Here is a 56,253-nt window from a genome sequence, read left to right on the forward strand (position 1 = left end):
TCCACCGTCAGATCCTCGGCGAAGTGCCGGTCCCCCGTCGCGTCGGGCACATACTTCACACAGACAACGATCCTCAAGCTCACGCCGGCTCTCCTACTGCTGGACGATTCGTTCCCGGCAGGCTATGGCACTCAGTACCCTCTGTAAAGGTACGGAGTGCCAAAAGCTCGCTTCCGGTGTTACGTTTCGCGGCATGACTGAGCTGAGCAGATCACGCAAGGCCGCCGGCGGGCCCCCGGCGGACCGCCCGGCCGTCAAGGTCCCCATGCGCGAGCTGCTCGCCGAGGCCGCCTTCGGGCTCTTCCTGGAACGCGGCTTCGAGGGAACGACCGTGGACGACATCGTGGCGCGCGCGGGGGTGGGCCGGCGCTCCTTCTTCCGCTACTTCCCCTCGAAGGAGGACGCGGTCTTCCCCGACCACGAACGGTGTCTCGCCGACATGACGGCGTATCTGGAGAGCGCCGCCCCGGGCGACCCGGTGGAGAGGGTCTGCGAGGCGGCCCGGATCGTACTGCGCATGTACGCGGCCAACCCCGTCTTCTCCGTGCAGCGCTACCGGCTCACCCGCGAGGTTCCCGGGCTGCGCACCTATGAACTCTCCGTGGTGCGCCGCTATGAGCGCACCCTCGCCGGCTATCTCCGCGGACGGTACGCGGGCGCGCCGGACGGATCGCTGCGCGCCGAGGTGATCGCCGCCGCCGTGGTCGCGGCGCACAACAACGGGCTGCGGTCCTGGCTCCGTTCGGGGGGCGAGGGCGACGCCGGCGCCGCGGTGGACCACGCCCTCGCCCTGGTGCGGGACGTCTGGGCGGCGCCCGCGGACCGGCCCGCGCTCGTCGCGGCCGACGCGGGGGAGGGCGACCGGGAGGTCGTGGTGCTGGTGGCGCCCCGGAGCGCCCCCCTCTGGCGCGTGGTGCAGCAGCTCGAATCCGCCCTCGGCGAAGAGCGTTCCACCGAATAGGCACTCAGTACCTGTACGGATAGGCACTCAGTGCCATATGGTGCGGAGGGCGCGCCCCTGAGGCGTGGCGCGCCCGAGCCGAGCGCAGGGAGTCGACACGTGTCCCAGCCCGCGACCGCGACCCTGACCGGAGCCGATTCCACGGCTCCGCAGGAGGCCGGTCTGATCTATCAGCGGTGCCGTTGGTGCGGCACCACCTCCTTCCGGCGGCTGCTCTGCCCGGTCTGCGCCGCCAGCGACATGGAGTCCGCGCTCAGCCGGAGCGAGGGGATCGTGGTCCGTTCGGCCGTCGTCAACCGCTACACGCGGGTGGCGCGCAACGAGTCCCTGGTGCGCTTTCCCGAGGGCTTCATGGTGCGGTGCCGTGTCGTCGGCACCGCGCCGCAACTCGTCTGGGTCGGGGCCAAGGTCCGTCCCGTAGCCGGCGCCGATCCCCATGAGGGGGAGGCCGTTCTGGAGATCTGCGACCCGGTCGGGCGCACCGACTGGCACTGATCGCCCCGGCCCGGCCCGGCTCGGCCCGCCCGCCCGTACGGCCCCGCCGGCTCGTCCGTCCGCCCACCCGTCCCGCCCATCCGTCCCGCTCGGCCGTACGGCCCCGCCGGCTCGTCCGCAGGGCCGCTCGGTCCGGTCGGCCGCCCGCCCCCTCAGCCCGCGCGCAGCGCCTCCAGCATCCGGGAGAGCGCCGCGCGGGTGTCCGCCAGATCCTTGGGAGAGCCGGACGAGGCCAGCCACAGCGCCGCCTCGTTCATCGCGCCCGACAGCAGACGCGCCAGCGGCGTCACCGGCTGGGGCGCGAGGACGCCCCGCTCGATCAGCCCGGCGAGCGCCTCGGCCAGATGGTGCGCCGAGGACGCCTCGTCCATGCCGCGCCACTCGTTCCAGCCCAGCACCGCCGGGCCGTCGATCAGCATGATCCGCTGGATGTCGGGCTCGGTGGCGGCGGTGATGAACTCCTGGCAGCCGGCCGTCAGCTGCTCCCAGGGATCCTCCCGGGCGTCCGCCGCCGCGGCCACCCGCTCGCCGACCTCCTGCTGCGCCTCCTCCAGCACCGCGCGGAACAGATCCGCCTTGCTGTCGAAGTGGTGGTAGAGCGCGCCCTTGGTGACCTCGGCCGACCCGACGATCTCGGCGAGGCCGACCGCCGCGTACCCCCGCGCGGCGAACAGCTCGCGGCTCACGTCCAGCAGGACCCGCCGGGTCCGCTCCCGCTGCTCGGCTCTGGTCGACTGAGGCATCGCGCTCCGTCCGTCCGGGTGCTCCGGTGATCTCCCCGCATTGACATGCCGATGGTACGCCAATACCGTTGTTCGCATACCAGTGGTATGCGAACGAAGGGAAACGCCGTGCTCTCCAGCTTCTACCCCGTCATCGCCACCTCCCGGATCCAGGAGACCGTGGACTTCTACACCCGGCTCATGGGCTTCGAGACCACCTTCGAGGCCGACTGGTACGTCAGCCTCCGCCGTCCCGGCGATCCGCCCTACGAGCTGGCCGTCCTGGACCACACCCACCCGACCATCCCCGAGGGCTACCGCACCCCCGTCTCCGGGCTGCTGCTCAACTTCGAGGTCGACGACGTGGACGCCGAGTGGGAGCGTCTCGTCGTGCGCGAGGGCCTCGACGCCAAGCTCGAACTGCGCACCGAGGACTTCGGCCAGCGCCACTTCATCGTCGCCGACCCCAGCGGCGTCCTCGTCGACGTCATCACCGAAGTCCCGCCCACCGGGGAGTACGCGGACGGCTTCCGCACCCCGTGAACCCCTCCGGACCGCCGGCCCCGGGCGCGGCGTCCGCGCACGAACAGCCGAGCACAACGCGCGCCCGCCCGGCGGCCGGGCTCCAATGAACGGGTGACGGCGACACCCGACGACTGCCTCGCCCGCAACGAGTGGATCTGCGGCGAGTACCTCTCCACCCGCCGGTCGATCCTCGGGGACGCGGTGGTCCAGCACCTCCAGCTCACCGCCGTCGCCGTGCTGATCGCCCTCCTGCTCGCCGTGCCGCTCGCCGTCGCCGCCCGCCGCTGGCGCTGGGCCTCCGGCCCCGTGCTCGGGGTGACCACGGTGCTCTACACCATCCCGTCCCTGGCCATGTTCTCGCTGCTGCTGCCCGTGTACGGACTCTCCGCCTCGCTCGTCGTCGCGGGACTGGTGCTCTACTCCCTCACCCTGCTCGTACGGAACATCCTCGCCGGGCTGCGCGCGGTACCCGAGGAGACCCGGCAGTCGGCCCGCGGCATGGGATACGGCCCCGTCCGGCTGCTGCTCGCCGTCGAACTGCCGCTCGCGCTGCCCGCCGCCATGGCCGGGCTGCGGATCGCCACCGTCTCCGCGATCTCCCTGGTCACCATCGGGGCGATCGTGGGCTACGGCGGCCTCGGCAATCTCATCTACTCCGGGATGAACACCTACTTCAAGGCCCAGGTGCTCACCGCCTCCGTCCTCTGCGTGATCATCGCCGTCGTCGCCGATCTGCTGCTCCTGCTCGTCCAGCGGTACGCCACCCCCTGGACGCGGGCGGTGAAGGAATGAACACCCTCACGGGGGCCTGGGACTGGCTCGCCGACGGAGCCAACTGGTCCGGGGAGGGCGGCGTCTGGAACCGGCTGGTCGAGCACCTCTACCTCACCGGCGTCTGTCTGGCCCTGAGCTGTCTGATCGCCCTGCCGATCGCCCTGGTCCTCGGCCATCTCGGCAAGGGCGGCGCGCTCGCCGTCAACATCTCCAACATCGGCCGGGCCGTCCCCACCTTCGCCGTCCTGGTCCTGCTGCTCCTCAGCCCGATCGGCCGCTACGGCTCCTGGCCCACGATCATCGCGCTGGTGCTGTTCGCCGTGCCGCCGCTGCTCACCAACGCGTACGTCGGCATGCGCGGGGTGGACCGCGACGTCGTACGGGCCGCACGCGGCATGGGCATGACGGGCGGCCAGCTGCTGACCGGGGTGGAGATCCCGCTCGCCCTGCCGCTGATCCTCACCGGAGTGCGCATCGCCGCCGTACAGCTGGTGGCCACCGCCACCATCGCCGCGCTCGCGGGCGGCGGCGGCCTCGGGCGGATCATCACCGCCGGATTCAATCTCGCCTCCACCTCCCAGGTCGTCGCGGGAGCGTTCCTGGTCGCCGTCTTCGCGCTGATCGTGGAGGGGCTCTTCGAAGCGGGACAGCGGCTGGCCCCCGCCCGGAGCCGGGGGAGCGGCTGATGCGGCCCCGGCTCGTCCTTGCGGCCCTGGTCCTGCTCATCGTCGCCGCCTGCACCTCCGGACCGTCCCTGGAGACCCGGGGCGAGGTCACCGGGTCGCCCGGCGACAGCAGGGATCTGACGATCGGCTCGGCGGGCTTCACCGAGAGCGACCTCCTCGCCCAGATGTACGCGCTCCTGCTCCGCCAGGCCGGATACCGCACCAAGATCCTCTCCGTCACCAACCGGGAGATCTACGAACCCGCTCTGGAGAGCGGACAGATCGATGTGGTGCCCGAGTACGCGGCGACCTTCGCCGACTGGCTCAACGCCAAGGTCAACGGCCCCGACGCGCCCCCGGTCGGCTCGCCCGACCTCGCCAGGACGATGACCGCCCTGCGCCGGCTCGCCACTCCTCGCGGCCTCGACGTCCTGGACCCGGGGCGGGCCGTGGACCAGAACGCCTTCGCCGTCAGCCGTGCCTACGCCGCCGAACACCATCTGAAGACCCTCAGCGACCTGGGCAGATCCAAGCTCCCGGTCCGGCTCGCGGCGGGGGACGAGTGCGTCAGCCGGCCCTACTGCGAACCGGGGCTCAAAAAGGTCTACGGAATCGACATCACCGCCGTCGACCCCAAGGGCGTCGGCACCACCCAGGCCAAACAGGCGGTCCAGGACGGCCAGGACCAGATGGTGCTGACCACCACCACCGACGCCACCCTCGACCAGTTCGGTCTGGTCCTCCTCGCCGACGACAAGCACTTGCAGAACGCCGACTACATCGTGCCCGTGGTCAACCGCGCCCGCGCCGGCAGCGCCGGCGTGGTCCGGGCCCTCTCCGCCCTCAACACCGTCCTGACCACGGCCGACCTGGCCGGGCTCAACGAACGCGTCGACAGCTGGCGCAGGCTGCCCGAGGACGTGGCCCGCGAGTACCTGGAATCCCGGGGGCTCCTGAACTCCTCCGACTCCGACTCCGGCTCCGGCTCCGGGTGACGGCCCGGCGGGAACGCGGCGCCGGGTCGGAGCCCGGCCGCGTACGGTGCCGGGTGCCGGGTGCCGGGTGCCGGGTGCCGGACGTCGGACGCCGGGCGGCACACGGCGAACACGGCCTGAAATCGTTGGTCTTCCACACCTCGGCCGCCCGAGCCGCCGTGACTCGGGCGGCGACGCCCACGCACCGGTACGCCGTGGACGCGCCCCGCCGGGCGACGAGGGACCGGCTCAGACGGGATGCCCGGAGTGCAGGCTCTCCAGGCGGCGTTGCAGCACGCGGAGCGCGCCCCGCTGGCGGCCCGGCACGCGGCGGCGCAGGGCGACCAGACGAGGGGCCAGGGCACGGGCCCCGGCGGAGTCCTGGATCTGTTCCCACTGGTGGTGGGCGCGGTCGACCGCGGCCTCGACATCGGGATCGTCGGTGGTCTGCTCGCGGGAGAGCCGGGCGTCGGCAGCGGCCATCCACAGCTCGCAGCTGAGTCCGGGCTCGCGCGCCAGCCGTGCCAGATCCGCGCGCACCTCCAGCCAGTGGATCGCCTGCGGGGAGCCGGGGCCGTGCGCCCGCAGCTCCTGCTGCTCCCACGCGGCGGCTGCGGCGGCGGCCTCGGTGTGCCGGCCCGCCTGCGCGGCGGCGAGTATCGCGGGATGCGGATCGGCGACGGCGGCCGGGGGCACGGCGGCCTCGGCGGCGCGGACCGCGGCGGGCGCGCCCGGCGCCGTGGAGGCGGATCCGTTCCGCCGGGCCCCGCCCTCAGCGGCCGGGGACGGAGCGGTCGCTGACGGGGCGTTCGCTGACGGAGCGGCCGGTGACGAGGCGGCCGAGACCGGCCGGACCCCGCCCCCGGCCGCAGGGTCCCGGTGTCCGGGCGCGACCCCGGTGTGTCCGGCCGGCGCGCCGGTGTCGCCCGCCGTTCCGCCGGGTCCGGCCCCGCCGCCGGCCGGGGCGTTCGCCGCCGGGGGAGCGGTCTGCGCGGGGGAGCGCCCCGCGGCCGGGTGCGCCGGCCCGGCGGGTGCCGGTACGACGGCCCGGCTCCCGTCGCGTCCCGCCGTCCCGGTGTGCGCGGGCAGCGCCGGAGCCCCGGACAGGAGCAGCGCGCGCTCCGCCCCCGCCTGGATCGCCGCCTGCTCGTGCAGGGTGTCCAGATCCGGACGGGCCCCGCCGCGCCAGATCGACGCGCAGGCCCGCAGATACGCCGGCCCCGGCTCCTCGCGGCGCGGGGCGTGCGGCACGACCCTACCGTACAGCCGGATGGAGAGACCCAGGCCGAGCCCTTCCTCGCCCACCCGCCGCCAGGCGTCCGCGTCGGTCACCAGATCCACGAAGACCGTGGTGGTGCCGGGACGCCGGATCGTCAGCTCGGAGGCGAGCCAGTGCCAGGGCAGCCCGGTGTACCGCAGGGTCGAGGGAGTGGACCGGGCGAGCGCCAGATGCGGCAGCCGCTGCTTGCGGTCGAGCTGCATCTGCCCCGCGACGTAGAGGAACAGCGGCCCCGGCGCGGCGGCGGCCGACCGGATCCGGGTCAGCACCGTCTGCGGATCGAGCGGATCGGCCAGCTCGATCACCGTTGCCGCGGAGGTGCCCGTCAGCACGCTCGGCGGGACCGCGGCGAGCGCGGGCAGCACCGAACTCGCGTCGACCAGACGCCCCTTCCCGACCGGCGCGGCCGCGATCAGCAGCGCGGTTCCCGGCGCGGCAGTGTCCCCACCCGTGATCAGCACACCCAGCACCGTATCCGACGACGCCCGCGCACAATGCCCCGTACGCCATTCCGGCACGCCGTCGCGCGTCCCGGGGCATCCGCCCGAAGTCCTCGCGGCGTTCGGGGAACCGGGGCCTGCCGATCCGGCGTGATCATGGGAATGACGCGGAGAAGCGAGAAGGCGGCCGTCTTCGTCCACCTGGCGGCCGTCTGGGTGGTCGGATGCGCCCTGACCGGCGTGCAGACGCTGGCGGTGATGTTCTCGCTCTTCCTGGACGGGACATCGGAACGCGTCGCCCTGCTCGCCGCCGTGGCCGCCGTCGCGTTGGTCGCGTTCGCGAGTCTCGGCAACGCCGCGCACCGGATCGTGCCCCTCGCCCGCCGGACCCACGGCTCGTGGATCTGGGCGGTGAGCGTCTACGGACCCGGCACGGCCGGCGCGGCCGGGGCCGCCGTGGTGAACTACCGGATCAACCACCTGGACAGCGCCTTCCACCTCTACCCGGTCGGAGGCCTCTGCTACGCGCTCGTGGCGGCGCTCGTCCTTCCGGGCGCGGCGATCAGACGGGGCGCGCTCGGCACGGCGGTCGCTCTCGTGGCCGGCGGGGCGTATCTCTCGTGGGCCGCGGCGCAGCCCCCCACGCTCGACGAGTGGATCGCCGCCAACGGCGGACAGCGGACCCTGCTGCGGGTCGGGGATCCGCCGCCGGGCTACACCCTGCGCACCCTGGGCGGGAACGAGGACGCCTTCAGCGCCGAGTACGAGCGGCCCCGAGCGCCCCGGCTGCACCTCGGCGTGACCCGCTCGGGCCACGCCGACGTGCGCGCCGACGCGCGCGGCTGCCCCGTCCCCTTCGGCGAGACGATCCGCTGCACGGACGACGGGGGAGGCCGACAGCTGATCACCTACGCGGGCGGCTACGAGCGCCGGCAGCTGCTGCTGCGCCGTGAGGGTCTGGTGTTCACGGTGACCGTCGAGGGCTCCGCCGCCGAACTGTCCGGGGCCCGGCGCGTTCTGTCGACGCTCAGACCGGCGACCGACGCAGAACTCGCCGGCCTGCTGGAGAACGCGATACGCCGCTGAGCGCCCGCGCGGCCCCCGCGCGAGACCCCCGCCTCCGCCCACCGCCCCCGTACCCCGCCCGCCCCCGCCGCGACTACACGTCCGACACCGAGTCGAACTCCACCTCCTCACGCGAGATCCCGCGCTCGTCCGCGTCCACCGACCGCCGCAGCGCCTCGTGCAGCTTCGCCGGAGTCAGCACCCCCGCGAACCGCGACCCGTCCACCACCGCCACCCATCCGGCGTCGTGCTGGAGCATCTCGCTGAACGCCTGCTTCAGCGGCGCTCCGAGCGGCACCCACGCCTCCATGCGCCGGGCCAGATCGCCCACGGTGCCCTCCCGCCCGGCGATCGCCAGGGCCTCCGCCGACACCCAGCCGTGCAGATCGCCGCTCTTGCCGACCGCCACGGCCCAGCGCGCCCCCTCGGCGCGGAGCCGGGCCGCCGCCGCCCGCGCGGTCTCGTCCAGCCGGGCGAGCGGCGGCTGTTCCAGGTCGTCCTTCTCGATCGCGGTGACCGAGAGCCGCTTCAGCCCCCGGTCCGCGCCCACGAAACGGGCCACGTAGGGCGTCGCGGGCGCGCCCAGCACGGCGGCGGGCGTGTCGAACTGCTCGATGTGCCCCTGTCCGTACACGGCGATGCGGTCCCCCATCCGCACCGCCTCCTCGATGTCGTGGGTCACCAGCAGCACCGTCTTGCGCACGGTGGCCTGGAGGCTCAGAAACTCGTTCTGCAGACGCTCGCGCACCACGGGGTCGACCGCGCCGAACGGCTCGTCCATCAGCAGCACCGGGGGATCGGCCGCGAGCGCGCGGGCCACCCCGACCCGCTGGCGCTGGCCGCCGGAGAGCTGCGCGGGGTAGCGGGGGCCGTAGACCGAGGGGTCCAGCCCCACCAGATCCAGCAGTTCGGCCGCCCGTGCCCGGGCCCGCGCCCGCTTCCAGCCGATCAGCGCGGGCACGGTCGCCGTGTTGTCGAGCACCGTGCGGTGCGGGAAGAGCCCGACCTGCTGGATGACATAGCCGATCCGGCGGCGCAGCTTCACCGGGTCGACGCCGGCGATGTCCTCGCCGTCGACCAGGATCCGGCCCGAGGTGGGCTCGATCAGCCTGTTGACCATCATCATCGTGGTCGTCTTGCCGCAGCCGGACGGGCCGACGAGGGTGACCAGCTCTCCCTCCGCGACCTCGAAGGACAGTCCGTCGACGGCGGTCGTGCCGTCCGGGTAGACCTTGGCCACCTGCTCGAACCGGATCATGGGTCCACGCTAGGAGCGGCGGGCGGGCTCCGCACACGGGCCGGGACCGTACGGGCCGCACGCCCCCGGCGCACGGGAGCGCAAACGATCATTGTCTTGTCATGCCTCTTGCAACAGCTTGTTGGAGCCGCTTATCGTTAGGAAAGTTTCCTACCACTCCCCTCACCCACGACCAGGCACGGGAGAATCATGGACATCTCACGCACTCGACTGCGCTCGATCACCGGCGCGGGCACCCTCGCCGCCGCCCTCGCCCTCGGGCTCACCGCCGCCCCGGCCACCCCCGCCGCTCCCTCGGCCCCGGCCCCCGCCCCCGCCGTGAAGCCCGCGGCCACGGTGGCGGCGAACACCCCCGCCCCCGCCGTCAGAGCCCCCGCCGGATCGCCGGTGGCGATCAACGGACAGCTCAAGGTCTGCGGCACCAAGCTCTGTAATCAGTACGGCAAACCCATCCAGCTGCGCGGCATGTCCACCCACGGCATCGGCTGGTTCCCCAACTGCTACACCACCGGCTCGCTCAACGCCCTGGCGAGCGACTGGAAGGCCGACGTCCTGCGCATCTCCATGTACGTCGAGAAGTCCGAGCAGGGCTATCTCGCCGACCCGCGCAAGTACACCGACATGGTCCACAACCTCATCGAACAGGCCACCGCGCGCGGCATGTACGCGATCGTGGACTGGCACATCCTCACCGAGGGCGACCCCTGGACGAACATCGGCCACGCCAAGACCTTCTTCAAGGAGATCGCCGAACGCCACAAGAACAAGAACAACCTGCTCTTCGAGATCGCCAACGAGCCCAGCGGCGCGAATGTGACCTGGTGGACGATCAAGACGTACGCCGAGGACCTCATCCCGTACATCCGCCGGTTCGACCCCGACACCCCGATCCTGGTCGGCACCCGCGACTGGTCCTCCTTCGGCCTCTCCGGCTCCACCAATGAGTCCGAGGTCGTGAACAACCCGGTCCGCGCCTCCAACATCATGTACACCTTCCACTTCTACGCGGCCTCCCACCGCGAGTGGTACTACGACGGCCTCGCCCGCGCCGCCGACAAGATCCCCGTCTTCGTCTCCGAGTTCGGCACCCAGAACTACTCCGGCGAGGGCGCCAACGACTTCGCCATGTCCCAGCGCTTCCTCGACCTCATGGCGAGCAAGAAGATCAGCTGGGTCAACTGGAACTACTCCGACGACCACCGCAGCGGAGCCGTCTTCAAGCAGGGCACCTGCAACGCGGGCGGCCCCTGGACCGGAACCGCCCCGCTGAAGGAGGCCGGCGTCTGGATCCGCGGCAAGGTCCGGACCCCGGACTCCTTCCCCACCGGCTGAGTTGCACCGTCCGTGCCGCGCCCCGCGCCCGCCCATGGGATCACCGTGTGATCCCATGGGCGGGCGTGCAGCACAGAACAGGAGCATCCGTGACCAGCTACCGCCAGCCCGGCGTCGTCCTCACCGACCGGCGCTTCACCGTCCCGCTCGACCACACCGACCCCGGCGGCGAACAGCTGGAGCTGTACGGACGCGAGGTCGCCGCCGCCGCGCGCCCCGCCGAGGAGCTGCCCTGGCTGCTCTATCTGGAGGGCGGCCCCGGCTGCGGGGCCCGCCGCTTCGCCGGGGCCCAGGCCTGGCTCGGCCGCGCCGTCCGCGACTACCGGGTCCTCCTGCTCGACCAGCGCGGCACCGGACTCTCCACCCCGCAGAACCGCCAGACCCTCGCCCGGCACACCACCCCGCAGGCGCAGGCCGACCACCTCGCCCACTTCCGCGCCGACAGCATCGTGCGCGACTGCGAGATCATCCGGGCCGAACTCACCGGCGGCGCGCCCTGGAGCGTCCTCGGCCAGAGCTTCGGCGGATTCTGCGCCACCCACTACCTCTCCACCGCCCCCGAGGGCCTGCGCGAGGTGTTCATCACCGGCGGGCTGCCCTCCCTCGACGGCCACGCCGACGACGTCTACCGCGCCGCCTACCCCCGTATGCGGCGCAAGGCCGAGGCCCACTACGCCCGCTACCCCCAGGACGTGGCCCGGGCCCGCCGGATCGCCGCCCATCTCGCCGAGCACCCGACCACGCTCCCGGGCGGGCACACCCTCACCACCGAGGCCTTCCAGTCGCTCGGCATCCTCCTCGGCGGCGGCGACGGCAGCCACCAGCTGCACTACCTCCTGGAGGACGCCTTCATCAGGACGGGCACGGGTCACCAACTCTCCGACGCCTTCCAGGAAGCCGTCCGCGCCCAGCTCTCCTTCGCCGCGCGCCCCCTCTACGCCGTACTCCACGAGGCCATCTACGGCCAGGACAAGCGGCCCACCGCCTGGTCCGCCGAACGCGTACGGGCCGAGTTCCCCCAGTTCGACGCCGCCGCCGCGCTCGCCGGGGACGACCCGCTGCTCTTCACCGGCGAGACCGTCCACCCCTGGCACTTCGAGACCGACCCCGCGCTGCGCCCGCTGCGCGAGGCCGCCGAGATCCTGGCCGCCCGCTCCGACTGGACCCCGCTGTACGACGCCGGGCGGCTCGCCGCCAACGAGGTGCCCGTCGCCGCCGCCGTCTACCACGACGACCTGTACGTCGACACCGCCCACTCGCTCGACACCGCCCGCGCCGTCCGCGGGCTGCGCACCTGGGTCACCGACGAGTACGAGCACGACGGCCTGCGGGCGAGCGGCCGACGCGTACTCGACCGGCTCATCGCGCTCGTCCAGGGCGAGATCTGAGCATGATCGCGCCGTAGGGTACGCCCATGAACGATCCGGTGAACGAGCGGCTGGCGCCCATGCCCGACGACTGGCGGCGCGCGCTCGCCGTCGTCGCCCACCCCGACGACCTGGAGTACGGCTGCGCCGCGGCCGTCGCCGGCTGGACCGACGGGGGGCGGGAGATCTCCTATCTCCTCGCCACCCGGGGCGAGGCCGGCATCGACTCCGTCGCCCCGGCCGAGTGCGCGCCGCTGCGGGAGCGCGAGCAGCGCGCCGGAGCGGCGATCGTGGGCGTGTCCACGGTCGAGTTCCTCGACCACCGGGACGGCGTCGTCGAGTACGGCCCCGCCCTGCGCCGTGACATCGCGGCGGCGATCCGCCGCCACCGCCCCGAACTGCTGATCACCCTCAACCACCGGGACACCTGGGGCGGCGGCCACTGGAACACCCCCGACCACCGGGCGGTCGGCCGGGCGACGCTCGACGCGGCGGCCGACGCGGGCAATCGCTGGATCTTCCCCGAGCTGATCTCCGAGCAGGGGCTCGAACCGTGGGACGGGGTCCGCTGGGTCGCCGTGGCGGGCTCCACCGCGCCCACCCACGCGGTCGACGCCGCACCGGGACTGGAGCGCTCCATCCGCTCCCTCCTGGAGCACCGCGCCTACCTCGGGGAGCTGACCAAGGATCCGGAGACGTACGTCCGCTCCTTCCTCACCGACGCCGCCCGGGAGGCGGGCGCCCGCTTCGGCGGCGGGCCCGCCGTGGCCTTCGAGCTGTTCCCCCACTGACCGGTCCGGGCCGGCCGGTCCCTCCCCGGGGCCGGCCGCCGGAACGCGCCGGGCCGAGGGCGTCAAGCCGCCGGTCCGGCCCGGCGGCGGCTCCTCAGCCGAGGTCCTCGTCCGTCCGCCGGAGCAGCAGCGTGACGAAGCCGAGCGTCCGGCGGTAGCCGTGCAGCCAGGCGTCCCGATGGTCCTTCGCGGCCCGGAGCGCCTCCGCCCGGTCCGGGCCGTCCTCCTGGTCCAGCGCCCAGCGGGACAGCGTCCCGGTCCACGACCACTCGTACTCGTCCCATTCGGCGACCGTGCTCACATGCCCGTACACCGGCGTCCAGCCCTCGGCCCCGACCCGGTCCACGGTCACCGCCAGACTGTCGTACTCCTGCGCGGTGAAGCCCGCGCCGAGGGTCTCCCGGCCCGGCTCACGCTCCCAGAACCCCTCGCCGACCAGCACCGAACCGCCCGGGGCGAGATGCCGCCCGGCCGCCTCCAGGGTGGGGAGCAGACCGCCGAAGGCATGGGTGGCCCCCACGCAGAGCACCACGTCGAAACGGTGTCCGGGGGCGAAGCCGGACGCGTCCCCCGTATGCAGCGCGACCCGGTCGGCGGCCCCCTCCGCGACCAGACGCGCCCGTCCCCGCGCGATCGCCGCCGCGTCGAGGTCGACTCCCTCGCCCACGAGCCCCGGTCGGCCGCGCACCGCCCGCCGCAGCCAGGTCCCCTCGCCACAGCCGAGATCGAGCACGCGCTCGTCCCCCCGGAGCAGCGCCCGCTCCAGCAGCCTGGCCACGGAGGCGTCGTGCAGCGGGGCGGCGACGGGGTGGTCCGCATGAGCGAGAGCGCTGATCGTCTGACGGTTCATCCGGCCATCCTGCCTCCCGCCGCCGGAGCCGGTCTCCCGATTTTCCGGCCCCCGGGGCGACGGGCGAGCCCTCAGCCCCCGGGGAGTTCGCCGGCCGTGGGGTACGAGTCCTGGGCCCCGCGCCGGGTCACGGAGACGGCCCCCACCCGGACGGCGTACGCGGCGGCCGAGGCCAGATCCTCGCCGAGGCCCAGCCGCCGGGCCAGCGCGGCGGTGAAGGCGTCGCCCGCCCCGGTCGTGTCGACGGCCTCGACCCGCGGACTCGGCGTCTCCGCCGCCGTACGGCCGTCCGCGACCAGCGCCCCGTCCGCGCCCAGGGTGATCACGACCGAACGCGGCCCGAGGGCGAGCAGCGCCCGTGCCCAGGCCCGGGGCCCGTCGCCCGCTTCGCCGCCGAGCAGGAACCGGGCCTCGTGCTCATTGACGACCAGCGGGTCGCAGGCCGCCAGCACCGCCGCCGGAAGCGCGGCCGGCGGGGACGGATTGAGGACGAGACGGCTGCCGGGGGCCAGGGAGCGGACCGTCTCCGCCACCGTCTCCAGCGGGATCTCCAGCTGCACGGAGACCACCCGCGCCGCCCGGAACAGCGGCGCGGCCGCCCGTACGTCGTCCGGCGTCAGACGGGCGTTGGCGCCGGGCGACACCACGATGCTGTTGTCGCCCGACGGATCCACGGTGATCAGCGCGACCCCGGTGGGCGCGCCGCCCACCAGCACCCCGTCCACGTCCACACCGGCCGCCCGCTGGGACTCCAGCAGCAGCCGCCCGTGGCCGTCGTCGCCGACTCTGGCCAGCAGGGCGGTACGGGCCCCGAGCCGGGCCGCCGCCACGGCCTGGTTCGCCCCCTTGCCGCCGGGGTGAACGGCCAGATCGGATCCGAGGACGGTCTCCCCGGGCCCGGGCCGCCGCTCCACGCGGGTCACCAGATCGGCATTGGCCGAGCCGACGACCAGCAGGTCGTAGCCGTGCATACGCTGTGCCTCCTTCATGTCCGACACCCCACACCAGACACCAGGGACCGGCGCGGCGGCCAGACACCGGCCGGACGGTCGGATTCGGCCACCACCGCACCCCGGCCCGGGCCGCTCCCGGGCCCCGCCCGAGCGGCCCGGGTGTCCCCGCCCCTCCCGTCAGAGGGCGTCGACGGCGGCGCGCAGCGCCCTCGGGCGTCCGAGGAGGTCGGTGTTGTCGGTCCACTGGTCCACGCCGCCGGTGAGCGGCAGGGCGCGCAGTTCGGGATCGGCGAGGCTGTTCGCCAGAGCCCGCGCGAACCGCTCGGCGTGCAGCACCCGGAACGGCCTGCTGTGGTACGGCCTGGTCGCCGGGTCCACCGGCTCGGCGAGCCCGGTGTCGTTCTGGAGGGCGGCGACCCTCTCGTACGCGTCGCACAGATGCCGTTCGCGGTCCGGGTACCGGTCCGCCGTCACCGCGCCCCGGAGGGAGGGGGCGAGGGCGCCGGCCGACGGGAGCCGGGCGAAGGCGCTCCCCAGCCACTTGCCGTAGGGGGCGTACCGCCGGTGCAGCAGCAGACAGAGCCGCATCAGATCGCGCACCAGCCGCCCCGCGACCACCGAGGAGCCGATGTCGTCCCCGACCTCGGCGCAGCGTCCCACGAACGCCTCCTCCTGGGAGACGCGCTGCCACTGACAGGCCAGCAGATAGCGCCACACCTCGTCCGGGTACCAGGCGAGCCGTTCGCGGGCCCGGGTGAGCGAGCCCGGCGCGTCGTGGAACACCGCGCCGCCGGTCACCTCGGCGAGGGTCTGCTGCGGCATCGCCAGCCAGTCGCGGACGGCCGGCGCGGCGGACAGGCCGACGCCGAGCCGCTCGCCGAGCCACGCGCCGAGGTCGTTCACCGAGACCCGGTGGTCGACCGGCCCGTCCGTCCGGGCCATCTCGCCGACGGGGCCGTCCGGGTCGGGGCGGTGGAAGTGGGTCGGCCAGCCCCGCACTTCCTTGGGCAGCCGCTCGGCCAGCAGCCCGGGGAGCGCCGTGCGCAGCCCGGGGTCCTGGCCGGGCGCGAGGAAGAGGTCGAGCCGGGGTCCCCACTCGTGGTCGGCGGAGCGCGCCGTGTCGAAGCCGAGCACCTCGGATCCGGAGCCGACCCGGGCCGCGGCGTACCGCAGCCCGGGCAGCTCGGCGTCGAGGATCGGCCGCACGGCCTCCTCGTAGAGGATCCGGGAGAGTTCGAGCCCCGGCAGGAACGCGGCGTGTGTCGTCATGGGGGCACTGTGCCGGGCGGGACCGGCGGGGGCCACCTAGTTTCGCGGCCCCCGCCGGAGGGCTCCCCGGTCCGGGGGAGTCCGGCGCTCAGGTGAGGATCTTCCGCATCTTGTCGGACACCCAGTCGCTGACGGTCGGGGCGTCCTTCGCCGGCCGGCCGTCGGGTCCGGCGCCCGGTCCGCCGGCGGGCCCTGCGTCCGGTCCGCCGTCCGGTCCGCCGTCCGGTCCGTCCGCCCGTCCGGCGAATCCGTCCGCCCGTGCGGCGAACGGGGGCAGCGGCGCGGTGGAGACATCGTGGTCGGGCATGTAGAAGAAGGGGACGGAGAGCCGCGAGGACCGGTCCGCCTCCTCCGGGACGACCACCCGGTGCAGGGCGGACCGCCACCGTCCGCCGGTCCACAGGGACATCAGATCGCCGATGTTGACCACGAAGCCGCCGGGCGTCGCCGGGATGCCGTGCCACGCGCCGTCGGGCCGCCGCACCTGCAGACCGCTCCGGCCGTCCTGCTGGTGAAGGACCGTCAGAGCGCCGAAGTCGGTGTGCTCGCCCCGCCGCAGCTGTCCCGGGAGCGGCGGCCCCGACCGCGCGTAGTAGTGGTTGGCGGCGATCGACGAGCCGTGCCGGCGGAACCGGTCGTCGAAGAAGCGCTCGTCGAGCCCGAGGGCGAGCGCGAACAGCCGCATGAGGTCGGCGGACAGCTCGCCGGCCGCCGTCATGTACTCCAGCCAGACGTCCTTGAACCCGGCGGGGGAGCGCGGCCATATGTTCGCCTGCGTCCAGGTCGCCCACTCGCCCCCGAGCCGCTCGCGCTCGCTCCGGTCCAGCTCCCCGGTCGCGTGGGCGGAGAAGACCTCGCAGAGGTCGGGCGGCGTCTCGTGGCCGAGGCTGTGGGCGGTCCGTCCGCCCGCCCGCCGGAATCCGGACACCCCGGGACGGTGCGCGACCAGGTCCTTCTCCTCGTCGGGCAGGGCGAAGAACGCGCTCGTCACCCGGTACATACGGTCGATGAGATCCCGGGGGACCCCATGGCCCGTGACGGCGAAGAACCCGGATCTCTCGCACGCGCGGCCGATCGCCGACGCCGTCGCGGCCCGCCCCCGGGCGGTGTCGCGGGACGAGAGATCGATGACGGGCACATGGCCGCCGGCCTCAGGGGCGACGGACCTGCGGTGGCTCATGGTCGTTCTCTCCTTCTGTCGATTGCCTCTCAAGGACCGGTCCGGCGCGGTCGGCGTCCTCGCGCGACAGCGCGCCGACGGCGAGCGCCCCGCAGGCGAGCAGGGCGAACGCCGCCCAGAGCGCCGCCGTATAGCCGTGCACGGCTCCGGCGGACAGGGCCTCGGGGCCGGATTCGCGGGAGGCCGCGTACGCCGCGGCGCCCGCGGTCGCGACGGAGTTGAACAGGGCGGTGCCGAGCGCGGCCCCCACCTGCTGCACCGCGTTGTACGCCCCCGACGCCACGCCCGCGTCGGCCGGGCCCGTCCCGGACGTCACCAGATTCGCCGCCGTCGCCAGCAGACAGCCCAGCCCGATCCCGGTCAGGACCTGCGCGGGGAGCAGATACACGACGAGCACGTGCGCGCTGTCGGCGGTCAGCCGGGTGAGGATCAGTATTCCGGCGGCGGAGGAGAGCAGCGCGGCGACGACGACGGTCCTGGGGTCGGCCCGCACCAGGAGTCTCCCGGCGACCACCGTCGAGCCGACGACGCTCGCGGCGGCGTTCACCAGCAGCGTCAGCCCCGCCCCGACGGCCGTGTACCCGAGGACGGTCTGGGTGTAGTAGCTCATGAAGAGGAAGAACCCGAACATCGCGGTGAACATCAGCCCGACGGACACGAACGCGATGCCCCGGACCCGGTGCAGCACGATCCCCGGCGGCAGCAGCGGATGCCTCGCCCGGGCCTCCACCCGGGCGAACAGCGCCAGCAGCCCGGCCCCGCCGAGCAGCGGGAGCAGGACCAGCGGATCGCCCCAGCCGCGCGACTCGGCCTGGGAGAGCCCGCCGACGAGCGCGGCGATCCCCGCCGCGCTGAGCAGCACCCCGGGCAGGTCGAGACGGAGCGGGCCGCGGCCCGGCCGGTCCCGGCGCAGCAGCGGCGTGCCGAGCAGGGCGAGCGCCGCCATGGGGACGTTGATGTACAGGCACCAGCGCCAGCCGGCGTACTCGGTGAGCAGTCCGCCCGACACCACCCCGAGGGCCGCGCCGCCCGCTCCGACGCCCGCGAAGACGCCGAAGGCCCTGCCCCGCTCACGGGGATCGGGGAACGTCATGCTCAGCAGCGCGAGCGCGGCCGGGGCCATCAGCGCGGCGGACAGCCCCTGGAGCGCCCGGGCGGCGAAGAACGTGCCCGCGTCCCCGGCCGCGCCGCCGAGCGCCGAGGCGGCGGCGAAGCCGATCAGACCCGCGGCGAACGACCGCCGGTGCCCGAGCGCGCCGCACACCCGTCCGCCCAGCAGCAGCGAGCCGCCGAGGGCCAGCGAGTACGCCGTGACCGCCCAGTGCCTCTCGGCGTCCGCCACGCCGAGACCCTGCTGGACCGAGGGGAGCGCGACGTTCACGATCGTCGCGTCCAGCACGGCCATCAGCTGGGCCAGGCTCACCACCAGCAGGGTCCAACGGCGGGCCGGCCGCGCGGGGGCGGCCGGGAGTTCCTGTCGCATCATCGCCTCACTCGAACATTGATCCAGTGACTCGAACGTTGGTCCAGACGCGGAGCAGCGTACTACAGGCGGCCCGGCGGACGGCCGAACCGGGACGCCGGATCCGGCCCGAATCCCTGATCATCCGGCTGATAGGTTTGGCCGCGACCACAGGGCGGGCCGGGCGGAGGTGAAGGTCATCGCGGACCAGGGGCAGGATGCGGAGAGGCGGACCGGAGCACGGACCGGCAGCGTCTGGCTCCGGCCCCCGCGCGGCGGCCGGAGCGGAGAGCCCCCGCTCACCCGGGCCCGCATCGTGGAAGCCGCCGTCGCCCTCCTCGACGACGAGGGCATGGACCGGCTCACCATGCGCCGCCTCGCCGAACGGCTCCAGGTCGGCGCGACCACCCTCTACTGGCACGTGGCGACCAAGGACGACGTCATCGACCTCGCCGTCGACGAGATCTTCGGAGAGACCCCGGTCCCCGACCGGCACACCCCGCGGCCCCGCGCCGATGTGACCCTCCTCCTCCACCACTGGCGCCTGGCCATGCTGCGCCACCCCTGGTCGGCCGCCCTGCCGCTCCGCAGAAGGCCGCTGATCGGCCCGAACTTCCTCGCCTGGATGGAATTCCTCCAGTCCTCGCTGCTCCGCACCGGTCTCGCCGAGGACCGGCTCAACGCCGCCACCTGGGTCCTCTACAACCACGTCATGGGGGCCGCCGCCGCCCAGTCCGGCCTGCTGCTCTCGCCGGAGGAGGCCCGGGCCGGCCAGGAGTACCTCGACAGCCGCCGCGACCGGTACCCGACCGTCGCCGCGCACAGCTACATCACCGACGACGCCTGGGACGCCCATTTCGCGGCCGGCCTGGACTTCCTCCTCGACGGAATGGCCGCCCGGCCGGACCGGGGCGGGCCGGACCCGGAGGACCCCGCACCCGCGTAGCCGGCGGCCCGCGCCCGGAGCGCCCCGGACCGCCGGGCCGCGCCGCCCCGCCGGAGCGATCGGCTCCGTCCCAGCCGGTGTATCCCACACCCTTGACGTGCTGTTTAATGCATGAAGTTCGCAACAACAGCTGATCTTCAGTAGGGGTGTGGGAGCCGTGTCTGCCCGACCGATCCGACGGAACCGTTCGATACGCGGCCTGGCCGCCCTGACCACGGCGACCGCGCTCACCGTCGGCGCCGCAGCCTGTTCCAACCCGGAGAGCGGCGGCGCGGGCGGCGGGGGCGGCGGCGAGTCCGCGGTCGTCGGCATCGCCTACGAGCCCGAGAGCCTCAGCCCCCTCCTCGGCTTCGGCAAGGACGGCAACTCCAAGATCTTCGACGGGCTGCTCGCCCTCGACGGCGACATGAAGCTCCGGCCCGCGCTCGCCTCGGCACTCCCCGAGGTCAGCGAGGACGGCCTGACCTACACGTACAAGCTCCGGCAGGGCGTGAAGTTCAGCGACGGCGAGCCCTTCTCGTCCAAGGACGTGGTCTTCACCTACCGCACCATCCTGGACGACAAGACCAACAACGCCTCCAAGTCCGAGCTGGACGCGATCAAGGACATCCGGGCGACCGGCGACGACACCGTCGTCTTCACCCTGAAGTACCCCTACGCCCCCTTCGCCCAGCGCACCGTGCTCCCCATCGCACCCGAGCACATAGCCGCGGGCCAGGACGTCAACACCGGCCCCTTCACCACCAAGCCGATCGGCACCGGCCCGTACACCCTGACCAACTGGTCCAAGGGCGAGAAGATCAGCTTCAAGGCCAACCCCGGCTACTGGGACGGCGAGCCCGAGGTGAAGAAGTTCACCATGGCGATCATCAAGGACGACGACGTCCGCGCCACCCGGCTGCGCGCGGGCGACCTCGACGGCGCGATCCTGCCGCCCAACCTCGCCGAGGGCTTCGCGAAGGACAAGGGCCGCAAGACCCACGCCGCCACGACCTACGACTACCGCACCGTGACCCTGCCGACCGGCAACAAGGTCGCGGGCGACACCGCCGTCCGCCGCGCCCTCGACGTCGCCGTCGACCGCCGGGCCATGGTCGACCAGATCCTGGAGGGCGCCGGCAAGCCCGCCCACGGCCCCGTCCCCACCGGCAGCGAGTGGTTCACCGAGGGCACCGAGCGCACCCACGACCTCGACCGGGCCAAGAAGATCCTCGACGACGCCGGCTGGAAGCCCGGCGGCGACGGCATCCGCGTCAAGGACGGCGTCCGCGCCGAGTTCCCGCTCTGGTACCTCTCCGGGGACCGGCTCCGCCAGGACCACGCGCTCGCCTACGCCTCCGACGCGAAGAAGGCCGGCATCTCCATCAAGACCCAGGCCGGCACCTGGGAGGTCATCCAGCCCCGGATGAAGAACGACGCCGTCCTCGCCGGCGGCGGCGCCCCCGGCGACCCCGACTTCGACCAGTACCTCCTGCTCACCTCCTCCCTCGCCGGCGACGGCTTCAACAACATGGGCTGGTACGACAACCCCGTCGTCGACAAGGCGCTCCGGGACGGCCGTGAGAGCGGGAAGAAGGCCGAGCGGAAGGCCGCGTACGACACCGTCCAGCGCGAGCTGGTCAAGAACCCGGGCTACACCTTCCTCACCCACATCGACCACCTCTACGTCGTGAACGACGACTGGGACGCGCTGACCACCCAGGTCGAGCCGCACGACCACGGACTGGCCTCCGGCCCCTGGTGGAACGTCGAGAAGTGGGCCCCCAAGGGCACCGAGAAGTGAGCACCGGCCTCATCGAGGGGAGGACGGCGCGCCGCCGTCCTCCCTGGGGGCCGATGGCACGGATGGCCGGGCGGCGAGCCCTGTTCGCCGTCCCCGTCCTGCTGGCCGTGACCTTCGGGGTCTTCGCCGTCGCGGACGCCTCCCCCTTCGACCCCGTCAAGGCGTACACCGGCACCGCCGGACTCACCGCCTCGCAGGAGAACCTCGACCAGATCCGCGCCAACCTCGGCGTCGACCAGCCCCTCACCACCCGCTGGTGGAACTGGCTCACCTCCGCCCTCACCGGCGACCTCGGCGACTCCAGCGTCATGCGCCAGCCCGTCGCCGACGTCATCGCCGAACGCCTCGGCTGGTCCGTGCTCCTCGCCGCCACCGCCTTCCTCCTCGCCATCGTCCTCGGCACCGGGCTCGGCGTCCTCGCCGCCCGCCGCCAGGGCGGCTGGCTCGACCGCTGCGCCTCGGCCGCCGCGTACACCCTCGAAGCCGCCCCCGCCTTCTGGCTCGGACTGCTCGCCATCTGGTTCTTCGCCCTCGAACTCGGCGTCCTGCCCGCCGGCGGGCTCACCGACACCGGCAGCGACGTCATCACTGCCGGCCAGGTCGCCTCCCATCTGGTGCTGCCCGCCGCCGTCCTCGGGATCTCCCAGCTGCCGTGGTTCTTCCTCTATGTGCGCCAGGGCGTCGCCGACGCCCTGGAGGAGGACCCCGTCCGCGGCGCCCGCGCCCGCGGCCTCGGCGAACCCGCCGTGCTCCTCGGCCACGCCCTGCGCTCCGGGATGCTCCCCATGCTCACCCTGATCGGCTCCCGGGTCCCCGAACTGATCACCGGCGCACTGCTGGTGGAGACCGTCTTCAGCTGGCCCGGCATCGCCGCCGCGACCGTCGAGGCCGCCACCTCCGTCGACTTCCCCCTGCTGGCCGCGCTCACCGTGCTCGCCACCGCCGCCGTACTCCTCGGCAATCTCCTCTCCGACCTGCTGTACGGACTCGCCGACCCGAGAGTGGGCTTCGATGGCTGACACCCTCTGGCGCTCCCACGGCCGCACCCGGCGCTCCACCCGCACGGTCCGGATCTCGTTCTCCGCCGTCATCGTCGCCGCCGTCGTGCTCGCCGTCCTCGTCGTACCGCCGCTGGCCCAGCTGGACGAGCAGGCCGTCGACCTCTCCCAGAAACTCCGGCCGCCGTCCTGGGAACACCCCTTCGGCACCGACGACGTCGGCCGCGACCTGCTGCTGCGCTGCGTCTACGGGCTGCGGATCTCCCTCCTCGTCGGACTGGTCGCGGCGCTCTTCGCCACCGTCGTCGGCACCCTGGTGGGAGCCGCCGCGGCCGCCTTCGGCGGCTGGACCGACCGCGTCGTGATGCGGCTGGTCGACACCTTCGCCTCCGTCCCCCACCTCCTCCTCGGGATCTTCATCGTGGCGATGTTCCGCCCCGGGGTCTGGCCGGTCATCGCCTCCGTCGCGCTCACCCACTGGCTCTCCACCGCCAGAATCGTCCGCTCGGAAGTCCTCTCCCTGCGCTCCCGGCCCTTCGTCGACGCCGCGATATCCGGCGGCGCCTCCCGGCTCCGGGTCACCGCCCGCCATCTGCTCCCCGGCGTGCTGCCGCAGGCCGGACTCGCGGCCGTCCTGATGGTGCCGCACGCCATGTGGCACGAGTCGGCGCTCTCCTTCCTCGGCCTCGGACTCCCCACCCACCAGGCCAGCCTCGGCAATCTGGTGCAGTCCGCGCGCAGCTCCCTGCTGGCCGGCGACTGGTGGCCGACCCTCTTCCCCGGACTCTTCCTGATCATCCCCACCCTCGCCATCGCCGGACTCGCGGGCGCCTGGCGGGAACGGATCAACCCGCGCCGCCGATCGGAGCTGATGCTGTGACCGCCGTACTGTCGGTGCACGACCTCTCCGTACGGTTCCGGATGCGCGGCGGACGCCATGTCGCCGCCGTCACCGGAGCGCGCTTCGACCTCGCCGCGGGGGAGTGCCTCGCCCTCGTCGGCGAGAGCGGCTGCGGAAAGTCCGTCCTCGCCTCCGCCCTCCTCGGACTCCTCCCCGGCAACGCCCAGACCACGGGCAGCGCGACCGTCGACGGCCTCGACCTGCTCGCCGCGGACGAGCGCACCCTCGCCCGCTCCGTCCGGGGCCGCCGCGTCGGCCTCGTACCGCAGAGCCCCTCGGCCCACCTCACCCCCGTCCGCACCGTCGGCGCCCAGATCGAGGAGACCCTGCGGGCGCTCGCCGGCACCCCCCGGCGGGAACTGCGCGCCGCGGCCCTCGCCGCCGCCGAACGCGCCGCCTTCCCCGCCGACCACCTCGACCGCTACCCCCACGAACTCTCCGGCGGACTCGCCCAGCGCGCCGCCACCGCCCTCGCCCTCATCGGCGACGCCCCGCTGCTGCTCGCCGACGAACCGACCACCGGTCTCGACCGCGAGCTGGTCGACCGCACCGCCGACGAACTGCGCCGGCACACCGACGACGGCCGCGCCCTGCTGATGATCACCCACGATCTCGCGGCGGCCGAACGGATCGCCGACCGGGTCGCCGTCATGTACGCGGGACGCATCGTCGAGATCGCCGAGGCCCGCGCCTTCTTCGGCGAGCCCGGCCCCCGCCACCCCTACGCCCGGGGACTCCTCGCCGCCCTGCCCGAACGCGACTTCGCCCCGATCCCCGGCATGCCGCCGGAGCTGGGGGACCTCCCGGACGGCTGCGCCTTCGCCGCCCGCTGCGAGCGCGCGACCGATCTCTGCGCCACCCGCCCCTCCTTCACCACGGGCCTCGCCTGCCACCACCCGGCGGCCGTCCCCGGCGAACGGAGCCCGGCCCGTGCCTGACCACCGGCCCGGCCCGCCCACCCCCACGAGGCCGGGCGGCGGCCGTCGCCCGCACCCCCGCCAGGAGCGTCACCGTGCTTGAACTCGACACCATCACCGCCGGATACGACCGCGCGCGGCCCGTCGTACGGGAGGTCTCGCTCACCCTCGCCCCCGGCGAGGCCGTCGGACTCCTCGGCCCCAGCGGCTGCGGCAAGTCGACCCTCGCCCGGGTGGCCGCGCTGCTGCACCGCCCCTACGCCGGCCGGGTCGTCATCGACGGCGAACCCGCCCGGGGCTGGCGGCACACCGCGCCGCGCGCCCAGCGCACCGCCGTCGGCGTCGTCTTCCAGCAGCCCAGGACGTCCGCCGACCCCAGGCTCGCCCTGCGCGACCTGATCGCCGAACCCCTGCGCGCCACCGGCCGCCGCGACGAGATCGCCGCCCGGGTGCCGGAACTCGCCGACGCCGTCGGCCTCACCGGCGAACTGCTCGGCCGCCGCCCCCACGAGGTCAGCGACGGCCAGCTCCAGCGGGCCTGCCTCGCCCGCGCGCTGGTGCTCCGCCCGCGCTGGCTCATCTGCGACGAGATGACCGCGATGCTCGACGCCTCCACGACCGCCGCGCTGGTGGCCGTCGTCGAGGAGTACCGGAGGGCCGAGGGCGCCGGACTCCTCGCCGTCGGCCACGACCGGGTCCTCCTGGAGCGCTGGTGCGACCGCACCGTCCACTGGAAGTCCACGACCCCGGCCGCCGTCTGACGGCCGGGCGCGGAAACCCCGTACAGCCCCCTCCCGGCCGCGCCGCCCCGGGCCGATACTCCGGACGACCCTCCCGTCCACGAGTCCGGAGGCCCCCGTGCCGATCACCCGACGCGGCGCCGTCACCGCGATCACCGCCGCGCTGGCCGCGGCCGCCGCCGCACCCGCCACCGCCCGCACCGCGCACCACGACGACGACCCGTGCCCCCGACCGCTGCGCCGGGCCCACGCCCACAACGACTATCTGCACCCGCGCCCGCTCCACGACGCCCTCGACCACGGATTCACCAGCGTGGAGGCCGACGTCTTCCTCGTCGACGGCGAACTCCTGGTCGCCCACACCCCCGCCGAACTGGACCCCGCCCGCACCCTGCGCTCCCTCTATCTCGACCCGCTGCTCGCCCGGGTGCGGGCCGGCGGCGGGGCCGTCCATCCGGGACATCCGCTCTCCCTGCGGCTCCTGATCGACATCAAGGCCGACGGCGACGCCTGCTACCGGGTCCTCGACCGGCAACTGCGCGACTACCGCCGGATGCTGAGCCGCTGCTCCGACGGCCGGGTCAGGACCGGGGCCGTCACCGCCGTCGTCTCCGGCGACCGCGCCGCCCGCGCCCCCATGGAGGCCCAGCGGCGGCGGTACGCGTTCTACGACGGCCGGCTCGACGACCTCGCCGCGGGCGCCCCGGCCTCCTTCGTCCCGCTGATCTCCGGGAACTGGAACCACAGTTTCACCTGGCGGGGCGAGGGCGCGTTCCCCGCGTCCGAACGCGAGCGGCTGCGCACGCTCACCGCCGAGGCCCACGCGAGCCGCCGTCGCCTCCGCTTCTGGGCCACCCCCGACACGCCGGGCCCGGCCCGTGACGCGCTCTGGGGCGAGCTGTTCGACGCCGGGGTCGACTGCCTCAACTCCGACGATCTGGCGGGCCTGGAGGCCTTTCTCCGCGCCCGGCGCCCCTGAACGGAGCCCCCCGGAGGTCAACCACCCGTACGGCGGACACGCCAGTCGGCCGTACGGACCGCCCACTGCGCCAGACTACGGCCGAATGCCGCAAATCCGGCGCGGTCAAGGAGGTTGGCGATGGCCATTTCAATTTCGGTGGTGCTGCTTCTGGTGGTGCTCGCGGTGATCTTCCTGCGCAACGGCGGACTGAAGTTCTCCCACGCGCTCACCTGCGCGCTGCTCGGCTTCTTCCTCGCCGGCACCAGCATGGCCCCGACCATCCACGAAGGCGTCGCGGCCACCGCCGAGGTGGTCGGCAGCCTCCACCCCTGACACCCGGGCCGCCCCTCGGACCACCGGGCCCGTCCCGGTCGGCCGCCGCCCCTGACACCCGGGCCCGCCCGGCCGGCCGCCGCCCCCGACGCCGGTCCGCCCGGTCAGCCGCCGACCAGCCGCGAGCGGATCAGAAACCGCACCCCCTCCGGAGCCTCCAGCGAGAAACCGCTCCCACGGCCCTCGACCACGTCCACCACCAGCCGTGTATGACTCCACAGCGCGTACTGGGACGCCGACATCCAGAAGGCCACCGCCTCCCCGACGCCCTCCACCCTCAGCTCCTCCAGGAGGACGTCGGACCCGCCGGTGCGGAACTCCCCCCGCGGATAGCACATGGGGGCGCTGCCGTCGCAGCAGCCGCCCGACTGGTGGAACATCAGCGGACCGTGGGCCTCCGTCAGCCGGCGCAGCAGTGCGGCGGCCGCCGGGGTCAGCTCCACGCGCGAGGATTCGGTCATCCGTTCAGCACACCACGGGCGAGGTTGCGACCCCGTTGCGACACTCCCCGGCGCGCGGCGCGCGGACCCTGTCGCGGACGCGCGCCGGGGGGAATGATGTCCCCGAGGCCCGGTGCGCGGACGACGCCGCCGCCGGGCGCCCGAGCACCGTCTCCGACAGAAAGCAGACGCCATGCCTCTTGAGGGTGAGTACGAGCCGAGCCCGGCGCAGTGGGTGAGGGATCAGGTCGAGCTGTACGAGAGTTCCGGCGGCACCGAGGGCACCACCCTCCGGGGCATGCCCGTCGTCATCCTCACCACCCGGGGCGCCCGCAGCGGCCGGCTCCGCAAATCCCCCCTGATGCGGGTCGAACACGGAGGCCGGTACGCCGTCGTCGCCTCGGCCGGCGGCGCGGACAAGCACCCCGTCTGGTATCACAATGTGATCGCCGAACCCGAGGTGGAACTCCAGGACGGCCCCGTCCGCCAGGACATGCGGGCCCGCCAGGTCGAGGGCGAGGAGAAGGCCGAGTGGTGGGCGCGCGCGGTCGAGGCGTACGCCGACTACGCCGACTACCAGAAGAAGACGGACCGCCCGATCCCCGTCTTCGTCCTGGAACCGGACCAGAACGGCGGCTGACCGCACCGGGGCCCCGGAGCGGCGCCGACTCCGCTCCGAGCCCCCGGCCCGCCGCGGCGGCCGCCGCGACGACGCGTGACCCAGTCGACACCCCGCCACGTTGCGACGACGTTGCGACCGCTCGCCGAGCACGGCCCCGCCCCCGCGGGAGCCGGGCCGGACGGGACCGCCGCGCCCTCGCGCACCCACGACCGGAGGAGACCGCCGTGCCCGAACACCGCCCCGGCGGGGAGAACGTGGACCCAGTGGACCCAGTGGAACTCGCGCGCCTGCGCTACGCCCTGTACGTCGAGACGCTCCGCGCCCGGATGCCCGGACCGCAGTTCACCCTGCTGATGCGGACGGTCGACCTCTATGTCGGCGCCGGCGGCGGCCGCGTCCGGCTGCGGATGGACCCCGGCGACCGGGAGCTGTTCACCGCCGAGGTGCAACAGGAACTCCTCACCCTCCTCGGCCTCCTGGGCGCGATGCGCCCCGGGCACGCCGACCGGGCCGAGCATGTCGTCGTCCGCCTCGGCGACGGCGAGTACGCCAAGGGAGCCCTGACCCTGGTGCCGCCCGAGGTCGCGGCCGACCCGGAGCGGCTGCGCGCCATGCTCGCGCGGATCGACGCCCGGCAGCGCCGCAGCCACGACGACCGGCGCGAGGTGGAGGAGATCGCCAGGGCCAGCGGCATGTCCGCCGGGCCGGACGAGTGAACGCCCCCGGCCGCCGGGCCCGACGGGTGAACGCCCCGGCCCGGCGAGCGCGGCCCGTCAGCGCGCCGCGCCGCCGAACTCCCTCACCAGCTCCTCGATCGCGCCCGGATTGCGCGGACTCTCCACCAGCTGCACATAGTCCAGGACGACGAACCGCTTGTTCCTGATCGCGGACACCTTGGCGAGCGGCGCGTACGACAGCAGGAACCGCTTCTTCTCCTCGGCGCTGGTGTCCCCGTAGTTGTTGATCACAATGATCTCGGGGTCCCGCTCCACCACGGTCTCCCAGCCGACCGCGGTCCAGCTGTCCTTGAGGTCCTTCATCACATGGTCCCCGCCGGCCTTGGTGATGATGTCGTGCGGACCGGCGTACGCGCCCGAGGTGAACGGCTTGTCCCGGCCGTCGTCGTAGAGGAACACCCGCGGCCGGTCGGCCCCCTGCGGCGCCCCCGCCCGGGCGTCCGCCACCTGCTTCCGGAACTTCGCGACGAGCGCCTCGGCACGGTCCTCGACGTCGAAGAGCTTCCCGAGATTCAGCAGATCGGTGTAGAGCGCCTCCAGCGGCGGCATCACCCCGCGCATCTTCGAACGGCCGTTGCGGCACGACTCGGTCAGCAGATACGAGTCGACGCCCAGCTCCTTCAGCTTCTCCGGAGTGAAGCCCTCGCCCTCGTTGAAGCCGTAGTTCCAGCCCGCGAAGACCAGATCCGCCCGGGCGTCGAGCACCAGCTCCTTGTTGATCCGCTTCTTCGACAGCCAGGTCGTCCGGTCGTACGCGCCCTTCCAGGGCACCTCGTCGACCGAGCCCTTGTCGTCGGGCATCACATAGCCCGCCATCCGGTCCTCCAGACCCAGCGCGAACATGATCTCGGTGATGCCGACGTCATTGGTCACGACCCGCTCCGGAGCCTTGTCGAAGGTCCGGCGCTCACCGCAGTTGTCGAGGGTCACCGGATAGTGCCGGTTCGCCGACGCGCTCTCCTTGCCGCCGGCGGAGGAGTCGACATCGGCCCCGCAGCCGGAGAGCGCCAGCGCGGTCACGAGTATCAGGGCCGGTGCGCGCAGGGAACGCGGGGAACGGGACATGGCGGAAGGCTCCTTGGGACGAGGACGAGGACGAGGACGAGGGATGGGAGGGGACGGGACGGGGGAACGCGTCAGGGGCCGGCGGGGTCGCCGCCCGGCGGCAGACGGTCGAACAGCAGCTGCACCGCGCCCGAGACGGGATGCGCCACCCGATGCGCCCGGACGCCGAACACCTCCGCGAGCAGCCGCGCCGTCAGCACCTCGTGCGGCGGCCCCGAGGCCACGATCCGCCCGTGGTCGATCACATGGAGCGCGTCGCAGTGCACCGCGGCCAGATTGAGGTCGTGCAGCGCGGTCAGCACGGTGAGACCGCTGGCCCGCACCAGGGACAGCACCTCCAGCTGCTGCGCGATGTCCAGATGGTTGGTGGGCTCGTCGAGGACCAGAACCCGCGGCCGCTGCGCCAGCGCCCGGGCGATCAGCACCCGCTGCCGCTCACCGCCGGAGAGGGTGAGAAAGCTCCGCTCCGCCAGATGGGACGCGCCGACCCCGGCCAGCGCCGCCCGGCACTCGGCCCGGTCCTCCGCGCTGGTCCTGGCCGCCGCCCGCTGATGCGGCAGCCGGCCCATCGCCACCACCTCGGCCACGGTGAAGTCGAACTCGGCGACCGTGTCCTGGGGGAGCGCGGCCAGCCGCCGGGCGCCCTCGCGCTGGCTCAGCGCGTGCAGATCGTCGCCGTCGAGCCGGACGGTCCCCGCCGCGGGGCGCAGCGCCCGGTACACACAGCGCAGCAGACTGGACTTGCCGCTGCCGTTGGGGCCGACCAGGCCCACGAGAGCGCCGCTCTCCGCGCGCAGGGTGACGTCCTCCACCAGCCGCGCCCCGCCGACGGCGACGGTCAGGTCGTCGATGTCGATCCTCATCACTGGCCTCCGAAGGTGTAGCCGCGACGGCGCATCAGCAGGACGAAGCAGGGCACGCCGATGACCGCCGTCAGCACGCCCACCGGCAGTTCGGTGGGGGCCAGGACGACCCGGGAGAGGATGTCCACCCAGATCAGCAGGATCGCGCCCGCGAGCGGGGCGACGGCGAGCAGCCTGCGGTGGTCGGCGCCCACCACCATCCGTGCGGCGTGCGGGACCATCAGCCCGATGAAGCCGATCGCGCCGCTGACCGCGACCACCGCTCCGGTGACGGCGGCGGAGACCACGAACAGCTCCCGGCGCAGCCGGCCGGGGTCCACTCCGAGGGCGGCCGCGGTCTCGTCGCCCATGGCGAGCGCGTTCAGCCGGCGGGCGGAGAGCCCGAGGTGGAGCAGCCCGGCGAGCACCGCCCCGGCCGCGATCGGCACGGCGGCCCAGTTCGCCCCGCCGAGGCTGCCGAGCAGCCACATCATGGCCGAACGGGCCGCCTCGCCGTGCTCGGCGGCGAAGACCATGAAGGTGGTGATGGCGGAGAAGCCGTAGTACATCGCGGTGCCGGTCAGCACCAGCCGGATCGGGGTCAGTCCATGGGCGGTGCGGGCGATCGCGTACACCAGCGTCATCGCCGCCAGCGCCGAGGCGAAGGCGGCGGCGGACAGAGCCCAGACGCCCAGGGCCCCGAGCGCGCCGAAGATGAGGACGGCGTTCGCGCCGACGGCCGCGCCCGAGGAGATGCCGAGGACGAAGGGGTCCGCCAGCGCGTTGCGCACCATGGCCTGGACGGCGACCCCGATCGCCGTGAGCCCGGCCCCGACGACCCCGGCCAGGACCGCGCGGGGGAAGCGCAGCTCCCAGACGATGGTGTACGCGGGGACCTGTTCGGGGGTGATCGTGCCGCCGGTCAGCCCCGCCCGGAGATGGCCGAGCACCTCGGCCCAGCCGATCCCGGACGCGCCGATGCCCGCGCCGCAGACGACGGAGACCGGCAGCGCGAGAAGGAGTACGGCCAGCAGCGGGAGCAGCGGCACCCGGCGGGGCGGCGCGGGTCCCGTACCGGAGCCGGCGGCGGCCGGCTGACGCGCGAGGGACTTGCGATCGGTGGGTACGGCCACGAACGACGTCGCTTTCGCCTCGGGCCGTGCGTCCACGGCCGAGGAGCTGCCCGGGGCGGATGTCCGGCCGGGCATCCTCTCGCAGTCCACGGCGAGTTGACAGGATCCAGCGCCGCTGCGGGAAATCGGGCTCACGGGCCCCGGAATCCAGGGCTCCGCCTACCGTTGCGGGTCAGCGCCGGACTTCGACCGGACTTCCCCCGCAGAGCGCCTGAAGAGTAACGCGTCCCGGGGGCACGGCGGTTGCCGGGTCCGCCGGGGCGCCGCCCGGCGGGCGTCCTGCCCCGGTCCGTGATGATTCGCGACAGGCCGGGGGCGCGCCCACCCGCCTTCGGGGCCGTCACGCGGGTACGCCCGGCCGGAACAAGCTGCTTCGACCGCCCCGGCCTGCCGCTGACCCGTGTCCGCGCCGACGCCGGTCGGGCCGTCGGCCGCGCCGTCAGTCGAAGGTCATGCCGAAGTAGGGATCGGGCTTCCCGGTGTAGGGGTTGAACCCGGACTCCCAGCGCTGCCGCTCCACCCGCCAGTGCACGAAGTGCGGCGCGGGCTCGCCCCAGAGCGAGAGATCGCTGAGCGGGCACTCGGGAAACCCCCGCCTGAACACCCGTCTCAGGAACTCCGCCATCCCCATGTCGTACACCTTCCAGGTCGGCGAGCCGTGCCGCTCCCAGACGACCACCGGCCACGCGTCCGGATCGCCGTCGTCGGTCACCCAGCCCAGGATGTCCGCCCCGCAGCTCACCCCCCACGCGATGAGCCGGTCCGGATCGGCGGCCACCCCCTCGGGCGGCCTCTCCCGGCGCCAAGTGAACCGTAGATTCCGGGTCTCGGCGGCCATGCCGTCGTACTCGGCGTTCCACGGGGAGTCCTCGGCGAGGGCGGGGGCGAGGACGGAGAACGCGTCGTCGATGCCGCCCGATCCGTACGCCGCCATGAAGGCGATGTAGTCCGACGGGAAGGAGACGCCCCACTCCTCCCGGGCCGCCGCCCAGTCGACCCGGTCGTCCGCGCCGTCGCGCGGCGACATGACCGCCATCAGCGCGGACAACGGCGATTCCTCGGACATGTCCCCTCCAGCGCTGTCGTGTTGAGGGAAACATAGCCGCGGGCACTGACAGCGGACCGTGCTCCGTCCGCCGCACGGCCGGGCCGAGGCCCGGCGTCCCGGCGGTCGCCAGGACATACGCCGGGGCCGAGCGAATCGGAAGACCCGGTGATATCACGCCGTGCTTGCCCTCAGGGAGCCCCGGACCGGCCGTTCCGGGCCCGCTGCCACTGAGACGGTGATCACCGTCTCAGTTGTACAACCTTGTCAGGGCTCCATCAGTCTCACCCTTGACCACCGCCGTGGTCGTACCCAAGAGGAGAACGTCATTTCCGCCATACGCAAGACCCTGTCCGCCACCGCTGTCGTCACGCTGGTCCTCACGGGCGCGGCCGCCTGCGGCACCGTGGAGAACCTGTCCGCCGGCCAGAAGCTGGACCGCGCCTTCGACAAGCTCGGCAAGGAGAAGTCCATCTCCCTGGAGCTGGACCTGGACACCGACGCCGCGACCGTGCAGTCGCTGGACGCCAAGGCGTCCGAGCCGGGCGAGGAGATCCCGAAGGAGGCCGCCGAGCTGATCGCCGGAGGCAGCATCTCCATCTCCATGGAGTCGAAGAAGCCGCTCGCCGAGTCCGGCGAGAAGGACTTCATCGGCATGGCCATGAAGGTCAGCGGCGCCGACGGCGAACTCGTCGAGTACCGGATGGCCGGCGACTACAGCTACTTCCGTATCGACATGGAGGCCTTCGGGAAGCTGTCCGGGGAGGCCATGCCGCCCGCGGAGGAGCTGCCCGACAGCGCCGGCCCGCTGAAGAAGGTCTTCTCGGGCGACTGGGTCAAGGTCTCCAACAAGGAGATGCGGAAGACCCGGGACGAGATGACCGAGGCCCTGGGCGAGAAGGGCGCGAAGCCCGAGGCCAAGCCCACCCTCGACGCCGCGGCGCAGAAGAAGCTCACCGACGCGCTGCGCGACGCGATCACCCGCGAGGTGGAGTTCAAGACCGCCGACGGCAAGGACGGCGCGGAGCGCGTCACGGCCACCGCCCCCCTGCGCGCCCTCGTCACCGAACTGGTCGACGCGATCCGCCCGCTGGCCAAGGAACTGCCCCCGGGCATGCAGACGCTGCCCACGGCCAAGGAGCTCAAGGAGGTCCCGAACACCAAGGCCACGGCCGACTTCATCCTCAAGGACGAGGCGCTCACGGAGATGTCCGTGGACCTCACCAAGCTGGACAAGAGCATGAAGGCCGACAAGTTCGCCCTGGTCCTGCGGGTGGGCGCGGGCGACAAGCCCACGGCCCCGGCCGGCGCCACCGAGATCAAGGTCGACGAGCTGATGGAGGGCTTCTTCGGAGGCGGTCCGAGCGAGGGATTCCCGGGCGAGAACGCCTCCGTGGGCATCTCCGCGGACGTTCCTCTGGACGCCCAGGGATGATCCCCGGCGCGACCGGGCCGCCGGGCCCGCCTCCCCACCGGAGGCCGAGGCCCGGGGCCCGTCCCGCGCGGACGCCCGGTGACACATGACGCCGGGCCGCTCAGCCGATTCCCCTCATGCCTGCCTGCCCTTCTGCCTGACTGCCTCCGGAGCCCGGCCCTCCGCAGTCGCGGAGCGCGACCGGGCGCCCTGAACGGCTCGCGACGACAGGACGGCACCGTCCTTGTCGACATATCCACCCGAGCGGCCGTGGATGCGCGCGGCCGCCGAGAGCGGGACCGGGAGACGGGACCCGCGCACCGTGCCGTTCTCCCGGCCGTGCGGTTCTCCGCACCGTGCCGCGCCGCTCCCCGTGTCGCACCGTGCCGTCTGCGTGCCCGGCCCGCCGGCAGTAGCCGCTCTGCGCGCCCGGCCCGCCGACAGCGGCCGCGCTCTCGCTTCCCGCGGGTCCCGCGCCTCCGCCGGGGTGACCCAGCCGCTCCGCGTCCTGGTCGACGAAGGGCGGCCGTCCGCGACCCGGCCCGATGCCCGGGCGCGCGCGAGGCTCCCGGCCGGGGCCCGGACCGCGCGGTCCCGCTGAAGGAACCGCCTCACGGACCGCCGCCCAGGGCGACAAGCTTCCCGTCGACTCGCCGCGAGCCCCGGCCGGTGTGCGCCGGGCCGCGTTGTTGCGGGCGTATTGCGGTTGTGTGGCAGCGCGGAGCGGGGCGTACCGGCCTGTACCGGACGTCACTACGGTGTCTGCGTCACCGACAGAAAGCGAGCATGTCATGTCCGTCACCGACCAGTACCTCGTCAACAACAAGAAGTACGCCGCGTCCTTCGACGGACCGCTGCCGCTTCCGCCGTCCTCCCGGGTCGCCGTCGTCGCCTGCATGGACGCGCGGCTCAACGTCTACGGCATCCTCGGCCTCCAGGACGGTGAGGCCCACGTCATCCGCAACGCCGGCGGGGTGATCACCGACGACGAGATCCGTTCGCTCGCCATCAGCCAGCGCCTTCTGGGCACCCGGGAGATCATCCTGATCCATCACACCGACTGCGGGATGCTGACCTTCACCGACGACGCCTTCGCGCGGGGGATCGAGGAGGAGGCCGGCGTCCGGCCGTCGTGGGCGGCCGAGGCCTTCCCCGACCTCCAGCAGGATGTGCGCGACTCGATCCGGCGCATCACCACCAGCCCGTTCGTGCCCCACACCGACGCGGTGCGCGGCTTCGTCTTCGACGTGGCCACCGGACTGCTCGGCGAGGTGACCTGAGGCCGGACCTCTCTTCCGCTCGCCGTGGCGGGGCCCGGTCCGGGCCGCCGGGGATCACCCGGTCCGGGCCAGCCGGGACACGGCGAGCGGGGCGGGACACGGCGAGCGGTACGGACCTCGGTCTCGGCGGCACGGCGAGCGCGCGGACCTCGCTCTCAGCTGTGTTCGCGGTGCTCGGCGGCGACCTCTTTGATGATCTTCTGAAGGGTCTTGTCGCCCACCTCGTCGCAGGGCGCGGGCCTCACCGAGTCCTGGATGTCGGTGCCCGAGGCCATCGCGGACTCGTAGTCGCGGGTGATGGCCTCCCGGCAGGCCGATGTGTCGGGTTCGGAGTCCCCGTCGCCGCAGGCTGTGAGGCCGAGCAGCAACGCGGCCCCGCAGAGCGCCGACGCGACCGGTCTCGTACGCATGATGGCCCCCAACGTCGCGTGATGGAAGGCGAGGGTAGCGCGAACCCGCCGCGCTGAAACGGGAGTTGACGCGACGCGGGCGTCGGCCCGCCGGCCGACGCGGTGGGCGGCGGACTCGTCGTACGGCCTCCGCCGGGCCGCCGCGCGCGATCGCGCTCCCGCCGGCCGGCCCGATCACGGCGGTGATTTCCGCACCCGTGCGCGGCGCGGCCCCGGTCGACCGGCGCGCGGTCGGGGCCGAAGCCCGTGATCGCCCGGAGTGCCGAGTAATGAGCTGACAGACGAACCCGCTTTGCATAGCTTGTCGCTGGTTCATCGCTCGTTTGCACGAAGGGGGAAAGCTCGTATGTCGACCATCATGCGCGGTCTGGTTCTGGCGGGTGTATCGACGGCCGTTCTCGCCGTCTCGATACCGCCGGCGGCCGCCACCGACGCACAGAAGTACAACAGCGTGCGGCTGCAGAAGGTGTGGACGCCGAACAAGACCGACCGCTGCCTGTCCATGAACGGCAGCAAGAAGACCGGCGCGACCCTGATCCTGGCGGCCTGCAACCGGGACAAGACCCAGAAGTGGACGCTGAAGCGCGCCACCAGTGGCACGTACACCGTCAAGAACGACAAGTCCGGCAAGTGTCTGCACGTGGCGAACAACAAGACCGGTACGAAGGTCACGCAGCAGCCCTGCAAGCGCACGAACAAGAAGCAGCAGTGGGTGCTCAGCGGGAGCAAGATCATCAGTAAGCACGCCAACAAGACGATCACCTCGAAGGTGAACACCAAGGGCTCCAAGCCGTTCCTGGACAAGGTCAGCGCCAAGAAGCGCGCCCAGCAGGAGTGGGGCCTCTCCTGATCACGGCCTGACCCGCCGAAGGGGGCCCCGCCGCACGGCGGGGCCCCTGGGCTTTACGGCAGACGCACCGACTGGGCGTGCCGGAAGAAGTTGCTCGGGTCCCACGTCGCCTTCGCCTGCTGGAGGCGGGCGTAGTTGCCCTTGTAGTACAGGGTGCTCCACGTGCTCGACCCGGTGTTCCAGGCGGGGTCGCTCAGATCCTTGTCGGGGTAGTTGATGTAGCAGCCGTCGTTGCGGTCGTTCGGGATCGGGACGCCGCCGCCCTCCGGGTACATCTCCCGGTAGAAGTTGCGGATCCAGGTGACATGGCGGGCCTCGTCGCCCGGGTCGGTCCAGTAGGTCTGGTACTGGAGCTTGAGCACCGAGTCGCGCTGCGGCACCGCGGTCTCGGCGGCCCCCACGGCGTTGACCCGGCCTCCGTACGAGTCGACCTGGACCAGCGCGTCGCCGTTGGAGTAGCCGGCCAGGTTCAGGTGCTTGTACAGCGTGGCGATCTGGTAGGCGGAGAAGCCCTTGCGGGAGTACGCCGACTTGTACTTGCCCCGCAGGGTGGGGTTGCCGCCGCTCAGCCAGTCGGTGGCGATGTACCAGGGGAGCTTGCGCGGCGACGAGAACTGCGGCATGGCCGCGTGCTCGCCCATCCGCTGCGTCATCGCCGTCGGCGTCACACCCACCCCGGCGGTGATCGCCGACAGATAGTCGTTCAGGAGCCCCTGGGCGTTGGGCACCGTGGCGTCCATCTGGGTGAGCAGACCGATCTGGCTGTTGGCGAACGAGTTGTGCGTCAGCTTCAGCAGACCGAACAGCGAGTTGTACGGGGAGTTCGGCGCGCTGTTCTGCTCGTGCCAGGCGCCCCAGTTCTGGATCAGCCGGGAGAACGACTGCTCGTTGAGCTGCGCCCAGTTGAAGGCCGTGGAGTGCACGAAGACCTCGGACGGCGGCTTGGGCAGCAGCTGGGTCGGGTCGGTGCCGGTCGCGCCGGGCGTCCGCATCCAGTAGCGGGTGATCAGGCCGAAGTTACCGCCGCCGCCGCCGGTGTGGGCCCACCACAGTTCCTTCTCGGGGCCGGTCGAGTCCCGGGTGGCCACGACGACCCTGGCGGTGCCGTTCGCGTTCACCACGACGACCTCGACGCCGTAGAGGTGATCCACCGTCAGTCCGTGCAGCCGCGAGAGCAGCCCGTAGCCGCCGCCGGATATATGGCCGCCGGCGCCGACGGACGAGCAGGAGCCCGCCGGGAGCGTCACGCCGTACAGCTTGTAGAGGGTCTCGTAGATCTGGAGGTTGGACGCGCCCGCCTCGATGGCGAAGGCGTTCTTGGCGGTGTCGAAGTACACCTGGTTCATGCCCGACATGTCGACCACGACCTGGACCTGGCTGTTGAAGACGAAGTCCTCGTAACAGTGGCCGCCGCTGCGGACCGTCAGCCGCTTGTTGGCGGTGACCGCCTCCTGCACGGCCCGGAGGGCCTGGGCGGTGGTGGTCACCAGCCGGACCTGCTCGGGGTTGGCGGACCAGCGCTGGTTGGTGCCGCGCACCAGGTCGGGGAAGCGGGGATCCGCCGGGGCGACGGATATCAGGTCGGGCGTCACGGTCGTGACGGCGTTCGCCGTGGCCGCCGATGTGCTGGTGGCCGCCTGGGCGCTCGCGGGAAGGGCGGTGGTCAGGGCCGCCCCGCCCGCGACTGCCGCCGCGCCGGTGAGAAGGGACCTGCGTCCGAGGTCTCTTTCGGAGTTGTTCTTCTTGCTCATGGTCACATTCCCCCAACTGGTCTGTTCACGAAGGAAAGGCGGTGGTGCAGAAGAAAGCCCGATCGGTGATCGATCGTGAGAACAATAGATCAATGTGACTGGCGTGGCGCAATACCTCGATCGGTAAAACTGTCCGAACTGCCGCTCAAAAGGCTTTGGTTGCAACATGCGCAACTCGTCCGGAGGTCAAGGCCACTCCTATACCGGCGTGTTGGGGGATATATGCGGGCACTGCCTGAATCTTGTGTGCAACGCCGCCGAGGACGCTCGCTGTCGCCGCTTCGGCGATTCGCCTTCCGTCGGCGCGGAGGCGGTGCGGCCGCCGTCTGTCCGGGGCGGTCCGGGCGGGTCCCGGGCCTCGCCCGGAGGCGGCCGCGCGCCGCGACGACGGCCCGCCGCCGGGAAGCGGAAGGCGGCCGACCCTCGGCGCCCGGCGCGGCCCGTTCCCGAGAGAGACGGGTACGGGGCCGGGGCGGCGCAGGTCGGGGGCGGGGCGGCGGGGGAGGGGCCCGGTCCCGTCGGCGCCCTCCGCCCACCGGGCCGGCGGAAGCGGGGGCGCGGTTGGCGCGGGCGCGGGTCCCTCCCGCGGCGGGGGCGGAGGGTCCGCGGACGGATCCGGCCGGTCCGGTCCGGCTCCGGAACCGGCCCGGAGAGTTTGGCGAGATTCAGTACGGCGCGTGAAGGTATTGCGAAGGTATGATCGCGCGCGAAGTCGCGGTGCGGAATGCCGGAAGGGTCCGCCTTCATGGGGAGCGGCCGCGTTTCGCAACGGGGAATTCACCATGGTTGTGCCAGTCAATGGCTGGGGCATGGATCTACGGGATTCGTGTCCCGGACAGTTCTCCGCGGGCCCCGCAGTTCCCGGCGGTGAGGGGATCGGCCACCGCGCTCCACGATCGCGAAGGCGAATCCGAGTCCGGGACCTTATGAGTAAGAGGCCCGGAAAGCGGTCACGGTTCCACGACTTTCTCGATGTCGAGCGGCGTCTCCGTACGGGCCGGGGCGACGCGGAACCGTCCGCCCGGGAGACGCCCGCCGTCTGTTCGGCGGACGCGCCCCGCCGACGGCGCCCGATCGGACGGCCGCTTCGGGGTCTGACCCGGCGCGCGATCGCCGTACCACCGCGAGGGCGGGCCCCGGCCGCGTGAGGCCGCCTGCCCGGGAGCGACCGCCGGCGTCCGCGATCCCGTCCGCACGGCTCCGCCCGCAAGGCTCCGCGCCGTCTCACCCGCACAGCCCGCGCCTCACCCGGACGGCCACGATCCGCATGCCCGCCGCCCGGGGTGCCGGTCTACTGGCTCGTGGGCGGCAGGCCCCTTCCCCCACCAGGAGACGACACCGTGACGACAGCGATCGTAGGCCTCGGCAACATCGGATCACGCCTGGCCGAGGGCCTGGTGGCAGGGGGCGAACCCGTACTCCTCGCCGCCCGCGAGATCGAGGGGGCGCGGGAACCGGCCGACCGGCTCGGCGACCGGGCCACCGCCGTGAGCGTCGACGACGCCGTGGACCGGGCGGACGTCCTCGTCCTCGCCGTATGGTTCGACACGATCAAGGAACTCGTGACCCGGTACGGCGAGCGTCTCGGCGGCACCATCGTCGTCGATCCCTCCAACCCGATCGCCCCCGACGGCAAGGGCGGATTCACCAAGACCATCCCGGAGAACGAATCGTCCGGAGAGGCCATCGCGAGCCTGCTGCCCCCGGGCGCGCGGCCCGTGAAGGCCTTCGGCACCCTCATGGCCGAATCCCTGCGGAGCGCGGCGAACCGGACGCCCCACCGCGCGGTCGGCTTCTACGCGGCCGACGACTCGGCGGCCGGTGACACGGTGGCCCGCCTCATCAGCGCGGCAGGCTTCGACCCGCTGAGGGTGGGCGGCATCGACCAGTCCCGCCGGATCGAGGTCTTCGGCGATCTCCACGAAGGCAGCCTGGGCCACGTCCCCACGGCGGAACAGGCCAAGGGCCTCCTCTGACGCCCCGGGCCCGGCCCCGCCCCGCCGCACCCGGCACGCCGGACGCCCCACACGACTCGGCCCCCGCCCGCCGTCACGCCCGGCCCGGTACGCGAACGCGCCGCCGCGCCACGTACCCGTCGAAGCCAACCCCCGGCCCGGCCCAGATCCGCGACCCGCGCGCCGAACAGGCACGACAGGCGGTACGGGAGCGCTCCCCGCCCCGGGCGCGCCGCCCGCGCGCCGGCCGGGACACGCCGCGCCCGCGCACCGGCCGGGACGAGCCCCCCGTACCCAGGTCATCGGGAGGACGATCCGCTCCACCGCCCGAGCGGGCGGCCGGGGCGGGCGGCCGCCGACACGACACGGCGGGGCGCTCCGGCCCGGCCTCGGCGGGCAGTTCGGAGAGGAGGCCCGCCGCGCCGTCGGGGTCCATCGCTCCGGTGTGTCGGCGTGCTCCGGGCCTCCCTCGCTCCAGCGAGCAGCCGGTGCCGCTCGCCCTGGCGCGCCCGGGCGACGCCGCCGATCAGGACGCGCCGCGCGCCCTCGTACCCGCCGCAGCAGATGTGAACGCGCCGCGTGCCCTTCATGACCATCGAGCCCGCGCGCCGGCCGACGCGGGCGACCGCCGGAACGCGCCGCTCCGGCGGCCCGCCGGAGCGGGGCCGGCACCGCCGTGCCCGCTGGGTCGAGGCCGTCGCCCACCGGTGGACCCACCGGGAGCCGCGCGGCCCGCGCGATCGCACCGGCCGCGCGGCTGTCCGCGCGACGCGCGGTCCCGACCGGCTCGTTGGAGCGCACCGGTGCACTCGGGGACCACGCGCCCTGTCCGGCACTCCCGCACTCCTGGGCACACGCCTTCTCACCCCTCCCGGCCTGCCGGAATGCTGATCGTGTTGTAGGGGAATCCCACCTTCTTCAGGAGGCAGTCATGGCAGTCTCACGCTCCTTGATCGTCGGCGCTCTCGTGGCAGGGCTCTTCGCGGCCGGCACGGGCACGGCGCTGGCGGCCCCGTCGGCCGCGACGGCGAGCCGGTTCGACGACGGCAGTTTCGAGTACCCGACCGCGCCCGCGAACTCCTTCGCGACGATCGCGGGCGGGCAGGCGATCGGCCCGTGGAAGGTCACGTCCGGGGCAGTGGACCTGATCGGGGCCGGGTTCTGGCAGGCGGCCGAGGGCGACCAGTCCGTCGACCTCAACGCAGGCCAGGCGGGTTCGGTCGCACAGACCTTCACCACGATCCCGGGGCGGACGTACACGGTGACGTACGCGCTGGCCGCGAACCCCGCGGGCGGTCCCGCGGTGAAGACCGGCAAGGTCCTGGTCGACGGACAGAACTTCCAGGACTTCTCCTTCGACTCCACCGGCAAGACATTCGCCGCCATGGGCTATGTGCAGCGCCAGGTGACGTTCGTGGCCGGCGCGTCGACGACGACCCTCGGGTTCGCCAGCACCCTCTCCGGCGCCTACGGACCCGTCATCGACGATGTCCGCGTCACCGCCTCCTCCCCGTGTTCCTGCACGTCATGACCGCCTGGCGGTTCTGACCGCCCGCCGTCGGCCCTCGCTGGGCGGCCGGCTCGGCGGAGGTCCAGACCTCCGCCGAGCCGGAGCCGGAGCCGGTCGGCCGCCTTGCCGCAGTGCCTCGCCGCCGGTCGCTTCCGACGGGGGCGAGGAGATCCGCCGCGTGCACCGGCCGTCGTCGGCGCGCCGGCCGGGTCGCCCTCGCCGGCACGGTCCGGCGCCCGGCCGACGGCCCCGTACGGCCGGGAGCGCGCTCGGGCCCTACGACGGCGCGCGGACCCCGACAGCGGCGGCTGCCGGAGGCCCGCCCGTCCGCACCGCCCCGCGAGCCCCTGGCGCGAGCCCTCCCGCCGCAGACCGCACACGGCGGCACCGGCACCGGCACCGGCACCGGCACGGAAGCGGAACACCTTCGCGACCGGTGTGCCCGAAGGTCTCCCGCGCCCCGAGGGCGAGGCCGGCCGCGATCCGGAGCCGGGACCCGGGCGGGAATGGGCCGACAGCATGCCGACCGTACCGATCCTGCCCCGGCCGCTCCCTCGACGAGCGTGTCGAGGCGGGCGGCGATCCACGCTCCCGGCGCGCCGACCCGGCGCGCACCGCCGACGAGGACCGGGAGCGCGCCTCGGAGGCCGCCCGCCCGGGCCGGGCGACCGGGGCCGGGAAGCGGGCCCCGGCGACAAGGGACCGGCGACAAGGGCCCCGCCGTCCCGCAGGCACATCCAGCTACTGCCAGGGATACCTTCGCCCCGTGTGCGGCGGCCTCCCGGGACGTAGCCTGACCTGCATGAGCGCAACCGAACTGGGCGAATTCCTGTGCGCCCGACGAGCCCGGACCGTACCCGAAAGCGTGGGAATCACGGCACGGTACACAGGCCGGCGCGTCCCCGGGCTGCGACGGGAGGAACTGGCCCGGCTCGCCGGGGTGAGCGTCGCGTACTACACCCGGCTGGAACAGGGACACAGCCAGAACGCCTCGGACTCGGTGCTCGACGGACTCGCCCGCGCGCTCCGTCTCGACGACGCCGAGCGCACCCACCTCTACGACCTCGCCCGCGCCCCACGACGCCGCGCGGGCACCGAGCCCGCCCCGGAGACGCCCCACCCCCGCACCCTCGCCCTCCTCGACTCGCTGCCCGGACTGCCCGCCGTACTGCTCGGCCGCCGCAATGACGTACTGGCCTGGAACCGCCTCGGCCACGCGCTGCTCGCGGGGCATCTCGACTTCGACGCGCCCCGGACGGCGCGCCGTCCGTCGCTGTCGCGGACCCTCTTCCTCGATCCCCGGTCCCGGGAGACGGAGGCGGACTGGGACGCCTACGCGGCGGTGCATGTCGGCCATCTCAGAATGGTCGCCGGACGGTACCCCGACGATCCGGAACTCGCCGCCCTCATCCGCGAGCTGACCCGCGGCAGCGAGGAGTTCGCCGCCCTCTGGGCCGCGGGCCGGGTCCGTGACTGCACCTTCGGAGAGCGCCGTCTGCGCCACCCCCTGGTCGGGGAGATCACGCTCACCTACCAGGTGTGGCTCCAGCCGGACAGCCCCGACTGCCGCCTGGAGGTCCTCACCGCCGAGCCCGGCACCGCCTCGGCCGACGCCCTCGCGGCTCTCGCGACCCTCACCCCGGACCGCGCCGACCGCCCCACGGCGCGCCGCCACCGCTGAGAGACCCGTCCGCCCGGGGCGGACGCGCAGCACAGCCATCGACGATTCACCGCGCGGAGGCCGGCCTCGGCATGCCCGCACGCGGTGGGCAAGGAGCACTCATGAACACGGAAACCGTCCGCGACAGGTCCGCCCTGGTCATCGGCGGGACCGGGATCACCGGCCACGCCCTGAGCCGCGAACTCGCCGCACAGGGATGGCGCGTCGCGAGCCTCTCCCGGCGCGCCCCGGCCCCCCTCGACGGCGTCGCCACGATACGCGCGGACCTGACGGACGCCGCGTCCGTACGGGCCGCCCTCACCGGGCTCAGCCCCTCCCACGTCTTCTTCACGGCCTGGACCCGCCGGGAGACCGAGGCGGAGAACATCGCCGTCAACTCCGCCATGGTGCGCCATGTGCTGGACACGGTCGGTCCGACCGGCCGGCTGCGGCACGTCGCGCTGGTGACCGGGATCAAGCACTACCTCGGCCCCTTCGAGGCGTACGCCGCCGGCGAGACGCGCGACACGCCGTTCCGCGAGGACGAGCCCCGTCTGTCCGCCCCCAACTTCTACTACGCGCAGGAGGACGAACTCTGGAGCGCCGCCGAACGGCACCGCTTCGCCTGGAGCGTCCACCGCGCGCACACCGTCATCGGCCACGCCGTCGGAAACGCCATGAACATGGGGATGACCCTGGCGGTCCAGGCCGCCCTGTGCCGGGCCGAGGGCTCGCCCTTCGTCTTCCCCGGCAACGAGGTGCAGTGGAACGGCGTCACGGACATGACCGACGCCACGCTGCTGGCCCGCCAGATGATCTGGGCGGCCACGGCCGACGGCGTGCCGAGCCAGGCGTACAACACCGCGAACGGCGACCTCTTCCGGTGGCGAAGGATGTGGCCGCGGATCGCGGAGCTGCTCGGCGTCGAACCCGAGGGGTACCGGGACCGTCCCCGGCCGCTGGAGGAGCAGATGGCGGGCAAGGCCGCAGTCTGGCGCCGGCTGGCCGAACGGGAGGGCCTCGCCGAGCCCGACCTCGACCGGGTGGCCTCCTGGTGGCACACGGACGGCGACCTCAACCGGCCCGTCGAATGCTTCACCGACCTGAGCCGCAGCCGCGGCGCGGGCTTCACCGAACACGTCGACACCCTCACCTCGTTCGCCGGTCTCTTCGACACCCTCAGAAAGGAACGCGTCATTCCCGCCTGACCGCCGGCCCTACCGCCCGCCCGCCTGACCGACCGACCGCCTGCCCCACCGCCTGACCGCCCGCCGCGCCCGGGGAGCCGGTCCCCGGCGGGAGCGTACGGCCCGACTACGCCGCGGCCTTCTTCAGCGCGGGTCCCAGCCTCGCCAGCAGCAGATCCGTGACCGCGGGGTTGGGACCCAGCAGCATGCCCGACTCATTGATGTCGAGAAAGTGCAGATCGCCGCGGTCGGACAGACCGAGACCGGACACCAGGGGCCGCTTGAGGAAGTCGGCCTCGGCGTCCTCGCCGTACACGCCGAAGAACGCCATGTCGGCGCTGTCCAGCAGATCCATGCGCTCCGCCGGAAGCTCGGCGGTGCCCGCCGCCTCGATCCGCAGCCCGGTCAGTTCGTCCGGCAGCCGCACACCGAGCGCCGCGAAGAACCGGGCGGTGGGGCCGTCGGTCGCGACGACGGTGTGCACCGAACCGGCGTACTCCTGCCCGAAGGCGTAGGTCTTGCCCTTCAGCCCCGGATGCGCGGCGGCGAACTCCGCCAGCCGCGCGCGCGACTTCGCGATGAGCCGCTCCGCCTTCGCGTCCTCGCCGAGCGCCCGCCCGATCAGCCTGGTCAGATCGTCCCCCGAGTCCTGGAGCAGCTTGTTCTTGTACGAGACCACCGGCGCGACCGCCGACAGCTTCTCGTACGCCTCGCCGAACGCGGGCTGCGCGGTCGTCATCAGGATGAGGTCGGGCCGGAGCGCGAGGATCTTCTCCAGATTCGGATTCAGCGCGTCCAGCGTCACGACCTTCGGCGGATAGCCGGGGGAGACGCCCAGCCAGTTCCCGTCGGACGAGGAGCTGTTACGGGCCGCTCCCACCACGGGAGCCCCCAGCGCCGCCGCGATCTGGGCGTCGGCGAATCCGAGCACCACGACCCGCTCGGGCTTGCGCGGAATCGTGACCTCCCCCTGGCCATGGGTCAGCGTCAGCGGGAACGCGCCCTGCCGGGCCAGGCCGCCCGGGTCCGCCGTCGTCCGGGAGGCCGCCGATCCGCTGTCGGAGCAGCCGGTCAGCACGAGCGCCGCCGTCGCGAGCACCCCCGCGGCGAAAGCCGCCAGGGGGCGTGGCACACGGGGGAGTGGGGACATGGGAAGCCTCGTTTCGTACGGAGTCGTGGCACCCGGTCGGCGTACCGGGCGGTGTCTCGGGGCGGCCGGCGGCCCGTTCGGCGACCGGTGCGGTGAACGTGTCGAGCGCCGCCGGGTCCGCTCCCCGCCGTGGCGCGCTGCCCACGGAATGCCGCATACCGCCACACCCCTCGATCAAGTTAGGCGCACCTTACTGAATGGTGAAGCTGATTCACAATTATGGACGCCCACCCGGCCCGAAGCCCCGCCGAGTTCCGGCCCATCGCGTCACCCCGCCGATTTTCGGCCGCGTTCGTCCAGGTCGGGGGCGGCGGGGAAGCGGTCGGCCGCGCCGCCCCACAGGGCGATACCCTCGCCCTGTGGCGCTGTCAGAACCCTCACCCCGCCCGGGCCGCCGTCCCGGCCCCAAGCCCCGGCTCAGCCGCGAGAAGATCATCGAAGCGGCCATCGAGCTGGGCATCGAACAGATCTCGGTGCAGTCCGTCGCCACCGCTCTGGGCGTGGCCCCCGCGAGCCTCTACCGCTATGTCGCCGGCCTCGACGACCTGGTGGGCGCGGCCCTGGAGGCGGTCTTCACCGCGGCCCCGCTCCCCGAGACCGACAGCGGCTGGCGGGCCTATCTGGAGACGGAGGCCGCCACCCGCTTCGATCTGCTCGTCCGCTACGCCGGGCTGGTGCCGGAGAACAGCGCGGGCCTCGCCGGGGCCGCGGTCCGGCGTTTCGAACAGCTTGTACGGGGCCTGACGTCCCGCGGGTTCACGGTCGACGAGGCCGTGCTCGCGGCCGACGCGGTGGTCGACCTGATCCACGACGGCGCGGCCCAGATCGCCCAGCTGCGCGACCCCGACGATCCCGAACGGCTCTCCGCGCGGACCGCCGCCTCATTCGCCCTCTACTCCGCCGACGTGCGCGCGGCGATCGACCGCATCGCCGCCGAACCGCGCGCACATCTGTGGCGCAAACTCACCGTTCTGCTCGACGGTCTGGCGGTGGGCCGGGGCGAGCCCGCCGGACCGACGGCGCGTCCCGCCCCGTAGACCGCCTTCCCCCGAGGTGCGCCGAGCCGCCAGGTGGACCGGTCTACGCAGCCGTGCGCCCTCGCGGACCGCCTTCGCCGCCGTGGCCCCAGCCGCCTCGCGGACCCGCCTTCGCCGCCGTGGGCCGCGCGGCCGTGGCAGCGCCGCACCGAACGGCGGCCGTGCGGTCCGGGGCCGGTCAAGGGCGGTGCCACACCAGCGAGTAGCGCCAGAACAGCCGTCGTTCCAGCCGTGCGCCGGGCAGGATGCTCCGGGCCTCCCGGGCGATGTCGTCGAAGGTCATGTCCGCCGGGCGGGTACGGGCCGTCATGGAGACGGGCCGGGGCGCGCGGCGGCCCCCGTTCTTGAGCCAGCCCATCAGGGCGTTGACCGGCATGGCGACGATCCCGAGCAGATGGTCCACGGGGCCGTGCGCACGGGACAGCCCGACGACCACCAGCGTCCCTCCCGGGGCGAGAAGGTCGCGGAAGACGGCGAGCGCCCGCGCGAACGGCAGATGGTGGATCGTGGCGACGCAGGTGATCACGTCGTGGGAGCCCGACGGCGGATCGGCCATGACGTCCGCGACCGTGAAGGTCACGGGAAGCCCGGCCGGAGTCAGCCGCCGGGCCCCGGCCACGATCTCCGGATCCGCGTCCACCGCCTCCACGGCGGCGGCCCGCGCGGCCAGCAGCCTCGCCAGGTCGCCGCTGCCGCAACCGATGTCCGCCGCGCGGTCGAAGCGTCTCGGCAGCTGCCGCAGGATCCAGCGATGGTAGTGGGCGTTGTGGTCCCAGGGATGGGCCGCGTTGAACCGTTCGAGAGCCCGCAGGGCACGGGACAGCAGGGTCTTCATCCGGCCACCCCATCAAGGACCGGAGCCCGAGCGCCCGATTCCGGACAGCTGCCCGGACTCCGGAGAGCACGGCCCCCGGCGCTCAGACCTGGGACTCGGCGAGCAGCCGCAGGGCCAGTTCCTTGAGTTCGCGGTCCGCCTTCGTCGCGTCGCCGGAGTCGAACGGCGGCCGGGGGTCGTACTCGACGGCCAGCTGAATCGCCTGCGCCGTGGTGTCCCCGGCGATCAGCGAGGTCAGATACAGGGCCATGTCCAGCCCCGCCGACACCCCCGCCGCAGTGACGATCTTCCCCGAGCGGACGAAACGCTCCGGTACGACGGTCACGTCGAAGTGCGTCCGCAAATAGTCGGCGGAGGCCCAGTAGGTCGTCGCCCGGCGGCCGTCGAGCAGCCCCGCGGCGGCGAGGATCAGACTTCCGGTGCAGACCGACGTCGTCCACCGGGTGTGCCGGTGGACTCGGCGGATCCAGCCCAGCAGGGCCCGGTTCTCCATCGAGGCGATCGTGCCGCGATTGCCCGCGCCGGGCACGAGGAGCACGTCCAGCCGGTCCGTCTCCGCGATCGAGCGCTCGGCCGTCACCCGTACGTCCCCGGTGTCCGTGCGCACCTGGCCCCGCCGTTCGCCGATCATCGTCACCCGCGCGCCCGGCAGCCGGGACAGCACCTCGGCCGGGCCGGTGGCGTCCAGCAGGCTGAATCCGTCGTACAGCAGGATGCCGATCTCCGGCCCGTCGCCGCCGGGAGGGGAGCCGTCGGGCGCGGAGCCGTCGGACGGGGTGCGGCCGTACACGCCAGGGCCGTACGGGGTCTCGGCGTACGCGCTCCCGGGGAGGGAGGCGGCGGTGAGCGCGGCGGCGGCCGCGCCCCCGAGCAGAAGACTTCTGCGGGTTGCTCGATGCGTCATGCCACCGGAGTCTTCCGCCCCGGCGGATCCAGCGCCCTCGGTATGTCCGGCATCTTGCGCATCGTGTCCCCGGTGACGCCGTAGTGGTCGAGGAACGCCTTCCGCAGCGTCTGCGCCGAACCCAGCCCGCAGCGGCGGGCGATCGCCGCCAGCGGCAGCCCGCTGGAGCGCACCAGATGCGCCGCCGCCTCCGTCCGGGCCGTCCGCACCGCCCGGGTCGGGGTGGTGCCGAGATGCGCGGTGAACAGCCGGGTGAGATGACGGGGGCTCACCCCGGCGCGGGCCGCCAGCGCCCCGGGCGTCAGATCCCCGGCCAGATGCCCGGCGATATGGCCCGACAGATCCCGGACCAGCCGGTCCCCGGGCGGCGGGGCGGCCAGGAACATGCTGATCTGGGCCTGGTCGGCGGGCCGGTGCAGATAGGAGACCAGCTCACGGGCGACCGACCGGGCCGACGTCGGACCGTGGTCGTCCTCGATCAGCGACAGCGTCAGATCGAGCGCGCTGGTGACGCCCGCGGCGGTGTAGACGTCGCCGTCGCGGATGTAGAGCGGTCCCACGTCCACCGCCACGGTGGGGTGGCGGGCCGCCAGCTGCTCGCCGTACCCCCAGTGCGTCGTCACCCGCCGGTGGTCCAGCAGCCCGGCCGCGGCGAGCACATAGGTGCCGGTGCACACCGAGGCGACGCGTTTGCTGAGCCCGGCCAGCCGCCGGACCTGCGCCACCAGCCTGCCGTCCGCCGCGGCCTCCGCGTATCCGGCCCCGCCCACCACGAGCAGGGTGTCCAGCCGCCCGGTCACCGTCTCCAGCCCCTGGCCCGCGCCGATCATGATCCCGGCCGAACTGCGGGCGGCCCGGCGGCCGAGGGTGCCCAGCTCGATCGTGTAGGGCGGCGTCGCGCCGTACCGGTTCGCTATGTCGAGCGCCCCCGCCGGGCAGGCGATGTCCAGTATCTGGGCGTCGTCGTAGGCCACGATGAGCATCCGCCGTCGATCATCCATCCGGGCATACCATCACAGGAGACGGGCCCCGCGGGGCGATGCGGCCGGGACCGGCCGGTTCAGTCCGGCGGCGCCGGGGTCCGCTCCGGCTGCAGACCGCCCACGAGTTCCCGCAGCCGGCTCATCAGCCCGGCCGCCTCCGCGCGGTCCCTGCCGACGCACAGCGCCCCGAACTTCCCGTACCGCGTCACCGGGCTCATCAGATGCAGCACCACACCGGTCCCGCGCGCCGGATCGAAGCCCAGGGGGGAGGCGGTCACGGCGTCGATCAGCTGGGCCGGGCGGAGGCCCTCGAAACGGCGGTCCATGATGCCGTCCGACGCCTCGTAGACGTACTCCGTGCCGTCCACCACGAAACGTCCGTCCGGCGTGGGATCCGTGCCGAGGAGACCGGCCGCCATGGTGAACGGGTGCTTGGTGGCCGTCGCGCGGAGATTGACCTCGCAGCCGAGCAGCCGCCAGGCGGACCCGGAGCGCACGGCGAGGAAGTCGACTCCGTAGTCGCCGGCGTCCACGCCGAGATCGAGCAGCGCCTTCCCCACCCTCAGCCCGCAGTCGACGACCGCCTGCCGGTAGTCGTCGCGTGCCGGGAAGGAACAGCCGGTGTAGCTCTGGCCGCCGGTGCCGAGGACCTGGTCGTGCGTGGAGACGGCCACCGCCTCGCCCGCGTCGGTCAGCCGGCCCTGGAAGCTCGGGCTGTGCAGCGGCGCGCCCTCGATCATCTCCTCGGCGATCGCGCCGGACTCCTCCATGAGCGCGACGAAGTCGTCCCAGGTGATCCTGCCGTCCACCAGGGAGGCGTGGGGCAGCGCGTCCCAGACGAGCTTCTCCAGGCTGTCGTCCGTCACGGACAGCAGGGAGTCGTCCAGTTCGAGCAGGGCGTTGCCGAGCCCGCCGCCGTACGCGGTGCTGTCGAGCTTCAGCACGACCTTGCGGCGCCCGGCCCTGACCAGGTCGGCCACCGCGGCGGCCAGCTCGGCGGGGCCGTGGCACAGCTCGCCGCCCGCCGGGACGGGGACGCCGGCGGCGGCGAAGAGACGGCGGCTCGCGTGCTTGGTCCCGAGCGGAATGTGCGCGGACGACGGCTGGGTGCCCGGCACCCCGAGATCGCGCGCGAGCAGCTCCAGCGGCCGGGACGGTTCGAAGTAGCTCAGCCGCACATCCGCCCCCGCCCGCCTCCGGTCCGTGGCGAACTCGCGCAGCGCGTCCCGTACGGAGGCCGCCTCCGCGCCGGCGGGGTCGAGGACCTTCTCGCTCAGCCAGCGGGAGGAGGCGTCGTCCAGCGTCACGATACGGATCCGCTCGCGCGCGTCCGACGGGCCGCCGAGGCGGTCGCGCGAGCCTTCACCGGGCCGGCCGCCACAGTCCTCGCCCGGTCGGCTCGCCGAGCCCTCACCGGCCAGGTCCCCCGAGTCCTCGGCGGCCCGGCCGCCGCCGGAGAGCAGCCCCAGGTAGTAGTCGACCTGCCGGTCGGCGTCCAGCATGGGCGGGGCCGTGACATAGAGAAGGTGTCCGCCCTCGCGGCAGACCGTGTTGACGATCGCGGGCCCCAGCAGCCGTTCGGGGAAGTACGTCGCCCCGATCAGCCGCTCCAGGAGCTGGGGACTGCACTCGCGGCTCTCCACATGCATACGCGCCACCGGGCGGCGCGGGGGTGTCTCGGTCACAGCATCCTCAGGTCACAGGCAACGGCCGGGATTACGCAAAGCAACAACATGGGTCCCCGCGTCCAGGTCACGGGCTCCCACCGTGGCGTGAACCCGGCGGTGTTCGAGGAACACCAGCCCCTCGTCCTCGGCCAGGGCCCGGAAGTTCTCCACATACGTCTTGCGCTCGACGTCGTAGTCCACCCCCGCCACCAGGGCCTCAAGCTCCAGCACACAGAACCGTACGCGCTGCCACGGACTGTCGTCCCCCGCATGGAGGAAACGGTTCTGGCGCGTTTCGGCCAGCAGCGACCGCAGCCCTTCCGGCGTCCGGCGGCCCGGGTCCAGCAGCGCCCGCAGCCGCCGCCGTTCGGCCGGCGGCAGATCGTCCTCGCGGACGTGCGCGAGGGCCTGGTCGATGTAGACGAAGTGGTGGTCGATGATTCCCCGGGTCCGCTCGGGGACGGAGGCGAAGGGCGCGATCATCTCGTCCGCGACCACGATCAGACCGCCCGGCGCGGTATGCCGCCGCAGACCCCGCAGAAACAGCCGGGTGTCCAGATGGTGGGAGGCCCCGACCGACACCGAGACCGGATAGTCCCGCCGTCCCGTGAAGTCGGTGATCCCCGCGTTGTACGCCGTGATCGCGTGCCCCGCGACATTCCGCAGCAGATGGGGGAAGGCGGCCCGGCTGGGCTCCACCGCGTCGATCCGGGCGTCCGGGAACATCTCGGCGAGCATCACCGTCGGCAGCCCCGGGCCGCTGCCCACATCGAGCACCCGGTCCGGCGGCGCGGGGCAGTGGGCCCGCACCATCCGCCCCAACTCCACCATCTGCACCGCGTACGCCGGGTGTACGGCCTCGAAGAGCGCGTACTCGTCGACGCTGATGCGGGCCTCCCACACCTCCGTGAAGGTGCCGTCCGCCTCCGTGAAGTCGCCGTGGCCGCGGTCCGGCCCCGGGCCGCCCGGCTCGCCGCCGAGCGCGGAGTCGGGCCCGGGGCCGTGGTCCCGTACGAACTGCGGCACCGCCGGCGTGCCGGCCCGGTTGAGCACATCGCAGGCGAGCGTCGCGACCAGCCAGCTCGCGTGCTTGAGCGCGTCGGTGGCCAGCGCCTCCTCCTCCCGGGCGAGCACGTCTCCCGCGCCGGGCAGCAGACCGGTCAACAGCTCGGCGAGTTGCCAGACCTCGACGGCGTCGTCCGGAGCCGGCAACTCCGCGAAGCGCTGCGGCGTCGGAGCCGTACGCCGGCACGAGACCAGGACCGCCGCCTCCCGCCGTTCGACCGTCACCGCCGCGCGGGGGACCCGCAGCTCCAGCCCGTCCCCCCGTACCGTGCACAAGGCGTCGGTACGGCGCGCGTAGTCGGCGATGCGATCCCGCAGCACGGGCCAGCTCAGCGCGGTCGCCAGGCGCAGAACCCGGTCCGGAAGGCCGTTCTGGCACTCCTGGACCGCTTTCGCCACCATGTCCTCGAACCGCTCGGGCGAGTCGACCGCCAGCGAGGGACCCTGCATGTTCACGGTTTCCTCCCGATACAGCGACGTCCGGCGTGATGGCCGGACCGCTTGTGCCATGACGCCGGAATGCCGTGTTCCGAGAATGGGCCGTGCTGTTCGGAGCAGGCCGGATCAAGAATCCTCATCAAGGATGGGGGAGTCGGCAGACGAGGGCAAGACCGCCCGGCCGCGGGGGCGCGTTCCGCCGGGCGCGCCTCCGCGCCGCGGACAGCTCCCTCCCGGGTGCGGAGCCGCGGCCGGGCCGGCGGCCGCGTGGAGCCAGGCCGGGCCTCTCCCGTACCCGCGGCCGGGTCAGCTCCGCGCCACGAGCGCCGAGTACGCCCGCTCCAGGCCCTGTTCGCGTCCGTGCCGCAGATCGACGAAGACATGACCGCCGGCCGCGCACTTGTCGCGCAGCTCCCGGCTCCGCCGCGACACCCACGCGGCGGTCTCCTCGTACACCGAGTCGTCGGCCCCGTCGAGCCAGTCCGGCGCGAACCGCAGGCCGTCCGCGGTGAGACCGGTGTTCCCGAGGAAGACCGGGACCACCGGTATCCGCCGCCCGACGGCCGCCGCGACGGCCTCCGGCGTCACGATGTCCCCCTCGACCACATATCCGTCCAGCGGGTCGGACGCGTCGAGGCCGTCCGCGACCGCCGCGAGGAACTCGACGAGGAACGGCAGCGCCGACGCGGCCTTGTCCGGATGGGCGCCGTGCCGCACCCCGCGCTCCGGAGCGGCGTGCTGGAGCATCGACACCAGCGCGTCGGTCGGACAGCCGGGCAGCCCGGCCCGCTCCAGAAGCATCCGCGCGAGCGTGCTCTTGCCCACCCTGGGCGGGCCGCCGATCAGACGGATCATTCCCCGAATCTACTCGGCCGGGCGGCGCCCCCCGTACCGCGTCGCGGTCGGGGAGCGGCGCGATCACCGGCGGGGCCGTCCTGCGGATCGCCCGGCGCGATCGCCTTGGCCCGCGCGATGGTCTCAGCCCCGCGCGATCGCCTTCGCGACGCTCGCGATGCCGCTCGCGCCGTGTCCCTCCGCCGCCGTCCGCTCCAGCAGGGTCCGGAGCAGCTCCGGCAGTTCGGTCCCGACGCCCTGGGCCCGACTGGTGTCCAGCAGATGCCCCATCGCCGCCCGGTGCACGTCCACGGTGCCGTCGTCGTCGGGGAACCGGTCGTCCTCGATCTGCCGGGCGTGTTCGGCCAGCAGCGAGATGATGAACGGCATATGCCCCTCGGCCACGGCCGCGAACGCGGTGGGGGCGACGCCGGCCGCGCCCGCCAGGGCGAGGGAGTGGTGGAAGCCGGCCAGCGCGCCCCAGATCATGCCGAACAGCGCCGTGTCGTACACCGGGGCGAGCGCCGGGTCCTCGCCGAGGTGGCGGGCGTCGCCCAGACTCGACAGCGTCCGGCGATGCGCGGCGAACGCCTCCTGGGAGCCGCTGAAGACGAACAGCGCCTCGGGGCGTCCGACCAGCCGGGTGCCGCTCATGGCGGCGCCGTCCAGATAGCCCGCGCCGTGCTCCCGCGCCCAGTCGGCCGTCCGGACGGCGTCCTCGGGGGTGCCGGAGGTCAGATTCACCAGCACCCGGCCGCCGAGGCCGTCCGCGACCGGGCCGAGGAGTTCCGCGCCGGTCGCGTAGTCCGGCAGGCAGAGGACGACCAGCGGGCTCGCGGCGACCGCCGCCCGCACGTCGGCCGCCCGGACGGCCCCCTGGGCGACGAGCGCGTCGGCCTTCGCGCCGGTGCGGTTCCACACGGTGGTCCCGTGGCCCGCGTTGAGGAACGCCTGGGCGAGCCGGGCGCCCAACCGCCCCAGACCGATCACCGACACCGCGGTCCGCTCGTCGCCGTTCTGCTCCGACATGGTCATCACTGACTCCCGTTCCCTGTTCGTCCGGGCCGTTTCCCGGTCCGTCCGGCCGAGCCGCACCGGTCTGTGCGGCACGGCCCCACTCTGGCCGCGCGTCCTGTCGGGTCCCTGTCGGACCGCTGTCGGTCTCCCCGGCGGTCCGACAGGGACCCTCCGAGGACCGGCCCGGCGGGACACTCCTCCGAGGACCGGCCCGGCAGAGGTTCTTCGAGAACCGGCCCGGCGGGCTCCGCCGGGAACCGGCCCCGCGCTCCGCCCGGATACCGTTCGGCCATGTACTTCTCCGTGCTCGGCCCGCTCACCGTCCACTCGGCGGCAGGCGAACCGGTCCGTGTCCCCGAGGCCAAGATCCGGCTGCTGCTGGCGGCCCTGCTGGTCCGCGCGGGACGGACCGTGTCGTCCGACCGGCTGGTGGACGACGTGTGGGGAGCGCGGACGCCCCGCCATCCGGCCGGCGCGCTCCAGACGAAGGTCTCGCGTCTGCGCCGGGCCCTGGAACTGGGCGAGCCGGGGGCCGGGAAGCTGGTGGAGTCGCGCGCCCCGGGCTATCTGCTGCGGACGGACCCGGCGGACGTCGACTCCGGCCGGTTCGCGGACACGACGGCCGCCGCGTACGCGACCGAGGACCCGCGCACCAGGGCGGAGCTGCTGACGAAGGCCCTGGCCCTGTGGCAGGGAGAGCCCTTCGCCGGACTGGGCGAGGCCGCGTTCCTGCGGCCGGCGGCCGAAAGCCTCCAGGAGCAGCGGCTCGCCGCGCTGGAGGCCCTGGCCGAGGCCCGTCTGGAGCTGGGCGAGCACCATGTGCTCGCGGGCGAGCTGGGCGGGCCGGTGGCCCGGCACCCGCTGCGGGAGCGCCTGCGCGCGGTCCACATCCGGGCGCTGTACCGGGCCGGCCGGCAGTCCGAGGCGCTGGCCGCCTGGGCCGACCTGCGGAAGCTGCTGGCCGATGAGCTGGGCGCGGACCCGAGCCCGGAACTGGCGGCACTGCACCGCGCGATCCTCGAACACGACGAGGAGCTGGCGGCGGCCCCTGTCGCGCGGCGGGGCGCCGCCGCCCCGCCGGTCCCGCCCACCGATCTGACCGGCCGGGCCGAGGCGGTGTCCGCGGTGGGCGAACTGCTCGCCGTCCACCGGCTGGTGACCCTGACCGGCCCCGGCGGAGTCGGCAAGACCCGGCTCGCGGAAGCGGTGTCGGGCCGGACGGCCGGCATCTGCCCCGACGGGGTCCGCGTGGTCGCCCTCGCGGGACCCGCGGCGGTGGCGGAGCAGCTGAGCGCGGCTCTCGGCATACGGGAGGAGGGCACGGCCGGTCTGGAGGACGCCCTGCGCTCCCGGCGGATCCTGCTGCTGCTCGACAACTGCGAACATGTCATCGACTCGGCGGCCGAGGTCGTACGCCGGATCCTGGCCGCCGCTCCCGGAGTACGGGTCCTGGCCACCAGCAGAGAGCCGATCGGGCTGGCCGGAGAGGCCGTGTGGACGGTGCCGCCGCTGTCCCAGGCCGACGCCGAGCGCCTCTTCGCCCGGCGCGCCTCGGCCGCCGTGCCCGGATTCGCGGTCACCGAGGAGAACGCGGAGGCCGTCGCCGAGATCTGCCGCCGCCTCGACCGCCTCCCTCTCGCGCTGGAACTGGCCGCGACCCGGGTCCGGGCGCTGGGCGTCCGGGAGCTGTCCGCCCGGCTCGACGACAGATTCCGCCTGCTGGCCGGCGGCCGGCGCGGCGGACCCGCGCGCCACCGCACCCTGCGGGCGGTGATCGACTGGAGCTGGGAACTGCTGGCCGACGACGAGCGGACGGTGCTGCGCCGTCTGTCGGTCTTCGCCGACGGCTGCACGCTCGACGCCGCCGAGACGGTGTGCGGCGGGCGGCCGGACGTGCTGGATCCACTGATCCGGCTGGTCGACCGCTCCCTGGTCACGGTGGCCGACGGCCCCCGGTACCGGCTGCCCGAGTCGGTGGCCGCGTACGCGCGGGAACGGCTGGCGGAGGCGGGCGAGTCCGAGGATCTCGGACAGCGGCACCACACGTACTTCGCCGATCTGGCCGAACGGGCGGCGGACCGCCTCCACGGTCCCGAACAGCGCCGAGGGCTCGTGTGCCTGGACCGGGAGAGCGCCGATCTGCGAGCGGCCCTGGACTGGGCCGTGCGGCGCGGGGACGCGGACGGCGCGGCGCGGGTGTCGCTCGCCTCGACCTGGTACTGGTTTCTGCGCGGCCGCCTCGGCGAGGCCCGCAGGTCCCTCGGCGACACCCTGCGGATCACCGGCGACGACCGGCCCGGACCGCGCGCCCGACTCGCTCTGTGGCACCGGGGATTCGCCCTGCTGGCCGGGGAGACCGGGAAGCGGCCGGAGTCCGGGTACGAGGACGGCGACGGCGACCGGGCCGGTGACGGGCGCGCGGTCTGGTTCCTCGGCCACGCGCTGCTCAGGGCGGGGGAGGACCTGGCCCGCAGCGAGACC

General features: G+C 73.5%; 52 protein-coding genes, 1 pseudogene and 1 riboswitch (1 of these 54 only partly in view). Of the genes and pseudogenes, 29 read left to right on the forward strand and 24 right to left on the reverse strand.

Translation table 11 applies throughout. From position 1 onward, the window contains the following. Positions 1–83: pseudogene (locus tag ACF089_RS31170) on the reverse strand (electron transfer flavoprotein subunit beta); the annotation flags it as partial. 182 nt (positions 84–265) lie between these two features. Here ACF089_RS31170 and ACF089_RS31175 point away from each other — a divergent pair. Together ACF089_RS31175 and ACF089_RS31180 are read left to right on the forward strand one after the other, a co-directional pair. Continuing rightward, positions 266–961 (forward strand): TetR family transcriptional regulator, encoded by a 696-nt coding sequence (locus ACF089_RS31175; RefSeq protein ID WP_392034280.1) that lies wholly within the window; start codon positions 266–268, stop codon positions 959–961. 99 nt (positions 962–1,060) lie between these two features. Then, positions 1,061–1,456 (forward strand): Zn-ribbon domain-containing OB-fold protein, encoded by a 396-nt coding sequence (locus ACF089_RS31180; RefSeq protein ID WP_392033941.1) that lies wholly within the window; start codon positions 1,061–1,063, stop codon positions 1,454–1,456. Positions 1,457–1,608: 152 nt separating this feature from the next. On the opposite strand, the gene ACF089_RS31185 is transcribed toward ACF089_RS31180, so the two are convergent. Next, positions 1,609–2,199 (reverse strand): TetR family transcriptional regulator, encoded by a 591-nt coding sequence (locus ACF089_RS31185; protein WP_392033944.1) that lies wholly within the window; start codon positions 2,197–2,199, stop codon positions 1,609–1,611. An 87-nt stretch (positions 2,200–2,286) separates the two neighbouring features. Here ACF089_RS31185 and ACF089_RS31190 point away from each other — a divergent pair, with 87 nt between their 5' ends. From ACF089_RS31190 to ACF089_RS31205, 4 genes are all read left to right on the forward strand, one after another. Further along, complete coding sequence (locus ACF089_RS31190) at positions 2,287–2,721, forward strand: VOC family protein (RefSeq protein ID WP_392033947.1); 435 nt, start codon at positions 2,287–2,289, stop codon at positions 2,719–2,721. A 93-nt stretch (positions 2,722–2,814) separates the two neighbouring features. After that, positions 2,815–3,495, forward strand: coding sequence for an ABC transporter permease (locus tag ACF089_RS31195; RefSeq protein WP_392033950.1), 681 nt, complete (start codon positions 2,815–2,817; stop codon positions 3,493–3,495). Further along, the gene (locus ACF089_RS31200) at positions 3,492–4,163 is read left to right on the forward strand and encodes an ABC transporter permease (RefSeq protein WP_392033953.1); all 672 of its coding nucleotides are present in this window, start codon (positions 3,492–3,494) and stop codon (positions 4,161–4,163) included. Before ACF089_RS31195 ends, ACF089_RS31200 begins: the two co-directional genes overlap by 4 nt. Continuing rightward, complete coding sequence (locus ACF089_RS31205) at positions 4,163–5,137, forward strand: ABC transporter substrate-binding protein (protein WP_392033956.1); 975 nt, start codon at positions 4,163–4,165, stop codon at positions 5,135–5,137. Before ACF089_RS31200 ends, ACF089_RS31205 begins: the two co-directional genes overlap by 1 nt. Before the next feature lie 228 nt (positions 5,138–5,365). Here ACF089_RS31205 and ACF089_RS31210 read toward each other — a convergent pair whose 3' ends face one another. Next, entirely contained in the window at positions 5,366–6,856 is a 1,491-nt protein-coding gene (locus ACF089_RS31210; RefSeq protein WP_392033959.1) for a hypothetical protein, read from the reverse strand. Between the two features lie 141 nt (positions 6,857–6,997). Between ACF089_RS31210 and ACF089_RS31215 the strand changes: the two genes are divergently transcribed. Next, a complete protein-coding gene (locus ACF089_RS31215) occupies positions 6,998–7,921 on the forward strand; it encodes a hypothetical protein (RefSeq protein WP_392033962.1) in 924 nt (307 codons plus the stop codon). Between the two features lie 73 nt (positions 7,922–7,994). Here ACF089_RS31215 and ACF089_RS31220 read toward each other — a convergent pair whose 3' ends face one another. After that, positions 7,995–9,158 carry an ABC transporter ATP-binding protein gene (locus ACF089_RS31220; RefSeq protein ID WP_392033965.1) on the reverse strand — a complete coding sequence of 388 codons (1,164 nt, stop codon included), beginning with the start codon at positions 9,156–9,158 and terminating at the stop codon, positions 7,995–7,997. Positions 9,159–9,347: 189 nt separating this feature from the next. Between ACF089_RS31220 and ACF089_RS31225 the strand changes: the two genes are divergently transcribed. The 3 genes from ACF089_RS31225 (at position 9,348) to ACF089_RS31235 (ending at position 12,648) form a co-directional block, all read left to right on the forward strand. Then, entirely contained in the window at positions 9,348–10,490 is a 1,143-nt protein-coding gene (locus ACF089_RS31225; RefSeq protein WP_392033968.1) for a glycoside hydrolase family 5 protein, read from the forward strand. 89 nt (positions 10,491–10,579) lie between these two features. Continuing rightward, on the forward strand, positions 10,580–11,878 hold the full coding sequence (locus tag ACF089_RS31230) for an alpha/beta fold hydrolase (protein WP_392033970.1): 1,299 nt from the start codon (positions 10,580–10,582) through the stop codon (positions 11,876–11,878). Between the two features lie 26 nt (positions 11,879–11,904). Further along, positions 11,905–12,648: a PIG-L deacetylase family protein gene (locus ACF089_RS31235; protein ID WP_392033973.1), complete on the forward strand. Its 744-nt coding sequence runs from the start codon at positions 11,905–11,907 to the stop codon at positions 12,646–12,648. Positions 12,649–12,742: 94 nt separating this feature from the next. Here the strand turns inward: ACF089_RS31235 and ACF089_RS31240 are convergent, their stop codons facing one another. The 5 genes from ACF089_RS31240 to ACF089_RS31260 all read right to left on the reverse strand — a co-directional run bounded on the left by ACF089_RS31240 (position 12,743) and on the right by ACF089_RS31260 (position 18,383). Beyond that, on the reverse strand, positions 12,743–13,498 hold the full coding sequence (locus tag ACF089_RS31240) for an SAM-dependent methyltransferase (RefSeq protein ID WP_392033975.1): 756 nt from the start codon (positions 13,496–13,498) through the stop codon (positions 12,743–12,745). 71 nt (positions 13,499–13,569) lie between these two features. Continuing rightward, on the reverse strand, positions 13,570–14,487 hold the full coding sequence (locus ACF089_RS31245; protein WP_392033978.1) for a ribokinase: 918 nt from the start codon (positions 14,485–14,487) through the stop codon (positions 13,570–13,572). A gap of 141 nt (positions 14,488–14,628) precedes the next feature. Then, positions 14,629–15,720: a DUF4037 domain-containing protein gene (locus ACF089_RS31250; protein ID WP_392033981.1), complete on the reverse strand. Its 1,092-nt coding sequence runs from the start codon at positions 15,718–15,720 to the stop codon at positions 14,629–14,631. Positions 15,721–15,808: 88 nt separating this feature from the next. Beyond that, positions 15,809–16,900, reverse strand: coding sequence for an isopenicillin N synthase family dioxygenase (locus ACF089_RS31255; protein ID WP_392033983.1), 1,092 nt, complete (start codon positions 16,898–16,900; stop codon positions 15,809–15,811). Continuing rightward, positions 16,872–18,383 (reverse strand): MFS transporter, encoded by a 1,512-nt coding sequence (locus ACF089_RS31260; RefSeq protein WP_392033985.1) that lies wholly within the window; start codon positions 18,381–18,383, stop codon positions 16,872–16,874. The genes ACF089_RS31255 and ACF089_RS31260 overlap by 29 nt, the downstream gene beginning before the upstream one ends. Before the next feature lie 178 nt (positions 18,384–18,561). On the opposite strand from ACF089_RS31260, the gene ACF089_RS31265 reads away from it, so the two are divergent. The 8 genes from ACF089_RS31265 to ACF089_RS31300 all read left to right on the forward strand — a co-directional run bounded on the left by ACF089_RS31265 (position 18,562) and on the right by ACF089_RS31300 (position 25,941). Beyond that, a complete protein-coding gene (locus ACF089_RS31265) occupies positions 18,562–19,308 on the forward strand; it encodes a TetR/AcrR family transcriptional regulator (protein ID WP_392034283.1) in 747 nt (248 codons plus the stop codon). Between the two features lie 157 nt (positions 19,309–19,465). Next, entirely contained in the window at positions 19,466–21,091 is a 1,626-nt protein-coding gene (locus ACF089_RS31270; RefSeq protein ID WP_392033988.1) for an ABC transporter substrate-binding protein, read from the forward strand. Between the two features lie 53 nt (positions 21,092–21,144). Next, positions 21,145–22,110: an ABC transporter permease gene (locus tag ACF089_RS31275; protein ID WP_392033991.1), complete on the forward strand. Its 966-nt coding sequence runs from the start codon at positions 21,145–21,147 to the stop codon at positions 22,108–22,110. Continuing rightward, positions 22,103–22,969, forward strand: coding sequence for an ABC transporter permease (locus tag ACF089_RS31280; protein WP_392033994.1), 867 nt, complete (start codon positions 22,103–22,105; stop codon positions 22,967–22,969). Before ACF089_RS31275 ends, ACF089_RS31280 begins: the two co-directional genes overlap by 8 nt. Positions 22,970–23,010: 41 nt before the next feature. After that, positions 23,011–23,928 carry an ABC transporter ATP-binding protein gene (locus ACF089_RS31285; protein ID WP_392034286.1) on the forward strand — a complete coding sequence of 306 codons (918 nt, stop codon included), beginning with the start codon at positions 23,011–23,013 and terminating at the stop codon, positions 23,926–23,928. 74 nt (positions 23,929–24,002) lie between these two features. Next, a complete protein-coding gene (locus ACF089_RS31290) occupies positions 24,003–24,668 on the forward strand; it encodes an ABC transporter ATP-binding protein (RefSeq protein ID WP_392033996.1) in 666 nt (221 codons plus the stop codon). 97 nt (positions 24,669–24,765) lie between these two features. After that, the gene (locus tag ACF089_RS31295) at positions 24,766–25,626 is read left to right on the forward strand and encodes a phosphatidylinositol-specific phospholipase C/glycerophosphodiester phosphodiesterase family protein (protein WP_392033999.1); all 861 of its coding nucleotides are present in this window, start codon (positions 24,766–24,768) and stop codon (positions 25,624–25,626) included. Between the two features lie 120 nt (positions 25,627–25,746). Continuing rightward, positions 25,747–25,941 carry a hypothetical protein gene (locus tag ACF089_RS31300; protein WP_351554594.1) on the forward strand — a complete coding sequence of 65 codons (195 nt, stop codon included), beginning with the start codon at positions 25,747–25,749 and terminating at the stop codon, positions 25,939–25,941. 104 nt (positions 25,942–26,045) lie between these two features. Here ACF089_RS31300 and ACF089_RS31305 read toward each other — a convergent pair whose 3' ends face one another. Continuing rightward, positions 26,046–26,402 (reverse strand): DUF779 domain-containing protein, encoded by a 357-nt coding sequence (locus ACF089_RS31305; protein ID WP_392034002.1) that lies wholly within the window; start codon positions 26,400–26,402, stop codon positions 26,046–26,048. A 172-nt stretch (positions 26,403–26,574) separates the two neighbouring features. Between ACF089_RS31305 and ACF089_RS31310 the strand changes: the two genes are divergently transcribed. Further along, entirely contained in the window at positions 26,575–27,021 is a 447-nt protein-coding gene (locus tag ACF089_RS31310) for a nitroreductase family deazaflavin-dependent oxidoreductase (protein WP_392034004.1), read from the forward strand. A 245-nt stretch (positions 27,022–27,266) separates the two neighbouring features. Continuing rightward, positions 27,267–27,719 carry a hypothetical protein gene (locus tag ACF089_RS31315; RefSeq protein ID WP_392034007.1) on the forward strand — a complete coding sequence of 151 codons (453 nt, stop codon included), beginning with the start codon at positions 27,267–27,269 and terminating at the stop codon, positions 27,717–27,719. A gap of 57 nt (positions 27,720–27,776) precedes the next feature. Here ACF089_RS31315 and ACF089_RS31320 read toward each other — a convergent pair whose 3' ends face one another. From ACF089_RS31320 to ACF089_RS31335, 4 genes are all read right to left on the reverse strand, one after another. Next, a complete protein-coding gene (locus ACF089_RS31320) occupies positions 27,777–28,805 on the reverse strand; it encodes an ABC transporter substrate-binding protein (RefSeq protein ID WP_392034009.1) in 1,029 nt (342 codons plus the stop codon). Positions 28,806–28,876: 71 nt separating this feature from the next. Continuing rightward, positions 28,877–29,668: an ABC transporter ATP-binding protein gene (locus tag ACF089_RS31325; RefSeq protein ID WP_392034011.1), complete on the reverse strand. Its 792-nt coding sequence runs from the start codon at positions 29,666–29,668 to the stop codon at positions 28,877–28,879. Beyond that, positions 29,668–30,696, reverse strand: coding sequence for a FecCD family ABC transporter permease (locus ACF089_RS31330; RefSeq protein ID WP_392034290.1), 1,029 nt, complete (start codon positions 30,694–30,696; stop codon positions 29,668–29,670). The genes ACF089_RS31325 and ACF089_RS31330 overlap by 1 nt, the downstream gene beginning before the upstream one ends. 182 nt (positions 30,697–30,878) lie before the next feature. Then, a riboswitch (cobalamin riboswitch) is annotated at positions 30,879–31,003 on the reverse strand. A 216-nt stretch (positions 31,004–31,219) separates the two neighbouring features. After that, positions 31,220–31,846, reverse strand: a complete 627-nt coding sequence (locus ACF089_RS31335; RefSeq protein WP_392034013.1) for an SMI1/KNR4 family protein — start codon at positions 31,844–31,846, stop codon at positions 31,220–31,222. Positions 31,847–32,063: 217 nt separating this feature from the next. Here ACF089_RS31335 and ACF089_RS31340 point away from each other — a divergent pair, with 217 nt between their 5' ends. Both ACF089_RS31340 and ACF089_RS31345 read left to right on the forward strand, forming a co-directional pair. Then, entirely contained in the window at positions 32,064–33,260 is a 1,197-nt protein-coding gene (locus ACF089_RS31340) for a hypothetical protein (protein WP_392034015.1), read from the forward strand. Between the two features lie 770 nt (positions 33,261–34,030). Beyond that, positions 34,031–34,519: a beta-class carbonic anhydrase gene (locus tag ACF089_RS31345; RefSeq protein WP_392034017.1), complete on the forward strand. Its 489-nt coding sequence runs from the start codon at positions 34,031–34,033 to the stop codon at positions 34,517–34,519. Between the two features lie 155 nt (positions 34,520–34,674). On the opposite strand, the gene ACF089_RS31350 is transcribed toward ACF089_RS31345, so the two are convergent. Further along, the gene (locus ACF089_RS31350; RefSeq protein WP_392034019.1) at positions 34,675–34,929 is read right to left on the reverse strand and encodes a hypothetical protein; all 255 of its coding nucleotides are present in this window, start codon (positions 34,927–34,929) and stop codon (positions 34,675–34,677) included. A 346-nt stretch (positions 34,930–35,275) separates the two neighbouring features. On the opposite strand from ACF089_RS31350, the gene ACF089_RS31355 reads away from it, so the two are divergent. Continuing rightward, positions 35,276–35,779 carry an RICIN domain-containing protein gene (locus ACF089_RS31355; RefSeq protein ID WP_392034021.1) on the forward strand — a complete coding sequence of 168 codons (504 nt, stop codon included), beginning with the start codon at positions 35,276–35,278 and terminating at the stop codon, positions 35,777–35,779. Positions 35,780–35,832: 53 nt separating this feature from the next. Here the strand turns inward: ACF089_RS31355 and ACF089_RS31360 are convergent, their stop codons facing one another. Next, on the reverse strand, positions 35,833–37,530 hold the full coding sequence (locus tag ACF089_RS31360; RefSeq protein ID WP_392034023.1) for an FAD-binding oxidoreductase: 1,698 nt from the start codon (positions 37,528–37,530) through the stop codon (positions 35,833–35,835). Between the two features lie 1,340 nt (positions 37,531–38,870). Between ACF089_RS31360 and ACF089_RS31365 the strand changes: the two genes are divergently transcribed. The 4 genes from ACF089_RS31365 to ACF089_RS31380 all read left to right on the forward strand — a co-directional run bounded on the left by ACF089_RS31365 (position 38,871) and on the right by ACF089_RS31380 (position 43,863). Further along, on the forward strand, positions 38,871–39,506 hold the full coding sequence (locus tag ACF089_RS31365; RefSeq protein ID WP_392034025.1) for an NADPH-dependent F420 reductase: 636 nt from the start codon (positions 38,871–38,873) through the stop codon (positions 39,504–39,506). Positions 39,507–40,416: 910 nt separating this feature from the next. Beyond that, on the forward strand, positions 40,417–41,016 hold the full coding sequence (locus tag ACF089_RS31370; protein WP_392034027.1) for a choice-of-anchor C family protein: 600 nt from the start codon (positions 40,417–40,419) through the stop codon (positions 41,014–41,016). Between the two features lie 781 nt (positions 41,017–41,797). Next, positions 41,798–42,676: a helix-turn-helix domain-containing protein gene (locus ACF089_RS31375; protein WP_392034029.1), complete on the forward strand. Its 879-nt coding sequence runs from the start codon at positions 41,798–41,800 to the stop codon at positions 42,674–42,676. 101 nt (positions 42,677–42,777) lie between these two features. Then, positions 42,778–43,863, forward strand: coding sequence for an SDR family oxidoreductase (locus ACF089_RS31380; RefSeq protein WP_392034032.1), 1,086 nt, complete (start codon positions 42,778–42,780; stop codon positions 43,861–43,863). A gap of 106 nt (positions 43,864–43,969) precedes the next feature. Here ACF089_RS31380 and ACF089_RS31385 read toward each other — a convergent pair whose 3' ends face one another. Continuing rightward, on the reverse strand, positions 43,970–44,974 hold the full coding sequence (locus ACF089_RS31385; protein WP_392034035.1) for an ABC transporter substrate-binding protein: 1,005 nt from the start codon (positions 44,972–44,974) through the stop codon (positions 43,970–43,972). A 377-nt stretch (positions 44,975–45,351) separates the two neighbouring features. Between ACF089_RS31385 and ACF089_RS31390 the strand changes: the two genes are divergently transcribed. Next, positions 45,352–46,029 carry a TetR/AcrR family transcriptional regulator gene (locus tag ACF089_RS31390; protein WP_392034038.1) on the forward strand — a complete coding sequence of 226 codons (678 nt, stop codon included), beginning with the start codon at positions 45,352–45,354 and terminating at the stop codon, positions 46,027–46,029. A gap of 178 nt (positions 46,030–46,207) precedes the next feature. Here the strand turns inward: ACF089_RS31390 and ACF089_RS31395 are convergent, their stop codons facing one another. The 7 genes from ACF089_RS31395 to ACF089_RS31425 form a co-directional block, all read right to left on the reverse strand. Further along, on the reverse strand, positions 46,208–46,864 hold the full coding sequence (locus ACF089_RS31395; protein WP_392034041.1) for a class I SAM-dependent methyltransferase: 657 nt from the start codon (positions 46,862–46,864) through the stop codon (positions 46,208–46,210). Positions 46,865–46,946: 82 nt separating this feature from the next. Then, entirely contained in the window at positions 46,947–47,768 is an 822-nt protein-coding gene (locus ACF089_RS31400) for a DJ-1/PfpI family protein (protein WP_392034044.1), read from the reverse strand. Beyond that, the gene (locus ACF089_RS31405) at positions 47,765–48,769 is read right to left on the reverse strand and encodes a GlxA family transcriptional regulator (protein ID WP_392034046.1); all 1,005 of its coding nucleotides are present in this window, start codon (positions 48,767–48,769) and stop codon (positions 47,765–47,767) included. Before ACF089_RS31405 ends, ACF089_RS31400 begins: the two co-directional genes overlap by 4 nt. 59 nt (positions 48,770–48,828) lie before the next feature. After that, positions 48,829–50,436, reverse strand: a complete 1,608-nt coding sequence (locus ACF089_RS31410; RefSeq protein WP_392034048.1) for a peptide ligase PGM1-related protein — start codon at positions 50,434–50,436, stop codon at positions 48,829–48,831. A gap of 12 nt (positions 50,437–50,448) precedes the next feature. Further along, positions 50,449–51,933, reverse strand: a complete 1,485-nt coding sequence (locus ACF089_RS31415; RefSeq protein WP_392034293.1) for a class I SAM-dependent methyltransferase — start codon at positions 51,931–51,933, stop codon at positions 50,449–50,451. Positions 51,934–52,227: 294 nt separating this feature from the next. Then, the gene (locus ACF089_RS31420; RefSeq protein WP_392034051.1) at positions 52,228–52,776 is read right to left on the reverse strand and encodes a hypothetical protein; all 549 of its coding nucleotides are present in this window, start codon (positions 52,774–52,776) and stop codon (positions 52,228–52,230) included. A gap of 123 nt (positions 52,777–52,899) precedes the next feature. Further along, positions 52,900–53,790: an NAD(P)-dependent oxidoreductase gene (locus ACF089_RS31425; RefSeq protein WP_392034053.1), complete on the reverse strand. Its 891-nt coding sequence runs from the start codon at positions 53,788–53,790 to the stop codon at positions 52,900–52,902. Positions 53,791–54,063: 273 nt separating this feature from the next. Between ACF089_RS31425 and ACF089_RS31430 the strand changes: the two genes are divergently transcribed. Beyond that, positions 54,064–56,253 carry the 5' portion of a BTAD domain-containing putative transcriptional regulator gene (locus ACF089_RS31430; RefSeq protein ID WP_392034055.1) on the forward strand. Its footprint extends 858 nt past the window's final position, so the window shows 2,190 of its 3,048 coding nt (coding positions 1–2,190); the start codon lies at positions 54,064–54,066; the stop codon falls past the right edge of the window.

The sequence above is a fragment of the Streptomyces sp. NPDC014894 genome (assembly GCF_043080985.1).
Classification (GTDB): Bacteria; Actinomycetota; Actinomycetes; order Streptomycetales; family Streptomycetaceae; genus Streptomyces.

Bases quoted from the DNA above. Each gene is read 5' to 3' on its own strand.
- ACF089_RS31420 (WP_392034051.1), bottom strand. From the start codon at position 52,776: ATGATCCGTCTGATCGGCGGCCCGCCCAGGGTGGGCAAGAGCACGCTC.
- ACF089_RS31335 (WP_392034013.1), bottom strand. From the start codon at position 31,846: ATGTCCGAGGAATCGCCGTTGTCCGCGCTGATGGCGGTCATGTCGCCG.
- ACF089_RS31280 (WP_392033994.1), top strand. From the start codon at position 22,103: ATGGCTGACACCCTCTGGCGCTCCCACGGCCGCACCCGGCGCTCCACC.
- ACF089_RS31425 (WP_392034053.1), bottom strand. From the start codon at position 53,790: ATGACCATGTCGGAGCAGAACGGCGACGAGCGGACCGCGGTGTCGGTG.
- ACF089_RS31255 (WP_392033983.1), bottom strand. From the start codon at position 16,900: ATGAGCCACCGCAGGTCCGTCGCCCCTGAGGCCGGCGGCCATGTGCCC.
- ACF089_RS31350 (WP_392034019.1), bottom strand. From the start codon at position 34,929: ATGCGTACGAGACCGGTCGCGTCGGCGCTCTGCGGGGCCGCGTTGCTG.
- ACF089_RS31175 (WP_392034280.1), top strand. From the start codon at position 266: ATGCGCGAGCTGCTCGCCGAGGCCGCCTTCGGGCTCTTCCTGGAACGC.
- ACF089_RS31225 (WP_392033968.1), top strand. From the start codon at position 9,348: ATGGACATCTCACGCACTCGACTGCGCTCGATCACCGGCGCGGGCACC.
- ACF089_RS31240 (WP_392033975.1), bottom strand. From the start codon at position 13,498: ATGAACCGTCAGACGATCAGCGCTCTCGCTCATGCGGACCACCCCGTC.
- ACF089_RS31205 (WP_392033956.1), top strand. From the start codon at position 4,163: ATGCGGCCCCGGCTCGTCCTTGCGGCCCTGGTCCTGCTCATCGTCGCC.
- ACF089_RS31380 (WP_392034032.1), top strand. From the start codon at position 42,778: ATGAACACGGAAACCGTCCGCGACAGGTCCGCCCTGGTCATCGGCGGG.
- ACF089_RS31320 (WP_392034009.1), bottom strand. From the start codon at position 28,805: ATGTCCCGTTCCCCGCGTTCCCTGCGCGCACCGGCCCTGATACTCGTG.
- ACF089_RS31375 (WP_392034029.1), top strand. From the start codon at position 41,798: ATGAGCGCAACCGAACTGGGCGAATTCCTGTGCGCCCGACGAGCCCGG.
- ACF089_RS31400 (WP_392034044.1), bottom strand. From the start codon at position 47,768: ATGACGCATCGAGCAACCCGCAGAAGTCTTCTGCTCGGGGGCGCGGCC.
- ACF089_RS31220 (WP_392033965.1), bottom strand. From the start codon at position 9,158: ATGATCCGGTTCGAGCAGGTGGCCAAGGTCTACCCGGACGGCACGACC.
- ACF089_RS31355 (WP_392034021.1), top strand. From the start codon at position 35,276: ATGTCGACCATCATGCGCGGTCTGGTTCTGGCGGGTGTATCGACGGCC.
- ACF089_RS31395 (WP_392034041.1), bottom strand. From the start codon at position 46,864: ATGAAGACCCTGCTGTCCCGTGCCCTGCGGGCTCTCGAACGGTTCAAC.
- ACF089_RS31300 (WP_351554594.1), top strand. From the start codon at position 25,747: ATGGCCATTTCAATTTCGGTGGTGCTGCTTCTGGTGGTGCTCGCGGTG.
- ACF089_RS31310 (WP_392034004.1), top strand. From the start codon at position 26,575: ATGCCTCTTGAGGGTGAGTACGAGCCGAGCCCGGCGCAGTGGGTGAGG.
- ACF089_RS31190 (WP_392033947.1), top strand. From the start codon at position 2,287: ATGCGAACGAAGGGAAACGCCGTGCTCTCCAGCTTCTACCCCGTCATC.
- ACF089_RS31215 (WP_392033962.1), top strand. From the start codon at position 6,998: ATGACGCGGAGAAGCGAGAAGGCGGCCGTCTTCGTCCACCTGGCGGCC.
- ACF089_RS31200 (WP_392033953.1), top strand. From the start codon at position 3,492: ATGAACACCCTCACGGGGGCCTGGGACTGGCTCGCCGACGGAGCCAAC.
- ACF089_RS31185 (WP_392033944.1), bottom strand. From the start codon at position 2,199: ATGCCTCAGTCGACCAGAGCCGAGCAGCGGGAGCGGACCCGGCGGGTC.
- ACF089_RS31415 (WP_392034293.1), bottom strand. From the start codon at position 51,933: ATGCAGGGTCCCTCGCTGGCGGTCGACTCGCCCGAGCGGTTCGAGGAC.
- ACF089_RS31305 (WP_392034002.1), bottom strand. From the start codon at position 26,402: ATGACCGAATCCTCGCGCGTGGAGCTGACCCCGGCGGCCGCCGCACTG.
- ACF089_RS31260 (WP_392033985.1), bottom strand. From the start codon at position 18,383: ATGCGACAGGAACTCCCGGCCGCCCCCGCGCGGCCGGCCCGCCGTTGG.
- ACF089_RS31235 (WP_392033973.1), top strand. From the start codon at position 11,905: ATGAACGATCCGGTGAACGAGCGGCTGGCGCCCATGCCCGACGACTGG.
- ACF089_RS31405 (WP_392034046.1), bottom strand. From the start codon at position 48,769: ATGGATGATCGACGGCGGATGCTCATCGTGGCCTACGACGACGCCCAG.
- ACF089_RS31345 (WP_392034017.1), top strand. From the start codon at position 34,031: ATGTCCGTCACCGACCAGTACCTCGTCAACAACAAGAAGTACGCCGCG.
- ACF089_RS31245 (WP_392033978.1), bottom strand. From the start codon at position 14,487: ATGAAGGAGGCACAGCGTATGCACGGCTACGACCTGCTGGTCGTCGGC.
- ACF089_RS31360 (WP_392034023.1), bottom strand. From the start codon at position 37,530: ATGAGCAAGAAGAACAACTCCGAAAGAGACCTCGGACGCAGGTCCCTT.
- ACF089_RS31275 (WP_392033991.1), top strand. From the start codon at position 21,145: ATGGCACGGATGGCCGGGCGGCGAGCCCTGTTCGCCGTCCCCGTCCTG.
- ACF089_RS31370 (WP_392034027.1), top strand. From the start codon at position 40,417: ATGGCAGTCTCACGCTCCTTGATCGTCGGCGCTCTCGTGGCAGGGCTC.
- ACF089_RS31325 (WP_392034011.1), bottom strand. From the start codon at position 29,668: ATGAGGATCGACATCGACGACCTGACCGTCGCCGTCGGCGGGGCGCGG.
- ACF089_RS31285 (WP_392034286.1), top strand. From the start codon at position 23,011: ATGCGCGGCGGACGCCATGTCGCCGCCGTCACCGGAGCGCGCTTCGAC.
- ACF089_RS31250 (WP_392033981.1), bottom strand. From the start codon at position 15,720: ATGACGACACACGCCGCGTTCCTGCCGGGGCTCGAACTCTCCCGGATC.